39 protein-coding genes and 1 pseudogene are annotated in these 46,674 nt (G+C 63.8%); 21 read left to right on the forward strand and 19 right to left on the reverse strand.

What is annotated here, in order from left to right; genetic code table 11:
- The first annotated feature begins 183 nt into the window (after nt 1-183).
- Together TEP_RS16715 and TEP_RS16720 are read left to right on the forward strand one after the other, a co-directional pair.
- Nucleotides 184-1,887 carry a proline--tRNA ligase gene (locus tag TEP_RS16715; protein ID WP_132826007.1) on the forward strand — a complete coding sequence of 568 codons (1,704 nt, stop codon included), beginning with the start codon at nt 184-186 and terminating at the stop codon, nt 1,885-1,887.
- Between the two features lie 222 nt (nt 1,888-2,109).
- Nucleotides 2,110-2,493: an H-NS histone family protein gene (locus TEP_RS16720; RefSeq protein WP_117309482.1), complete on the forward strand. Its 384-nt coding sequence runs from the start codon at nt 2,110-2,112 to the stop codon at nt 2,491-2,493.
- Nucleotides 2,494-2,550: 57 nt separating this feature from the next.
- Here the strand turns inward: TEP_RS16720 and TEP_RS16725 are convergent.
- Nucleotides 2,551-3,795, reverse strand: a pseudogene (locus TEP_RS16725) (threonine/serine exporter family protein); the annotation flags it as partial.
- A 92-nt stretch (nt 3,796-3,887) separates the two neighbouring features.
- Here TEP_RS16725 and TEP_RS16730 point away from each other — a divergent pair.
- Genes TEP_RS16730 through TEP_RS16745 form a run of 4 tightly spaced genes read left to right on the forward strand, consistent with a single transcriptional unit; the run spans nt 3,888 to nt 7,406 of the window.
- On the forward strand, nt 3,888-5,009 hold the full coding sequence (locus TEP_RS16730) for an ABC transporter permease (protein ID WP_206140241.1): 1,122 nt from the start codon (nt 3,888-3,890) through the stop codon (nt 5,007-5,009).
- A gap of 1 nt (nt 5,010) precedes the next feature.
- The gene (locus tag TEP_RS16735) at nt 5,011-5,838 is read left to right on the forward strand and encodes an ABC transporter ATP-binding protein (protein WP_132826009.1); all 828 of its coding nucleotides are present in this window, start codon (nt 5,011-5,013) and stop codon (nt 5,836-5,838) included.
- Between the two features lie 3 nt (nt 5,839-5,841).
- The gene (locus TEP_RS16740; protein WP_093818830.1) at nt 5,842-6,768 is read left to right on the forward strand and encodes an MlaD family protein; all 927 of its coding nucleotides are present in this window, start codon (nt 5,842-5,844) and stop codon (nt 6,766-6,768) included.
- Nucleotides 6,765-7,406 (forward strand): ABC-type transport auxiliary lipoprotein family protein, encoded by a 642-nt coding sequence (locus tag TEP_RS16745; protein ID WP_132826010.1) that lies wholly within the window; start codon nt 6,765-6,767, stop codon nt 7,404-7,406. The genes TEP_RS16740 and TEP_RS16745 overlap by 4 nt, the downstream gene beginning before the upstream one ends.
- A 20-nt stretch (nt 7,407-7,426) precedes the next feature.
- Here the strand turns inward: TEP_RS16745 and TEP_RS16750 are convergent, their stop codons facing one another.
- The 3 genes from TEP_RS16750 to TEP_RS16760 are packed head-to-tail and all read right to left on the reverse strand — an operon-like array spanning nt 7,427 to nt 9,425.
- Nucleotides 7,427-8,014: an alpha-ketoglutarate-dependent dioxygenase AlkB gene (locus tag TEP_RS16750; RefSeq protein ID WP_132826011.1), complete on the reverse strand. Its 588-nt coding sequence runs from the start codon at nt 8,012-8,014 to the stop codon at nt 7,427-7,429.
- 45 nt (nt 8,015-8,059) lie between these two features.
- Complete coding sequence (locus TEP_RS16755; RefSeq protein ID WP_132826012.1) at nt 8,060-8,692, reverse strand: CoA transferase subunit B; 633 nt, start codon at nt 8,690-8,692, stop codon at nt 8,060-8,062.
- A 1-nt stretch (nt 8,693) separates the two neighbouring features.
- The gene (locus TEP_RS16760; protein ID WP_132826013.1) at nt 8,694-9,425 is read right to left on the reverse strand and encodes a CoA transferase subunit A; all 732 of its coding nucleotides are present in this window, start codon (nt 9,423-9,425) and stop codon (nt 8,694-8,696) included.
- Nucleotides 9,426-9,598: 173 nt separating this feature from the next.
- Between TEP_RS16760 and TEP_RS16765 the strand changes: the two genes are divergently transcribed.
- From TEP_RS16765 to TEP_RS16775, 3 genes are all read left to right on the forward strand, one after another.
- Nucleotides 9,599-12,220 carry a DEAD/DEAH box helicase gene (locus TEP_RS16765; RefSeq protein ID WP_132826014.1) on the forward strand — a complete coding sequence of 874 codons (2,622 nt, stop codon included), beginning with the start codon at nt 9,599-9,601 and terminating at the stop codon, nt 12,218-12,220.
- Nucleotides 12,221-12,312: 92 nt separating this feature from the next.
- A complete protein-coding gene (locus TEP_RS16770; protein ID WP_132826015.1) occupies nt 12,313-13,659 on the forward strand; it encodes a phosphomannomutase in 1,347 nt (448 codons plus the stop codon).
- A gap of 12 nt (nt 13,660-13,671) precedes the next feature.
- Complete coding sequence (locus tag TEP_RS16775) at nt 13,672-15,075, forward strand: mannose-1-phosphate guanylyltransferase/mannose-6-phosphate isomerase (RefSeq protein WP_132826016.1); 1,404 nt, start codon at nt 13,672-13,674, stop codon at nt 15,073-15,075.
- A 91-nt stretch (nt 15,076-15,166) separates the two neighbouring features.
- On the opposite strand, the gene rfbD is transcribed toward TEP_RS16775, so the two are convergent.
- From rfbD to rfbB, 4 genes are read right to left on the reverse strand one after another with little or no spacing between them, the layout of a single operon-like run.
- Nucleotides 15,167-16,063 (reverse strand): dTDP-4-dehydrorhamnose reductase, encoded by an 897-nt coding sequence (rfbD, locus tag TEP_RS16780; protein WP_132826017.1) that lies wholly within the window; start codon nt 16,061-16,063, stop codon nt 15,167-15,169.
- A complete protein-coding gene (gene rfbC, locus TEP_RS16785; RefSeq protein WP_132826018.1) occupies nt 16,060-16,617 on the reverse strand; it encodes a dTDP-4-dehydrorhamnose 3,5-epimerase in 558 nt (185 codons plus the stop codon). Before rfbC ends, rfbD begins: the two co-directional genes overlap by 4 nt.
- Complete coding sequence (gene rfbA, locus TEP_RS16790) at nt 16,614-17,501, reverse strand: glucose-1-phosphate thymidylyltransferase RfbA (RefSeq protein WP_132826019.1); 888 nt, start codon at nt 17,499-17,501, stop codon at nt 16,614-16,616. The genes rfbC and rfbA overlap by 4 nt, the downstream gene beginning before the upstream one ends.
- A gap of 13 nt (nt 17,502-17,514) precedes the next feature.
- Complete coding sequence (gene rfbB, locus TEP_RS16795; RefSeq protein ID WP_132826020.1) at nt 17,515-18,570, reverse strand: dTDP-glucose 4,6-dehydratase; 1,056 nt, start codon at nt 18,568-18,570, stop codon at nt 17,515-17,517.
- A 287-nt stretch (nt 18,571-18,857) separates the two neighbouring features.
- On the opposite strand from rfbB, the gene TEP_RS16800 reads away from it, so the two are divergent.
- The 8 genes from TEP_RS16800 (at nt 18,858) to TEP_RS16835 (ending at nt 26,297) form a co-directional block, all read left to right on the forward strand.
- Nucleotides 18,858-19,604 (forward strand): electron transfer flavoprotein subunit beta/FixA family protein, encoded by a 747-nt coding sequence (locus TEP_RS16800; RefSeq protein WP_032976362.1) that lies wholly within the window; start codon nt 18,858-18,860, stop codon nt 19,602-19,604.
- Nucleotides 19,604-20,545: an electron transfer flavoprotein subunit alpha/FixB family protein gene (locus tag TEP_RS16805; protein WP_132826021.1), complete on the forward strand. Its 942-nt coding sequence runs from the start codon at nt 19,604-19,606 to the stop codon at nt 20,543-20,545. The genes TEP_RS16800 and TEP_RS16805 overlap by 1 nt, the downstream gene beginning before the upstream one ends.
- A 96-nt stretch (nt 20,546-20,641) precedes the next feature.
- The gene (locus TEP_RS16810) at nt 20,642-21,586 is read left to right on the forward strand and encodes a glycosyltransferase family 2 protein (protein WP_132826022.1); all 945 of its coding nucleotides are present in this window, start codon (nt 20,642-20,644) and stop codon (nt 21,584-21,586) included.
- A complete protein-coding gene (locus TEP_RS16815; RefSeq protein ID WP_132826023.1) occupies nt 21,583-22,158 on the forward strand; it encodes a hypothetical protein in 576 nt (191 codons plus the stop codon). The genes TEP_RS16810 and TEP_RS16815 overlap by 4 nt, the downstream gene beginning before the upstream one ends.
- On the forward strand, nt 22,155-22,859 hold the full coding sequence (locus TEP_RS16820; protein ID WP_132826024.1) for a WbqC family protein: 705 nt from the start codon (nt 22,155-22,157) through the stop codon (nt 22,857-22,859). Before TEP_RS16815 ends, TEP_RS16820 begins: the two co-directional genes overlap by 4 nt.
- Before the next feature lie 27 nt (nt 22,860-22,886).
- On the forward strand, nt 22,887-23,249 hold the full coding sequence (locus tag TEP_RS16825; protein ID WP_132826025.1) for an EamA family transporter: 363 nt from the start codon (nt 22,887-22,889) through the stop codon (nt 23,247-23,249).
- A 34-nt stretch (nt 23,250-23,283) separates the two neighbouring features.
- Nucleotides 23,284-24,417 (forward strand): dTDP-4-amino-4,6-dideoxygalactose transaminase, encoded by a 1,134-nt coding sequence (gene rffA / locus TEP_RS16830; RefSeq protein WP_132826026.1) that lies wholly within the window; start codon nt 23,284-23,286, stop codon nt 24,415-24,417.
- On the forward strand, nt 24,414-26,297 hold the full coding sequence (locus TEP_RS16835; RefSeq protein ID WP_132826027.1) for a hypothetical protein: 1,884 nt from the start codon (nt 24,414-24,416) through the stop codon (nt 26,295-26,297). Before rffA ends, TEP_RS16835 begins: the two co-directional genes overlap by 4 nt.
- Before the next feature lie 398 nt (nt 26,298-26,695).
- Here TEP_RS16835 and TEP_RS16840 read toward each other — a convergent pair whose 3' ends face one another.
- The 9 genes from TEP_RS16840 to TEP_RS16885 all read right to left on the reverse strand — a co-directional run bounded on the left by TEP_RS16840 (nt 26,696) and on the right by TEP_RS16885 (nt 38,296).
- Nucleotides 26,696-27,160 carry a hypothetical protein gene (locus TEP_RS16840; protein WP_132826028.1) on the reverse strand — a complete coding sequence of 155 codons (465 nt, stop codon included), beginning with the start codon at nt 27,158-27,160 and terminating at the stop codon, nt 26,696-26,698.
- A 182-nt stretch (nt 27,161-27,342) separates the two neighbouring features.
- On the reverse strand, nt 27,343-31,314 hold the full coding sequence (locus TEP_RS19975; RefSeq protein ID WP_240790720.1) for a glycosyltransferase: 3,972 nt from the start codon (nt 31,312-31,314) through the stop codon (nt 27,343-27,345).
- A 2-nt stretch (nt 31,315-31,316) separates the two neighbouring features.
- Nucleotides 31,317-32,675: an ABC transporter ATP-binding protein gene (locus tag TEP_RS16855; protein ID WP_132826029.1), complete on the reverse strand. Its 1,359-nt coding sequence runs from the start codon at nt 32,673-32,675 to the stop codon at nt 31,317-31,319.
- Complete coding sequence (locus TEP_RS16860) at nt 32,665-33,459, reverse strand: ABC transporter permease (protein WP_132826030.1); 795 nt, start codon at nt 33,457-33,459, stop codon at nt 32,665-32,667. The genes TEP_RS16855 and TEP_RS16860 overlap by 11 nt, the downstream gene beginning before the upstream one ends.
- A gap of 1 nt (nt 33,460) precedes the next feature.
- Nucleotides 33,461-34,645: a cystathionine gamma-synthase gene (locus tag TEP_RS16865; RefSeq protein WP_132826031.1), complete on the reverse strand. Its 1,185-nt coding sequence runs from the start codon at nt 34,643-34,645 to the stop codon at nt 33,461-33,463.
- A gap of 123 nt (nt 34,646-34,768) precedes the next feature.
- Nucleotides 34,769-36,139: a pyridoxal-phosphate dependent enzyme gene (locus TEP_RS16870; protein ID WP_132826032.1), complete on the reverse strand. Its 1,371-nt coding sequence runs from the start codon at nt 36,137-36,139 to the stop codon at nt 34,769-34,771.
- A gap of 350 nt (nt 36,140-36,489) precedes the next feature.
- On the reverse strand, nt 36,490-36,726 hold the full coding sequence (locus tag TEP_RS16875) for a YdcH family protein (RefSeq protein WP_025878453.1): 237 nt from the start codon (nt 36,724-36,726) through the stop codon (nt 36,490-36,492).
- Nucleotides 36,727-37,049: 323 nt separating this feature from the next.
- Nucleotides 37,050-37,934: an OmpA family protein gene (locus tag TEP_RS16880; RefSeq protein WP_132826033.1), complete on the reverse strand. Its 885-nt coding sequence runs from the start codon at nt 37,932-37,934 to the stop codon at nt 37,050-37,052.
- Nucleotides 37,931-38,296 (reverse strand): DUF4398 domain-containing protein, encoded by a 366-nt coding sequence (locus tag TEP_RS16885; RefSeq protein WP_025878451.1) that lies wholly within the window; start codon nt 38,294-38,296, stop codon nt 37,931-37,933. Before TEP_RS16885 ends, TEP_RS16880 begins: the two co-directional genes overlap by 4 nt.
- A gap of 121 nt (nt 38,297-38,417) precedes the next feature.
- Here TEP_RS16885 and TEP_RS16890 point away from each other — a divergent pair, with 121 nt between their 5' ends.
- From TEP_RS16890 to TEP_RS16900, 3 genes are all read left to right on the forward strand, one after another.
- Complete coding sequence (locus TEP_RS16890) at nt 38,418-39,545, forward strand: PilT/PilU family type 4a pilus ATPase (RefSeq protein ID WP_025878450.1); 1,128 nt, start codon at nt 38,418-38,420, stop codon at nt 39,543-39,545.
- A gap of 130 nt (nt 39,546-39,675) precedes the next feature.
- A complete protein-coding gene (locus TEP_RS16895) occupies nt 39,676-40,959 on the forward strand; it encodes a putative DNA modification/repair radical SAM protein (RefSeq protein ID WP_132826034.1) in 1,284 nt (427 codons plus the stop codon).
- Nucleotides 40,940-42,439 carry a UdgX family uracil-DNA binding protein gene (locus TEP_RS16900; protein ID WP_132826035.1) on the forward strand — a complete coding sequence of 500 codons (1,500 nt, stop codon included), beginning with the start codon at nt 40,940-40,942 and terminating at the stop codon, nt 42,437-42,439. The genes TEP_RS16895 and TEP_RS16900 overlap by 20 nt, the downstream gene beginning before the upstream one ends.
- Nucleotides 42,440-42,464: 25 nt before the next feature.
- Here TEP_RS16900 and maiA read toward each other — a convergent pair whose 3' ends face one another.
- Both maiA and TEP_RS16910 read right to left on the reverse strand, forming a co-directional pair.
- Nucleotides 42,465-43,133, reverse strand: a complete 669-nt coding sequence (gene maiA, locus TEP_RS16905; protein ID WP_132826036.1) for a maleylacetoacetate isomerase — start codon at nt 43,131-43,133, stop codon at nt 42,465-42,467.
- Between the two features lie 14 nt (nt 43,134-43,147).
- On the reverse strand, nt 43,148-44,137 hold the full coding sequence (locus TEP_RS16910; protein ID WP_132826037.1) for a fumarylacetoacetate hydrolase family protein: 990 nt from the start codon (nt 44,135-44,137) through the stop codon (nt 43,148-43,150).
- 797 nt (nt 44,138-44,934) lie between these two features.
- Here TEP_RS16910 and TEP_RS16920 point away from each other — a divergent pair.
- Nucleotides 44,935-46,356: a DEAD/DEAH box helicase gene (locus TEP_RS16920; RefSeq protein WP_132826038.1), complete on the forward strand. Its 1,422-nt coding sequence runs from the start codon at nt 44,935-44,937 to the stop codon at nt 46,354-46,356.
- Nucleotides 46,357-46,674 lie beyond the last annotated feature (318 nt).

Below are 46,674 nucleotides of genomic sequence, written 5' to 3' on the forward strand. Positions count from 1 at the left end.
CCGCGGACACCCCCGCAACCGGACCCACCCCGCCATCCCACAGCAACCCCGCTGTTTCTGTTGCTGTTGCTGTTGCCGTAGCTCCAGCCGTTGCCTCTGCGGGTGCCGGGCGCCGCCCGGCCGATACCCCTCCCCCGGCCGGGCTGGCAGAATAGGTATCTCTGCCGTAATCCGAATCCGACGATGCGCCTCTCCCAGTTCCACCTGCACACCACCAAGGAAACCCCCAGCGACGCCGAGCTGACCAGCCACCGGCTGATGCTGCGCGCGGGCATGATCCGCAAGCTCGCATCCGGCCTGTACACCTGGTCGCCGCTGGGCCTGCGCGTGCTGCGCAAGGTCGAACGCATCGTCCGCGAGGAAATGGACCGCGCCGGTGCCGTGGAATTCCAGATCCCGACCATCCAGCCGAAGGAACTGTGGGAGCAGACCGGCCGCTGGCAGAAGTTCGGTCCGCAGCTGCTGAAGATCAAGGACCGCAAGGAACAGACCTTCTGCTACAGCCCCACCGCCGAGGAAGCGGCCTGCGATTTCGCACGTAGCGAACTGTCCAGCTACAAGCAGCTGCCGGTGAACTTCTACCAGATCCAGACCAAGTTCCGCGACGAGATCCGCCCGCGCTTCGGCGTGATGCGTGCGCGCGAGTTCCTGATGAAGGATGCCTATTCGTTCCACCTGCACGACGAAGACCTCGTGCGCGAGTACGAAAACATGAAGGTGGCCTACAGCCGCATCTTCACCCGCCTGGGCCTGGACTTCCGCATGGTGCAGGCCGATTCCGGCGCGATCGGCGGTGACGCCTCGCAGGAATTCCACGTGATCGCCGACTCCGGGGAAGACGCGCTGGTGTTCTCCACCGGTTCGGACTACGCCGCCAACATGGAAGCGGCCATTGCCGCCGATCCGGCCCCGCGTGCTGCGGCCAGCGAGGCGCTGCGCAAGGTCGAGACCCCGACCCAGAAGACCTGCGAAGACGTCGCCGCGCTGCTGGGCATCGATCTGCAGCGTACGGTGAAGTCGGTGGCGCTGATCGCCGGCGAAGGCGAGGCACAGCAGTTCGTGCTGGCGCTGGTACGTGGCGACCACGAGGTCAACGAAATCAAGCTGGGCAAGGTTGCAGGCCTGGACGAGCAGCGTTTTGCCAGCGAAGCAGAGATTGCCGAATACCTCGGCAGCGTGCCGGGCTTCCTCGGTCCGGTTGCACCGGCCAAGCCGATCCGCGTGGTCGCCGATCGCGAAGTGGCGGCGATGTCCGACTTCGTCGTCGGTGCCAATGAGGCCGGTTTCCACCTGGCCGGCGTCAACTGGGGCCGCGACCTGGCCGAACCGGAAGTGGCCGATATCCGCAACGTGCGCGCCGGTGATCGTGCGCTGGACGGCGGCGAACTGAAAATCGCCCGCGGCATCGAAGTCGGCCACGTGTTCCAGCTCGGCCGCACCTATGCGAAGGCGCTCGATGCCACCGTGCTGGACGAGAATGGCAAGGCCGCGGTAATGACGATGGGCTGCTACGGCATCGGTATTTCGCGCGTGGTCGCTGCGGCCATCGAGCAGAACCACGATGACGCCGGCATCATCTGGCCCGACGCGATGGCGCCGTGGCAGGTGGTGGTCTGCGTGATCAACCCGAAGGGCGACGCAGGCGTGGCCGATGCTGCGGCAGGCCTGCTGCAGGAGCTGCGCGATGCCGGCCTGGATGCCGCTCTGGACGACCGCGGCCTGCGCCCGGGCGCGATGTTCGCCGACATGGAACTGATCGGTATTCCGCACCGCGTGGTGGTCAGCGAGCGCGGCCTGGCCGCAGGCACCTTCGAATACCGCTCGCGTCGGGCGGCCGAAGCGGAGAGCCTGGACAAGGCCACCCTGCTGCAGCGCCTGCAGGGCTGATCGGAAAAGACCGGGGTATACCCCGGTCTTTTCTTTGCCGGCTGGCCGCCCCGGGAAAACCGCAACGGACATAATCCGGTCAAAATGGTCGCAACCGGGCCAGCCAGCCGACAGACGGTGACTGCAACTGTTTGTGCTGGGATTAATTCATCATTACTCTGTCCTGCGACGCCACGGACCGGCTCGTCCCTGTCCCTAAATTAGTTTCTGGAGTAATCGTTGATGAGTATCGACCTGACCGGCCTGTCTGCACGTGAGCTGGGCGCATTGATCCGCACAGCCAAGAAGCAGCAGACCATCGTCGCCAAGCGTCGCCCGATCACCAAGGTACGTGCCCAGCTGAGCAAGCTGGCCAAGACCGAGGGTTACACCATCGAGGAACTGTTCGGTGGTGAGCCCGCACCGCGCGCGCGCAAGGTCGCCAAGGCCGCCAAGGCCCCGTCCAAGACCGCTGGCCGCAAGCTGGGCAAGGTTGCGCCGAAGTACCGCAACCCGGCCAACCCGAAGGAAACCTGGACCGGTCGTGGCAAGCAGCCGCGCTGGATGGCCGAGCTGACCGCCAAGGGCAGCAAGAAGCCGGAAGATTTCCTGATCAAGAAGGCCTGAGGCCGGCTGCATCGGGAATGAAAAACGCCGGCGAAAGCCGGCGTTTTTTTCGGGTAGCGCCGGCATCAGCAGGTTGCCGAACAGCAGGCCGGCGACCAGCGCCATCACCACGTTCAACACGGTCAGGAACACGCTCTGCCCGGCGCCCACGTCCTGTTGCTGGACCAGCGTCAGTACGCCGCGCAGGCTGGTGCTGCCGGGCACCATCATGATGATGCCCGGCAGGCGGATGATCGCACCGGGGCGGCCGACCACGCGGCCGAACAGGTTGCCGCCGGCGGTCAGCAGCATCGCCGACAGGAAGATGCCGGCCGGCGTCCCCCAGGCATGACCACCAAATTTGGAGATCGCGTAGCCGGCCACCGAGGCGGCGATCACCCACGGATAATCGCGGCGGTTGGCCTTGAACAACATCGCGAAGGCGAACGCCGCCGTCAGCAGCGAGCCCCACTCCACCCATGGCCCCTGGGGCCGCGAGGCACGGATCATCGGGTCCAGCCCCAGCACATCGGCCAGGGTCACCGCGATCATCGCGCCGACACTGAGCTTCATGATGGTGGTCAGCGCGCCGGCAAAGCGCGCGGTGCCGGACACCCAGTGCTGGCTGGCCAGTTCATTGACCGCATTGGTCAGTGACATGCCCGGCAGCAGCACCACCAGCGAGGCGATGATCACCGTGTTGAGATTCAGGGCACCCACGAACGTGGCAACCACGGTGGCGACCAGGCCGGCCAGCAGCGCCGCCAGCGCTTCGGCCGCTTCACGGCTGGCCGGGCGCTTGTCGGTAACCATGCCGAGCAGGCCGATCAACAGGCCGATGACGCCGGCGGTGGCGATGTCCAGCCACGGCAGCTTCCACATGCCCGCCACGCCGGCCGCGCCGAGGGTGAAGGACAGGATGGTGCGCAGCTTGCCGCGCCGGCCCGGATCCTTGTCCAGCTGACGCAGCGCGGTGTGGCCCTGGGCAATGCTCATGCGGCCGTTGGCCACTTCTTCGGCGATCCCGTCAGCCACGCTGAGCTTGTGCAGGTCGTTCTCGCCGGGCGCCAAGCGGATCACCCGGGTGATGTCACTGGAGCCGATGGCCTGTGCCGGATCGCTGAAACTGAGGATGATGCCGGTGGGGTTCGACCACGGTTCACAATCCAGATCGAGCTGCCGGGCCAATGCAACCACCGCCGCTTCCAGGCGTTGGGCCGTGGTGCCATAGCTGTGCAGGCGGCCGGCGATCTCGGAAACGAAGGCCACGCGCTGCGCGTAGGTGGCCTGGGGCGTGGGGATCGTGTGAGCGTCTGCGGACATGCGCCGTAGTATTACCTACGTCAGGCTCTGCTGGAGAAATTCATCCTGGTTCGACGCGACGTGCAATTCAGAACGGTTATGCTGCGACCCGAATGGCCCCCATGACCCCGACCCACGCCCCCCAGCTCGAACAGGACGCTCAGGATCCGGGACTGATCCGGCTGTCCGGCCACTGGACCCTGAAGACCGCGCTGGCCGCGGCCGAAGTGCTGCGTGGCGTTCCGGACACGCTGACCGGCATCGACGCTACCGGCATCGAGCTGCTCGACTCGGCCGGCGTGCTGCAGGTGCTGCGCGTCGCCCATCGCGCTGACCTCAGCGAAGACGCATTGCAGTTCCGCCCGGATCATCAGGCGCTGGTGTGCACCATTGAAGAAGTCGCCGATGACCGCCCCAAGCCAAAGCGCGATTTCGGCGTGCTGGCCGCACTGGAGCGGCTGGGTGTCAGCGTCCATGCCACCGGCCACAACATCAAGGCACTGTGCAGCTTCCTCGGCGAGAACCTGGTCAAGGGTGCGCGCCTGGTCAAGGAACCTCGACGTTTCCGCCTGACCGCGACCGTGCACCAGATGGAACAGGTCGGGTTGGATGCGGTGCCGCTGGTGGCGCTGCTGTCCTATCTGGTCGGCGCGGTGATCGCCTTCCTCGGCTCGACCATCCTGCGCGACTTCGGCGCCGAGATCTATGTGGTCGAACTGGTGAACATCGCCTTCCTGCGCGAATTCGCCGTGCTGCTGACCGCGATCGTGCTGGCCGGCCGCACCGCCAGTGCCTTCACCGCGCAGATCGGTGCGATGAAGGCACGCGAGGAAATCGATGCGATGCGCACCCTGGGGCTCGACCCCATCGACCTGCTGGTACTGCCACGCCTGGTCGCGCTGCTGGTAACCCTGCCGCTGCTGACCTTCATCGCGATGGTCGCTGGCCTGGCCGGCGGCATCACCGTCGGCGCGTTCGACCTGGACATCCCGCCGCAGATGTACATCGCGCGCATGCACGAAACGATGGAAGTGCGGCACATGCTGGTGGGCCTGTCCAAGGCGCCGGTGTTCGCGCTGGTGATCGGCCTGATCGGCTGCCTGGAAGGCCTGAAGGTGGAAGGCACCGCGCAGTCGGTCGGCGAACGCACCACCTCCAGCGTGGTGCAGACGATCTCGCTGGTGATCATCATCGACGCTTTCGCGGCGTTGTGGTTCATGCACATGGACTGGTGACATGACTACCCATCCGACCCCCGAAGACGTGCCCATGCAGGACGACGATGGCCACGACCTGGCCATCCGCGTGCGCGGGCTGGTCAACCGCTTTGGCAGCCAGACCGTGCATGAAGGGCTGGACCTGGACGTGCGCCGTGGCGAAATCCTTGGCGTGGTGGGCGGCTCGGGTACCGGCAAATCGGTGCTGATGCGCTCGATCCTCGGGCTGCGCGTGCCGGATGAAGGGCAGATCGAGGTGCTTGGCCGCGATGCGCGCGCCGACGATGCCGAGAGCCGCCTGCATATCGAGCGCAACACCGGCGTGCTGTTCCAGGACGGCGCCCTGTTCTCGTCGCTGACCGTCGGCGAAAACGTCCAGGTGCCACTGAAGGAACACCACCGCGAACTGCCCGAACGCTGGCATTACGAGCTGGCCCTGCTGAAGGTGAAACTGGCCGGCCTGCCCGCCGATGCCATCAACAAGCTGCCCTCGCAGCTGTCCGGCGGCATGCGCAAGCGTGCCGGGCTGGCCCGTGCGCTGGCATTGGATCCGCCGCTGCTGTTCCTGGATGAACCCACCGCCGGCCTGGACCCGATCGGCGCGGCGGCGTTCGACCGCTTGATCAAGACCCTGCAGGAAGCACTGGGGCTGACCGTGTTCCTGATCACCCACGACCTGGACACGCTGTATGCCATCTGCGACCGGGTGGCGGTCATCGCCGACCGCAAGGTGGTGGCCAATGCGCCGCTGCCGGACATCGAGAAACTGGATCATCCGTGGATCCAGGAATACTTCCACGGACCCCGCGCGCGCGCTGCGCGTGGCGAACAGATCGAGAGTGCCTGAGCCATGGAAACAAAAGCCAACTACGTGCTGATCGGCGCGTTCACCCTGATCACTGGCCTGGCCCTGCTGGCCTTCGGCCTGTGGGCCGCCAAGTACTCCTCCGACCGCACCTGGCAGGAATACCGCGTGGTGTTCCGCGAGGCGGTCACCGGCCTGTCGGTGGGCAGCCCGGTGCAGTACAACGGCATCGCGGTGGGCTCGATCACCGAACTGAACCTGGTACCGGATGACCCGCGCCAGGTGGTCGCGCGCATCCGCCTGAACTCGACCACGCCGGTCAAGACCGATACCCGCGCCAAGCTGGCGATCACCAGCCTGACCGGCCCGTCGATCATCCAGCTCAGCGGCGGCACGCCGCAGTCGCCGGCGCTGACCACGGTCAACAAGGACCCGGCACCGATCATCCCGACCACGCCGTCGGCGCTGCAGAACATCACCGACGTGGCCAACCGCATCGTCGAGCGCATGGACCAGATCCTCAGCGACCGCAACGTCGCCTCGATCAACGCCACCCTGGCCAACCTGGAGACCATCAGTGGCGGCCTGGCCGACCGTGACCAGGGCACGCAGGCGCTGCTGCTCAGCGCGCGCGATGCCGCCCGCAGCCTGGACACCACCCTGAAGACCACCAACGGCACCATCGAACGCCTGGACAAGAACCTGGTGCAGCAGCTGCCGGGCATCATCGACAAGCTCGACGCCACCCTGGCCAAGCTTGATTCGGCCGCCGGCAATGCCGATTCGATCCTTGGCGAAAACCGCGCCGCCATCAACAGCTTCGCCAATGACGGCCTGGGCCAGCTCGGCCCGACCCTGGGTGAACTGCGTGGTCTGATCCGCGACCTGCGCCGGGTCAGCGACCGCCTCGAGAACAATCCCGCACGCTACCTGCTCGGCCGCGACGCCCCGAAGGAGTTCGAACCCAAATGAGCCCGATCACCCTTCCGCGCCTGTTGCTGGCAGCGTCGCTGGCCACCCTGCTGGGTGGCTGCTCGATCCTCGGCAGCGGCGACAAGAACCCCGTCACCCTCTATTCGCCGGCCGTGCAGGTCAAGGTCGACCCCAGCTGGCCGCAGGCCGACTGGCAGCTGGTGCTGGCCAAGCCCAGCGCCGCGCGCATGGTCGACAGCCCGCGCATCAACGTGCGGCCGACGCCGTCGGAGCTGGAGATCTACAAGGGCGCCAGCTGGGCGCAGCCGGCCACCGACATGATCGAGGACACCCTGCTGCGCGGCTTCGAGGATTCCGGCCGCATCCACGGCGTGGCCCGCGTTGCCGCCGGCATCCGCGCCGACTACAAACTGTCCACCGACGTCCGTCGCTTCGAATCGGATTACAAGGGCCAGCCCACGCCGACGGTCGTCATCGAGATCAACGCCAAGCTGATCGACGTCACCAACCAGCGCGTGGTCGCCGACCGCACCTTCCGCCAGCTGCAGCCGGTGGGCAGCACCGATGTGTCGGCAGTGGCAGCGGCGTTCGAGCGTGGCCTGCAGCAGGTGGCGCAGGACGTGGTGGGCTGGACGCTGACCAGCGGGCAGAATGACAAGCAGGCGCTGAAGCGCTGAGTTTGCCCGGCGAACCCCGGTCAACGCGGATGGATCCAGCGGAACGTCAGGTTGATGCGTTCGCCCTGCACCCGCGCCATCTTCGGCAGCGCGTGCTGGTAGTAGCGCTGGGTAGCGCCGCCCATCAGCAGCAGGTCGCCATGACCGAGCAGGAATTCCGCCTTGCGCGTGGTGTCATCGCGGCGGCGCAGCAGGAACCGCCGCGCTGCGCCGAGGCTCAACGAAGCGATCAGCGGCGCCGGCCCCAGCTCGGGCTCGTCATCGCTGTGCCAGCCCATGTAGTCGGTGCCGCCGCGATAGCGGTTGAGCAGTACGCTGTTGAATCGACCGACGCTCTGTTCTTGCAGACGGATGCGCAGTTCCTGCAGCAACGGTGGCCACGGATGCGGGATGAACTCGGCGCCTGAATAGCGGTAACGCGCCTGCGGATCACCGATCCAGCAGCTCAACCGCGGTGAATCCACCCAGTTGCCGAACATGCGGATGCGGTGGGTTTCCCACGGGATTTCCTGTGCCAATGTCTGAAGCAGAGCATCAGCTTCAGCTGCGGGCAACCAGCCCGGCAGATGTCGGACGTCAGCATCGGGCAGATCGTGGGGAAATAGCATGGGAGATTCAGGAGATGGGGCAGCGACACGCCGCCCCGTGGATGCTCAGCGGCGCTTGAACGCAACGCCGGTCTTTTCCTTCAACTCATCCTCACTCACGCCCGCGGCGGTCTCCACCAGCACCAGACCGTCATCGGTTACATCGAACACCGCCAGGTCGGTGATGATGCGGTCGACCACGCCCACGCCGGTCAGCGGCAGCGTGCATTCGGCCAGGATCTTGTGCTCGCCGTTCCTGGCAGTGTGCTCCATCAGCACCACCACGCGCTGCACGCCGGCCACCAGGTCCATCGCACCGCCCATGCCCTTGACCATCTTGCCGGGCACCATCCAGTTGGCCAGGTCGCCCTTGTCGGTCACCTGCATCGCACCAAGGATGGCCAGGTTGACGTGGCCACCGCGGATCATCGCAAAGCTGTCATGGCTGCCGAAGTAGCTGGCACCCGCACGTGCGGTGACGGTCTGCTTGCCGGCATTGATCAGGTCGGCGTCCACCTCGGCCTCGGTCGGGAACGGGCCGATGCCCAGCAGGCCGTTTTCCGACTGCAGCCATACGTCCACGCCCTCGGGGATGTGGTTGGCCACCAGCGTCGGCAGGCCGATGCCCAGGTTCACGTAGGCGCCATCAGTCAGTTCACGCGCAGCGCGCGCCGCCATCTCATCGCGGGTCCATGCCATGTCAGTTGCCCTCCGCACGGATGGTGCGCTGTTCGATACGTTTTTCAGGGGTGGGGTTGTGCACGATGCGGTGCACGTAGATGCCTGGCAGGTGCACCTGGTCCGGATCGATGCTGCCAACCGCCACCACCTCCTCCACTTCCACGATGCAGACCTTGCCGGCCATCGCACAGGCCGGGTTGAAGTTGCGCGCGGTCTTGCGGAACACCAGGTTGCCGGCCTCGTCGGCCTTCCAGGCCTTGACCAGGGCAACGTCGGCGCGCAGCGCGGTTTCCATCACATAGTGCTTGCCATCGAACTCGCGGGTTTCCTTGCCCTCGGCGACCACGGTGCCGTAACCGGTGGCGGTGAAGAACGCCGGGATACCCGCACCGCCTGCACGCAGGCGCTCGGCCAGGGTGCCCTGCGGATTGAATTCCAGCTCCAGCTCGCCGGCCAGGTACTGCCGTTCGAATTCCTTGTTCTCGCCCACGTACGACGAAATCATCTTCTTGATCTGCCGGGTTTCCAGCAGCTGGCCCAGGCCGAAGCCATCGACGCCGGCATTGTTGGAGATCACGGTCAGGCCCTTGGCGCCACTGTCGCGCAACGCGGCGATCAGTGCCTCGGGGATGCCGCACAGGCCGAAGCCCCCCACGGCCAGGGTCTGGCCATCGGCGACCACGCCCTGCAGGGCCTGCGCCGCAGAGGCGAAACGCTTGCTGCGCGTGCCGCTGGAAGTTGATTGCTGCATCTCTACTGCCCTACCCGGTGAGAATGCCGCCATTCTAGCGGCACACCCGACGCCGGCTGGGATGCGCCGCAGCATGAACCGGCATGCCGGGCTGCCAATCCGTAGAATGTCCGTTTCCCCGCTTGCGGTGCCCTTGGCAACGCGTGCTGTAGATGGAGAGGACAGGACGACGCATGGCCGAAGTATTCACCGGAGGGGAACTGTCCCGCTGGCTGGATGCCGGGACGCTGGAAACGGGCAACCACCACGTGCCGGCAGTGCGCGAACTGCGCTACCGGTCACCGCTGCTGACCGCCCAGGTCGAGGGCTGGCAGGTGGTGATCGACCTGGATGCCAGCGCCCGCACCCCGCACAGCCCCCTGCAGAGTCGCTGCACCTGTCCGGCTGGCACGCACTGCGAGCATGTCGCTGCGGTGTTGCTGGCCGCACTGCAGAACTCACTGGAGGGTGAACCGGGTTCGCTGCGTGCGGCCGCCAATCCGATACTGCCTACCCTGCAGATCCAGGCGATGACGCCGATCCTGCATCTGCACAGCATGGAATACCGGCCTGCCTGGCTCACCGAACGTGACCCCTCGCAGTGGCTCGACGTCGCCACCGTCGCGTTCGAGTACGACGAACACGTGCGATTTCTCGACGACCCCTCGCTGTTCGTGCACGACGCCGAGGGCCAGCTCTACCTGCTGCCGCGTGACCTGGCCGGGGAGGCACGGCGCGAGGCTGAACTGCACAGCGTCCACCTGCACCGCGAGCGGCAACCGCGCATCGTGCTGGACGGCGGCGGCCCGTTGTTCGAGCTGCGCAGTTTCGACTGGACCCGTTTCCTGCTGGAGGACGTGCTGCGGCTGGAAGCACTGGGCTGGAAGATCGAGACTGACGACGCCTTCCGCCATCGCATCACCCGGGTGGAGGACATCGACCTGGATGTCCGGTCGGTGTCCGCCGACAGCAACGAGCTCGACCTGGCCCTGACCATCGACGCCGATGGCCGCAGCATTGCGCTGGTTCCGCTGTTGCAGGGTGTACTGCAGTCCGATCCGCGCTGGCTGCGCGGCCAGCTGGATGCCATTGGCGATGACGAGAACGTATTGCTGACGACGGCAGACAATGAACGTCTCGCCCTGCGGGCAGCGCGGCTGAAGCCGGTGATCGCGCTGCTTGCGGATCTGTTCGGCGACCGTGGGCAACCGCTGCGCCTGCAGGCGCATGATCGCGGCCGCCTGCAGGCCCTGCAGGACGCTGCGCAGTTACGGCTGCACAGCAGCAACGATACCCGTGCACGCGTGCAGCGCCTGCTGGACGCCCCGGCGATGAGCGCTGTGCCAGCGCCCCAGGGTTTGCGCGCGACGCTGCGCAGCTACCAGCTCGAGGGCCTGTCCTGGCTGCAGTACCTGCGCCAGCAGGGCCTGGGCGGCGTGCTGGCCGATGACATGGGCCTGGGCAAGACACTGCAGACCCTGGCCCATCTGCTGCTTGAAAAGCAGAGTGGCCGCCTGAACAAGCCGGCGCTCGTGGTCGTGCCAACCTCGTTGCTGCACAACTGGCAGAGCGAAGCGGCGCGCTTCGCCCCGGATCTGCGTGTACTGACCCTGCACGGCCCCGCACGTGACACGCGGTTCGACGCCATTGCCGCCCATGATCTGATACTGACCACCTATCCCCTGTTGTGGCGCGACGAACCGGCGCTGCAGGCGCATTCCTACCATCTGCTGATCCTCGACGAGGCGCAGCAGGTGAAGAATCCCAGATCGCGCGCGGCGGCCACGCTGCGCACGCTGCAGGCGCGGCATCGGCTGTGCCTGACCGGTACCCCGCTGGAGAACCATCTGGGCGAGCTGTGGACGCAGTTTGACTTCCTGCTGCCCGGCCTGCTCGGCAGCGAAAAGCAGTTCAACCAGCACTGGCGCCATCCCATCGAGCGCGGCAGCGACCAGCGCCGTGCACAGCTGCTGGCCCAGCGGCTGCGACCTTTCATCCTGCGCCGGCGCAAGGACCAGGTCGCTTCCGAGCTTCCACCGAAGACGGTCATCACCCGCACCGTGGCAATGGAAGGCGCCCAGCGCGACCTATACGAAACCGTGCGTGCGGCGATGGAAAAGCAGGTCCGCGATGCGATCAACGGCAGCGGGCTGGCGCGCAATCACATCGTGGTACTGGACGCGTTGCTGAAGCTGCGCCAGGTCTGCTGCGATCCGCGCCTGCTGCCAGGCGGGACACCCGCGCGCGCTGCCGGTTCGGCCAAGCTGGACCTGCTGCGCGAGATGTTGCCTGCCATGGTCGAGGAAGGGCGGCGCATCCTGCTGTTCTCGCAGTTCACCGGCATGCTGGCGTTGATTGCGCAGGCATTGGATGCACTGGGCGTGGCCTACGTGACCCTGACCGGCGATACCCAGGACCGGGTCACGCCCGTGCAGCGCTTCATGCAGGGCGAGGTTCCGGTGTTCCTGATCAGCCTGAAGGCGGGTGGCGTGGGCCTGAACCTGACCGCTGCCGACACCGTCATCCATTTCGATCCCTGGTGGAATCCGGCCGCCGAGAACCAGGCCACCGACCGTGCCCATCGCATCGGCCAGGACCAGCCGGTGTTCGTCTACAAGCTGATCACCGCTGGCAGCGTCGAGGAACGGATCGCCGAGCTGCAACAGCGCAAGGCCGACCTGGCCGACGCGATCCTGGAGGGTGGTGGCGGAACCGGCCCACGATTCGATGCAGCCGATCTGGAGGCGTTGCTGTCTCCGCTGCCCGGCGCGCCAGGTAAACGCACCGCTGGCAGGCGCAGGGCCAGCCGGACCTGACACCGGCGGTCAGCCGCCGTTGGGCCTATGGAAACGATTCCCACACGGCGCTGGGATTACACTAGCCAGCTGATCTGACAAAGGATTCCACCATGCCCCTGCCCGCCTTCAAGGCCTATGACATCCGCGGCCGCGTGCCGGAAGAACTGAACGAAGACCTTGCCCGCCGGATCGGCGTGGCCTTGGCCGATCAGTTGTCACCCGGGCCAGTAGTGGTAGGGCACGACGTCCGCCTGACCAGTCCCGCGCTGCAGGATGCCTTGGCAGCCGGCCTGCGCGGCGCGGGCCGGGAAGTGATCGACATCGGCCTGTGCGGCACCGAGGAAGTCTATTTCCATACCGACCATCGCGGTGCAGCGGGCGGTGTGATGGTTACCGCCAGCCACAACCCGATGGACTACAACGGCATGAAGCTGGTCAAGGAGAACGCCCGGCCGATCAGTTCCGATACCGGCCTGTTCGCGATCTCCGATGCCGTGGCGGCCGACAGCGCAACACCGCAGCCGCCGACCGCAGGCCAACGCAGCGAGCACGACAAGAGCGCCTACATCCAGCATCTGCTGTCCTATGTGGACAGTACCAAGCTCAAGCCCCTCAAGCTGGTGGTCAACGCCGGCAACGGCGGCGCCGGCGCCATCGTCGACCTGCTGGCACCGCACCTGCCGTTCGAGTTCATCCGCATCTGCCACGAACCCGACGGCAGCTTCCCAAACGGTATTCCTAACCCGCTGCTGCCGGAAAACCGTGCCGCTACCGCCGAGGCGGTGCGCCAGCACGGCGCCGACTTCGGCATTGCCTGGGATGGCGATTTCGACCGCTGCTTCTTCTTCGACCACAGCGGGCGCTTCATCGAGGGCTATTACCTCGTCGGCCTGCTGGCCAAGGCGGCGCTGGACCGTAACCCGGGTGGCAAGATCGTGCATGACCCACGCCTGGTCTGGAACACCGTGGAGATGGTCGAACAGGCGGGTGGTGTGCCGGTGCTGTGCAAGAGCGGCCATGCCTTCATCAAGGAGAAGATGCGCGCAGAGGACGCGGTGTATGGCGGCGAAATGAGTGCCCATCACTACTTCCGCGAATTCGCCTACGCCGACTCGGGCATGATCCCCTGGCTGCTGATCGCCCAGCTCATTTCCGAAAGCGGCCGTTCGCTGGCCGACTGGGTTGAGGACCGCATGGCCGCCTATCCGTGCAGTGGCGAGATCAACTTCAAGGTCAGCGATGCGAAGGCGTCCGTGGCCCGCGTGATGGAACACTTCGCCGCACAGTCTCCGGTGCTGGACCATACCGATGGCATCAGTGCCGACTTCGGCGACTGGCGCTTCAACCTGCGCAGTTCCAACACCGAGCCGCTGCTGCGCTTGAATGTGGAGTCGCGTGGGGATGCGGCGCTGATGCAGGCACGCACCGACGAAATCTCTGCCCTCCTCCAGTCGTAAGCAAGGAAGATCATGAGTACCATCCAGCCCGTCATTCTCTCCGGCGGCTCCGGCACCCGCCTGTGGCCACTTTCGCGCGAGGCCTATCCCAAGCAGTTCCTGCCGTTGGCCGGTGAGCTGACGATGTTGCAGGCAACCTGGCAGCGCGTGGCGCCGATCGCCAGCCGAGGCCCGCTGGTCATCGCCAATGAGGAACACCGCTTCGTTGCCGCCGAACAGCTCCAGCAGGTCGGCGCCGAGCCTGCGGCGATCATCCTCGAGCCGGTCGGCCGCAACACCGCCCCGGCCATTGCCGTGGCCGCGCTGGAGGCCACCCGCGACGGCGCCGATGCGCTGTTGCTGGTACTGCCTTCCGACCACGTGATCACCGACGAAGCCGCGTTTCGCGCTGCGGTGCAGGCGGCTGCCGGCGCCGCTGAAGCCGGCAAGCTGGTCACCTTCGGTATCGTCCCCACAGGCCCGGAAACCGGCTACGGCTACATCAAGGCGGCCGATGGCCAGGGCGTGCGCGCGGTCGAGCGATTCGTGGAAAAGCCTGATCTGGACACCGCAACCGCTTACGTTGGCAGTGGGCAGTACTACTGGAACAGCGGCATGTTCCTGTTCAAGGCCTCGCGTTACTTGCACGAGCTGGAACGCCTGCAGCCGGCCATGTTGTCGGCCTGCCGCGACGCATGGCAGAGCGCACGCCGCGATGCCGATTTCACCCGGTTGGACAAGGACGCGTTCATTGCCGTACCGTCCGATTCGATCGATTACGCCGTGATGGAAAAGACCGCCGATGCGGTGGTGGTTCCGCTGGATGCGGGCTGGAATGACGTTGGTTCGTGGACGGCACTGCGCGATGTGTCACAGCAGGATGGCGATGGCAATGCGCACCAGGGTGATGTGATCGCCATCGACTGCCGCAACACCTATGCCTACGGCCAACGCCTGGTGGCGATGGTCGGGCTGGATGATGTGATCGTGGTCGAGACCGACGACGCGGTGCTGGTCGGCAAGGCCGACCGCATGCAGGAGGTCAAGACCGTGGTGGCGAAGCTGAAGGCTGACGGCCGCAGCGAAGCGACCTGGCACCGCAAGGTCTACCGCCCGTGGGGCGCCTACGATTCAATCGACAACGGCGAGCGTTTCCAGGTCAAGCGGATCACGGTCAAGCCCGGCGGTACGCTGAGCCTGCAGATGCACCACCACCGTGCTGAGCACTGGATCGTGGTCAGCGGCACCGCCGAAGTCACCCGTGGCGACGAGGTGATCCTGCTGAGCGAAAACCAGAGCACCTACATCCCGCTGGGCGTGACCCATCGCCTGCGCAACCCCGGCAAGCTGCCGCTGGAACTGATCGAGGTGCAGTCCGGCAGCTACCTCGGCGAGGATGACATCGTGCGGTTCGAGGATACCTACGGGCGGAGTTGACCCGGAACCCGCTGCATTCTGGGTAGCGCCGGTCCATGGCCGGCGAGCGCAGCGGTAATTTGCATCCGCCGGGCATGGCCCGGCGCTACCTTCAGCTGGCCAGTTCGGCCATGACCCGCTTCAGGCCGTCCTGCCACGTTGGCAGCGCGATGCCAAAGTCCTGCTGCAGCTTGCGGTTGTCCAGCACCGACCACGCCGGACGCTTGGCCGGGGTCGGGTATTCGGAACTGGGGATGGCCTCAACCGACGGCACCTTGGCCAGCACGCCCGTCGCCAGTGCTTCAGCGAAAATCGCCTCGGCAAAACCATGCCAGCTGGTCTGGCCCGACGCCGTCAGATGCCACGTTCCCGACAGCGCGCCCGGATGCTGCAGCGCCTGCACGGTGACATCCGCGATCAATGCCGCCGGCGTCGGCGTGCCGATCTGGTCGGCCACCACACGCAGCTGATCGCGCTCAGCGCCCACCCGCAGCATCGTGCGCAGGAAATTGGCACCGTGCGAGGCATACACCCACGCCGTGCGGAAGAGCAGATGACGGCCGCCGGCAGCGCGCACGGCGTCTTCGCCATCACGCTTGCTGGTGCCATAGCCCCCCAGCGGCGCGGTCGGTTCATCCTCACGGTACGGGGCCGTGCCCTGGCCATCGAACACGTAGTCGGTGGAGTAATGCACGAACGGCACACCATGCGCCGCGCACCAACGCGCGATGACGCCTGGCGCCTGCGCGTTGGCCGCAAAGGCGGCGTCCACCTCCTGTTCGGCACGGTCGACGGCGGTGTAGGCGGCCGCATTGACCACGATCGACGGTTGCAGCCGGTCAAGCAGGGCCGGCAGGCTGTCAGGCTGGCCGAAATCGGCGGTTTCGCAGGCGCTGCCATCGGGCAGGACGCCGCTACGGGTGGTCGCAACCACCTTGCCCAGCGGTGCCAGCGCGCGCAGCAGCTCCTGGCCGACCTGGCCGTTGCCGCCGAACACCAGCACCGTCATGGCTGGTACACCGGCAAGCGATCTTCGGCGATGTCTTTCAGGAACGGGGCATTCTCGTCCTTGGCCGAAAGGGTCGGGGTGCTGATCGGCCAGTCCACGGCGATATCGGCATCGTTCCAGCGGATGCCGGCATCCACCTCCTTGACGTAGACATCCGTGCACAGGTAGCTGAACAGTGCGCGCTCGGACAGCACGGCAAATCCGTGGGCGAAGCCTTCGGGAATCCAGAACTGCTTCCTGTTCTCAGCGCTCAACACGACCGCTTCCCAGCGGCCGAACGTCGGCGAGCCGCGGCGGATGTCGACGGCGACGTCGTACACCTCGCCTTCCAGCACCGATACCAGTTTTCCCTGGGGCCGCGGCCACTGGTAATGCAGCCCGCGCAGTACACCCCGGCTGGAGGTGGACACATTGCTCTGCACGAAGCGATCCGGCAGGCCCAATGCAGCGAAGCGCTCAGCGTTCCAGGTTTCGTAGAAGAAACCACGCTCATCACCGAAAACCGCCGGTTCGATCACCCGGCAACCCGGCAGTGAAGTTTCGATCACTTTCACGGAACGACCCCGCGCTGGGCGAGCGTATGCAGGTACTGGCCGTAGCCATTCTTGATCAGCGGCGCAGCCAGGGCTTCCAGCTGCTCGGCGCTGATCCAGCCCTGACCGAAGGCGATTTCTTCCGGACAGCAGACCTGCAGGCCTTGGCGGGTCTGGATCGTCTCGATGAAGTTGGACGCTTCCAGCAGCGACTGGTGGGTACCGGTATCCAGCCACGCGTAACCACGCCCCAGCGCTTCCAGGTGCAGATTGCCCTCCTGCAGGTAGCGCTTGTTGAGATCGGTGATCTCCAGTTCGCCACGCGGCGAGGGCTTGAGCTCGGCAGCGTAATCGCTGGCCTTGCCGTCGTAGAAATACAGCCCGGTGACCGCATAGTTCGAGCGCGGATTCTCCGGCTTCTCGACCAGGTCGATCACCTTGCCGCTCTTGTCGAACTCGGCAACACCGTAGCGCTCCGGGTCATTGACCCAGTAGCCGAACACGGTCGAACCGTCCACGCGTTCGTCGGCGCGCCTGAGCACGTCGCGCAGACCGTGGCCATGGAAGATGTTGTCACCCAGCACGAGGCAGCTCGGCTTGCCAGCCACGAAATCACGGCCGATCAGATACGCCTGGGCCAGGCCATCAGGGCTCGGCTGCACGGCGTACTGGATGTCCATGCCCCACTGCGAACCGTCGCCCAGCAACTGCTGGAACAGCGCCTGCTCGTGCGGGGTGTTGATGATCAGCACTTCACGGATGCCCGCCAGCATCAGCACGCTGAGCGGGTAATAGATCATCGGCTTGTCATACACCGGCAGCAACTGCTTGCTCACGCCCTTGGTGATCGGATACAGCCGGGTGCCGGAGCCGCCGGCGAGAATGATGCCCTTGCGTTGGGTCATGTCGTGTCCTTGTTCAGGCCGCAGTGCCGATGCGCTGCAGGCGGTAGCTGCCGTCGAGCACGCCGTTCACCCATTCCTGGTTGTCCAGGTACCAGTCGACGGTGAAGCCGATGCCCTGTTCAAACGTGTAGGCCGGCTCCCAGCCCAGGTCGTTCTTCAGCTTGGAGGCATCGATCGCATAACGGCGGTCATGGCCCGGGCGGTCGGCAACGTAGGTGATCTGGCTGCTGCGCGGCCGGCCGTCCGCACGCGGGCGCCGCTGGTCCAGCAGCGCGCAGATCGCCTGCACCACTTCGATGTTCTGCTTTTCGGAGTTGCCGCCGACGTTGTAGGTCTCGCCCACCTGGCCCTTGGCGAGCACGGTGCGGATCGCTTCGCAGTGGTCGGACACGAACAGCCAGTCGCGCACCTGCTTGCCATCGCCGTACACCGGCAGCGGTTCGCCAGCCAGCGCCTTGGCGATCACCAGCGGGATCAGCTTCTCCGGGAAGTGGTACGGACCGTAGTTGTTGGAGCAGTTGGTGGTCAGCACCGGCAGCCCGTAGGTATGGTGGAAGGCGCGGACCAAGTGGTCCGAAGCCGCCTTCGACGCCGAGTACGGCGAATTGGGGGCATACGGCGTGGTTTCGCTGAACTTGCCGGTCTCGCCCAAGGTGCCGTAGACCTCGTCGGTGGAGACATGCAGGAAGCGGAAGGCCGCGCCCTGCTCGGCCGGCAACGCCTTCCAGTAGTCACGCACCGCTTCAAGCAGGCCAAGCGTGCCCACGACATTGGTCTGGATGAACGCGCCCGGGCCGTCGATGGAACGGTCCACATGGCTTTCGGCGGCGAAGTTCAGCACCGCATTGGGCTGGTGCTCGGCCAGCAGGCGGGCAACCAGCGCGCTGTCACCGATGTCGCCCTGCACGAACACGTGATTCGGGTTGCCCTCCAGGCTGGACAGGGTCTTCAGGTTGCCGGCGTAGGTCAGCGCATCGAGATTGACCACCTTGACCCCACGGGCGACCGCTTCAAGAACAAAGTTACCGCCAATGAATCCGGCACCGCCGGTGACAAGCCATGTGGACACTACCTGTTCTCCTAATTTTATTGGTTCTTCCTGGGAGCGCCTTGGGCGCTCCCGACACAGCGACACAGCATACAGGGCAGTGGCGTTCACGACTGCCTGCGAGGCGTGAACAACGCGGCGTCCCGGCCGCATTTGCGGCAGCGCAGCACGACTATACGCGTTCGCATGGTCGCCTTGAGCCAGTTAGAATCAGGATCCCACCCCCGAACCGGTTGCTGTGCCAGGACCGGACGTTTCCCGTTACTGTGAGCCGGCCAGCGGCCGGCACTACAAGGATCGAGTACCAGATGAAAATCCTCGTCGCGTACAAGCGCGTGGTGGACTACAACGTCCGCATTCAGGTCAAGCCGGACGGTTCCGGCGTGGTCACTGACGGCGTCAAGCTGTCGCCCAACCCGTTCGATGAAATCGCGCTGGAAGAAGCCCTGCGCCTGCGCGACAAGGGCATCGCCACCGAAGTAGTGGTTGCCACGATCGCCCCGGCCGACGCCCAGGCACACCTGCGCAACGGCCTGGCCATGGGTGCGAACCGCGCCATCCATGTGGTCACCGACCAGGCCATCCAGCCGCTGACCGCCGCTCGCACCCTGCTCAAGCTGGTCGAGAAGGAACAACCGGACCTGGTCATCCTCGGCAAGCAGGCCATCGACGACGACGCCAACCAGACCGGCCAGATGCTGGCCACGCTGTGGGGTCGTCCGCAGGCCACCTTCGCCAGCAAGCTCGACATTGCCGACGGCAAGGCCACGGTGACCCGTGAAGTCGACGCCGGCCTGGAAACGCTTGAAGTCGACCTGCCGGCCGTGGTCACCACCGACCTGCGCCTGAACGAGCCGCGCTTCATCAAGCTGCCGGACATCATGAAGGCCAAGGCCAAGCCGCTGGAGACTCTGCAGCTGGCCGACCTCGGTGTTGAAGCCGCCGATACGTTCAAGACTACCCAGTACGCCGCGCCGTCCAAGCGCAGCAAGGGTGTGATGGTCAAGGACGCGGCCGAACTGGTTGCCGCACTCAAGCAGAAGGGGTTGCTGTAATGAGCAAGATTCTCGTCATCGCCGAGCACCACGACGGCAAGCTCAACGCCGCTACCGCCAAGACCGTCAGCGCGGCCGCCGCCATTTCCGGCGCCAGCATCGACGTGCTGGTGCTGGCCGCCGACCCGGCCGCCGTTGCCGCTGAAGCGGCAAAGATCACCGGCGTCGCCAAGGTCCTGACCGTGGCCAATGCCGCCAACGCGCAGGCGCTGGCCCAGGTACTGGCCCCGCAGATCGCGCAGCTGGCCAAGGGTTACACCCACGTGTTCGGCCCGTCGACCACCTTCGGCAAGGACCTGATGCCGTGCGTGGCCGCCCTGCTCGGCGTCAACCAGGTCTCCGACCTGATGGCCGTCGAAGGCAGCCACACCTTCAAGCGCCCGATCTACGCCGGCAACGCGATCATCACCGTGGAAGTGCCGGCCGACCAGATCGTGGTCGCCACGGTGCGCGCCGCCTCCTGGCCGGAAGCCGCCCAAGGCGGCAGTGCCGCCGTTGAAGCGGCCAGCGTCGATGCAGCGCTGCCGTCCCACACCCGCTTCGTCGGCCTGGCCGCTGGCGCCAGCGACCGGCCTGACCTGCAGAGCGCCAAGCGCGTGGTCTCCGGTGGCCGTGGTGTTGGTTCGGAAGAGAATTTCAAGGTGATCTTCCAGCTGGCCGACAAGCTCGGCGCCGCCGTGGGTGCCTCGCGCGCTGCGGTGGATGCCGGCTATGTGCCGAGCGACCTGCAGGTCGGCCAGACCGGCAAGATCATCGCGCCGGAGCTGTATGTGGCCGTCGGCATCAGCGGCGCGATCCAGCATCTGACCGGCATCAAGGACGCCGGCACGATCGTGGCGATCAACAAGGACGCCGATTCGCCGATCTTCGAGATCGCCGACATCGGCCTGGTGGGGGATCTGTTTGCGATCCTGCCGGAACTGGAAGCGGCGCTGGGCTGATCCCCGCGGGGCCGGCCCGGATTCTGCTCGGGCCGCCCCCCCCCATTTTGATGGAAGGCGGTTAACATCTCGCCTTGATACGAGCGAAATATCTTCATGAGCGACAGTCTTCCATCTTCTGCGGCGCCCACCGTCTCGGTCGTTGTCCCGGTTTACCGGGGTGCCGATTCCATTGCCGAGCTCTACCGTCGCCTGCATGTTGCGTTGGACGGGTCCGGTGAGCGGATCGAGGTGCTGTTTGTCGACGACCGAGGAAGTCCCGAGAACTGGCCCGCGATCGTTGCACTCAGCCAGGCGCATCCGGGAGTGATGGGTGTCCGCCTGAGCCGTAACTTCGGCCAGCACGCCGCCACGCTTTGCGGCATAGCTCGTGCCCGAGGCGAATGGATTGTCACCATCGACGAAGACCTGGAGCAGCCACCGGAGTCCATCCCTGAAATGCTTGCAAAGGCACGGGAAGGGCACCTCGTAGTGTATGGGGTAAACGAGCGGCGCTCGCATGCGCGCTGGCGCAACATCACTTCCGAATTGGGGCGCAGCGCCTTCAAGTTCGCCATTCCTTCGTTGAACCGCGAATACACCTCGTTCCGCGTTATCCACCACACCGTCGCCAAGGGCTTGGAGCGCTTCCAGTCCCCGTTCACCTTCATCGACGGTTATATCTCGTGGATAACCAACACCTACGCCACGGTTATCGTGCCGCATGACCTCGGTCGGCATCCCAGCAGCTACAACCTGCGGAAGCTTCTGGCGCACATGCTGAATATCTTTGTGACGTTCTCCGACCTGCCACTGCGGATCGCAACCTGGTTGGGCATCGGCGCATCGGTAGGTGGCGCGCTGTGGGGCATGACGATCCTGGTTGCAAAGCTTCTTGGCGCGGTGAACGTAAGCGGCTACGCCTCGATCATGGCCGGAATGACATTCCTGGGCGGACTGCAACTTCTCATCCTCGGCATTTTCGGCGAGTATATCGCGCGCATAAACTTCAAGACCGCGTCCATGCCGCTTTTCCTCATTGAGCAGGAGTGCAGCACTTGAAGCCGCTGCTCATCATCGGCGCCTCATCATTCGGCCGTTTGATGATGGTCCTCGCGGAAGAATGCGGCCATACCGTGACTGGCTTCATTGACGACTGGAACAGCGGGCCCGAAATTCTGGGGAGTACACAAACGCTGGGGACAGTCCTGAAACCGTCCGACCATGACCTCGTGTTGGCGATCGGCTACAAGCACCAGCAGGCGCGCTTGGATCTGTTCAGCCGGCTGTGCGCTGACGGATTTCACTTCCCCGCGTTGATCCATCCCACTGCGCGGATCAGCCATCACTCGAAGGTTGGTGATGCCAGTCTCATCATGGGCGGTGTAGATGTGGATGCCTTCAGCGAAATCGGCACAGCATGTGTGCTGTGGCCCCGCGCGGTGGTCAGCCACGACAGCGTCATCGGCCAGAATACCTTCATCAGCCCTGCCGCGACCCTGTGCGGGTTTGTGACCGTGGGGCCTGGCTCCTTCATCGGGGCCAACAGCACTCTCGTTGACGGATCCACGCTGGCACCTTCTAGTTTCGTGAAGGCAGCCACTCGATATCATTGCAAGAAGCAAAGAACATGAACCCCCAAAACCGCGTCGCCATCCTTCAGTCCAGCTATATTCCGTGGAAAGGCTTCTTCGACATCATCCATGATGTCGACACGTTTGTATTCTTCGACGATGTCCAATACACCACTCGCGACTGGCGCTCGCGCAATCGTGTCATTTCCAATGGCAGCCCGATCTGGCTGAGCATTCCAGCGGGCAGCGACACCAAGCGACTGATCAACGAGGTGCAGCTGGCCGACCATAGTTGGCAGGACAAGCACTGGACCACCATCCGCCACGCCTACGGCAAAAGCCCTTATTTCAAAACGTACGCGGATGCGCTTGAATCGGTTTACATGGCTCGAAAATGGGATTCGCTGTCGGAATTCAACCAGCATATGACTCGTACCCTGTGCGATCTGCTGGGCATCAACGTGCGATTCGTCGATTCAGCCTCACTCGACGCACAAGGCAGCAAGACCGAGCGTTTGGTAGATGTCTGCCGCAAGCTGGATGCGACGTACTATCTTTCCGGTCCGGCAGCACGAGCCTATATCGAACCCGAACAGTTCGAGCAGGCCGGCATAGAATTGGCCTATAAGGACTACAGCGGCTATCCCAAGTATCCCCAGTCCAGCAGTGAGTTTGAACACGCGGTCAGCGTACTTGACCTGCTTTTCAACACTGGCCCTTCCGCTCCCGATTTCATCTGGGGCTGGCGCAACAACCGCTGATCCTCTTCGCTCTGGGGTACTTGGTATATGGCATACATCTTCATCGCCCTGACGATTCTGCTGACCGTCTATGGCCAGCTCGTGCTTAAGTGGCAGGTCGGCCAGCATCCCCACCTGATCTCTGCGCCGTTTTCGCTACTGAATATCGTCACCTTGCTACTCAAACCGTGGGTCATTTCTGGTTTTGCAGCCGCATTTGCCGCGTCGCTCTGTTGGATGGCCGCGATCAGCCGACTGCCACTCAGCAAAGCCTACCCATTCATGTCCTGCAACTTCGTCCTTGTCGCGTTGATGGCCGCGTGGCTGTTCCGCGAACAGCTGGATGGCTTCAAGATCGCGGGGACGCTGATCATCATTTTTGGCGTCATCGTCGTTTCGCGCTCGGCGTGAGTGACCATGACAATCCTTTCAGGAGCGTAGATTCGTGATTCCCTTCAACAAGCCGTTCATGACGGGCCGAGAGCTCTCGTACATAGCCCAGGCACATGCGAACGGCCATCTTTCCGGCGACGGACAGTTCACCAAGCGCGCAAACAAGTGGCTGGAAAAGAGACTGGATGTCTCACACGCGCTATTGACCCTCAGCTGCACCGCCGCGCTAGAAATGGCCGGTCTGCTTCTTGACCTGGCGCCGGGCGACGAAGTGATCCTGCCTTCCTACACCTTCGTGTCTACCGCCAGCGCATTCGCGCTCCGCGGAGCGGTGCCGGTGTTCGTGGATGTGCGCGAGGATACGCTGAACATCGATGAACGGCTGATCGAGGGTGCCATCACCCCACGCACCAAGGCGATATGCGTAGTGCACTATGCCGGTGTCGCTTGCGAGATGGACACCATCATGGAAATCGCCAGACGACATGGCCTGACTGTGATTGAAGACGCGGCCCAGGCCATCATGTCCACCTACAAGGGACGACAACTGGGGAACATTGGCGACTTGGGCGCACTGAGTTTCCACGAAACCAAGAACATCATCTCTGGCGAGGGCGGCGCGTTGCTGTGCCGGGATGATCGATTCGGTGAGCGCGCTGAGATATTGCGCGAGAAGGGAACCAACCGGAGCCGCTTCTTCCGGGGACAGGTCGACAAGTACACCTGGGTAGACGTCGGCTCCTCTTTCCTCCCTGGCGAGATCACCGCTGCGTTTCTCTGCGCCCAGCTGGAAGAGGCCGATGCGATCAACCAGCGCCGACTGGCGATCTGGGACCGCTATAACCAATGGGCCGATGCGCATGAGAAGGCGGGCCGCCTGATCCGGCCAACAGTCCCGGATCACTGCCAGCACAATGCGCATATGTACTACATGCTGCTGCCCGACCTCGAACAGCGGACACGCTTTATCGCATCACTACGCGAACAGGGTGTGCAGGCGGTATTCCACTACATTCCCTTGCACTCATCCCCTGCGGGACAGCGTTATGGCCGCGCGCACGGAGACATGTCGGTAACCATCGACCTTTCTGATCGACTGGTCCGGATGCCACTCTGGCTGGGCGTGGAAGAACATCTGCCCGCCATCTTCGATGCTGCTGATCGCGCATTGGCTGGCTCGCGGTGAACGCAGCCACTCCAGCCAGTGTTCCAGACTTGCAGTCTGCAGGAATAGTTAATTCGGGAATGGGACGTGGGGAGTGGGTCTATCGCGCATTCCTGCTGCTGACAGCCTTCTACATGGGCAATGCGGTTCTGTACAGCTTGGCTGCAGCGACGCCGTTGATCCAGGCAGACGGCTGGTACTTCCTGGAATCATTTTTGCCGAAGTATTTTGACGGAACCTTATCCTTCGCCGACCTTTTCATGAAGCGAGGGGCAACTGATCATTCGCAACCACTGCAGAAGCTGGTGCTTTTGTTCCACACCCATTTCTTCAACATGGACTTCCGTGTGGAAGGACTGATCGGCGCTTTGTTCGGAGTCGCCTGGTGTTACGTTGTATCCAGTGAGATTTCAATTTTCAAGAGTGCTTCTGTTGGCAATCAGGCACTTCGCGGGCTGGCGATCGTTCTTGTATTCGCGATCGGCCTGTCGCTCAACAGCACCAACGTATTCACCTGGCCGCTGGTCACGCTGGGTTATATGACCCTGTTCATCAGCACGCTTTATTTCAAGCTGCTGATGCGCGCCTGGAACAAGCCATGCGCGCTGATGGTATTTCTCGCAAGTCTTTTTCTGGGACTTGCTATAGACACACAGGCCATAGTGGTACTTATCGCCATGGCGCTGGCCCTGCTGCCAATGTCACCCATCAACTGGCGCTCCGCAGGCCGGCAGGTCACAGCAGCCATTGCAGCGCTGCTATTGGCGAGATTGGTGCTGTGGGCGCTGACCAGTGCGAACAGTATTGCCAACACAGAAGAGGCGAGCCGCTCGATTTTCAGCCTCCTGACTGAACCTGGCACGCTCAAGGGTTTGTTGATTCCGTTTTCTGACAGCCTCGTGCACATCGAGCATCTTGCCCGAAGGTTCCCTGAATCGTACGTACAGCTGAGCATGTTCACGGGCTTGGCGGCAATCACCCTGCATGTCTGGTTCTGGGTCCGTGCCTTCTTGGCATGGCGTAATTTCCACTATTACAGGACTACTGCCATGGCGGTATTCCTGATGCTGATGGCATACGGCCTGACTGCAGCAATCGTTATCGGCAGGGTGCCCCTATTTGACTGGAACTATCTCCATCAGCCGCGCTATGTGCTTACTTATCAAATCTCGCTGGTTGCAATCGCTACAATGATTGCTGAAACGCTGCTGAGAAGCAGCTTTCGGCCGCTGGCGCGCATTGCTGAGCCCGCTCTCCTGTTGGTACTTGTCCTCACATTGCTCATCGTGCAGATGGCCGTCTCGAGAGAAGCATGGAAGGTTCCATACTATCTGACGGGGTATTGGCAGAATACAGCCCTGGATATGCAGCGCGTTGCGAACGCACCTCTTGCGGATCCAGGGAAGTGCCCCGACATCATGTCCGTCTGTGAGTATTCGCCTGAAAGGCGGGAGCGCCTCATGGGCATGCTGTCCGAGCGACAGCTGAACGTGTTTTCGCCAGCATTCCAGATGCGCAACCGCATCTACCCGAATATGGATTCGATCCCGGGCTTTGCTGTCGATAACGCGACACAGATTCAACTGGAGGCTGCACTGCGGGCGGCGCCGCTCCCTGTGCTTTTATCAATTGATCATCAAATTGGTTGCGCAAACGACGACTCGTTAGTTGAAACCGTCATTGATATCCGGCTGCAGGGATTGGCCGCACAGGGGGCACAGCTATGGCTGGAAGCGGTGGGTGCCCAGCGTCAACTACTGCAGACAGTTGACCCTAAGCAGAGCCAGATGACGATCAGTCGAAGCCTGCCTAACAATAGCCATCTCACACTTGTAGCGAATGGCACGCACACAGTGCTCGACCAGGCCGAACTGGCATTAGGTGCGTGTCCGGCGCGATAGCAACACACTGCTGTGTGTCCACCAACCGACAGCGCAATCCATTCGTCATCCGCTTATGTTCATGCAAGCCGGCTGGCGCCACATCGGAAGTTGTCAACTGCAGCGCCTGCCGAGGCGCTGCAGACTATTGAAACCAAGAAACTGCTAATCACCAAGGAAAGCAGTTTGCTCTCGGAGCGGCGCTGGTCTCGTCCGTGCTTTTTTAGAGTTTGGAGCGGCCATGCCGCATCGCGTGATCATCAAGACACGACATACCGACTAACCAGGCGAACCCTTGCGGCGGGCAAGGATGGCCGAGCAGCCATATGCTGTTTGTCTCAAGATAGAACGAAAAAGGGAGGCCTATTGGCCCCCCTCCGTTCTGGAATTTCTTGCACACACCGCTACCGGCATTGTGCTTACTCGACCGCAATCGATACCGGTTCGCTCGACAACAGCTCCCCATTCTGGCCAATACGAATTTCCAGCTTCACTGCGCCCGCTCGCAACGTCTCGCCTGCGGGCAGCGTGCCAGTAACTGTCTCAGTGGAGATACCCGCATTGCCCAGTCGCACTCCATCAAGCCAGATCGCAGCATCGTAGCCCTCCAGATTCCTATCTGACTTGGCCCAGACCGCCGAGGCCCCATCAGGCTGCGTGTTGAAAGCCTCACCCGCCTTGGTGGCACTGGGGCCATACGCCACAATCTTCAGCCCCTTCAGCGCCTCGATCGGTTTAGCAGCAGGCGCGACCGAGGGGGAAGCGGCCTGGGTCGGCGACTGGGAGGCCGAATCAGGCTGCTTGTCGGCTGAGCAGCTGGCCATTACAACAGCCGCACTCAGAACGGCAACGAACTTCAAAGGATTGTTACGAACGATGCTCATGGTGGTCTAGTTCAAGGGTGAGTTAGGCATGGAGGCCCGGTAGGGCACGAAATTTCGCTCTGCCGGTCTTATCCTGGCAAAGTATCGCTAGCTTATATGATTTTTTGCTTGGCTATCATCATGCCAGCTTCGCCCCGGCTCTGACCTCCATCGCCCGACCAGAGAACGTGGCAGAGGTATCCTCAGGAGGTGAGCATCCGCGGGGTGACTGCGTCTGACAGCACTCTCCAAAGGGCTTCGCGAGAATAATGTCGATCAATGAAAGCCCGCTCGGCTGATGAAACCTCCAGCCATCGCGAATCATCGCGCAGCAGTTCCACGATGTGCTCGGCCATTCCGGCAGCATCATCGGCTACCGGCATGAACTCGGCAGCATCCCCCAATCCCTGCATGCCGACAGATGTTGTTACGCAAGGGGTGCCGCAACGCAGACTCTCCAAAACCTTCCCCTTGACACCACCACCAAAGCGAAGCGGCGCAATGGATACTCGGGCAAGCCGATAGTACTCGGACAGAGCAGCATCAGTAACATAACCAGTAACCTGAACTCCATCGCCAGCAAGGGCCAGTACTTCAGGGTGCGGGTTGGAACCAACCAGCAGCACTTCCACATGCCCCGCCTTCGCTTTAATAATCGGCAGAACCTCGCTGATGAACCATGTCGCGGCATCCACATTGGGCGCGTGCGCGAATCCAGCTACAAACAGTATTCCGCGGCGCAGATCTGGCCCTGGGACCTGGCTGTCATCGACTGAATCATAGGCGTAGAGAGGAATGGTAACGGCACGTGCTTTGACGTCCGGAGCGTTATCATCCAGCCAACGTGTCACGTGGGCTGTTTCGTCGGCGGAGGGGTAGAGGATAACATCGGCCTGTTGCCACAACGCATGCTCAAAAGCGCGGAAACGCCGGGTTTCCACCTCCAACTGTCGATCCGGCTGGAGTGCAAGCTGCTGCTGCATCCTCAAATGATGAATGTCATGCCCGTAGTAAATCAGCGTTGCCTTTGAGTGGTTTCGTACACTGGAGACGAGATCTATGGAGATGTGCGGGCGATTGAGAACTACGGCCTCAAGGTAGCTTCCATTCTCGGACATCCATTCATCAAACCGCCCAACATATTCCGAGCCATAAAGGACCTCCACCCCCAACTGCTGCAGCGGGGGCGTATAGGCAAGGTCATGGTAGGAGTTTGCCGGCCAGAACGTGACATGGAACCCATGATCCACGAGCATTTCAACCACCTGCCAAGTGGCACGCGAACCAGCGTCGCGGTCCGGCTGTGGAACGTAGTGGTCGACCACCAGGACGCGCCGACTGTGTCGCGAACGGTCACGCGCGAGCAGCACATGCTGCCCGTTGTCAAATTGCGTAGCGCGCAATGTGTCGCCCCAACGCTCAAGAAATTTGACACGGTTAACCGCCTGCCAAGCCTTTACCCCCGATGATTCATCCGTCCCGCTGGATACGCCCTCATAGTGAACCACCACCGATGCCGGCTGCATGTAGACCTTCATCCCACGCTCGCGGACGCGGAATGCGATGTCAGTATCTTCGTAATAGGCTGGCGCATAGTGATCGTCAAACCCACCCATACTCCGGAACACATCTGCGCGCATCATGATGGAAGCGCCAGACACGTAGTCGACTTCCTTGAGATAGTTGTACTGAGGCTTGGAAGGATCATCCAGCCGTCCAAAATTCCACGCACTGCCATCAGCCCACACGATACCGCCGGCCTCCTGCAGCCGTCCGTCCGGGTAGATCAATTTTGAGCCGACAAGACCAGCATCTGGACGCTGCTTGAAGACCCTAACCAATGCATCGAGCCAGCCAGCGGTGACTTCGGTGTCATTGTTCAGGAGGCAAACGAACTCCCCCTTTGCCAACGTGAGCGCCTGATTGCACGAACGCAGGAACCCGAGGTTGGTCGGGTTCAGGTGATAACGAAGTCCACGGATCGACTGAAGCTTGCCAATATCGGCGTCGCCAGACGCATCCTCCAACACCAGAACCTCATACGTTACATCCGCGCCGACGCGGGCAATAGATGCCAAGCACGCCAGGCTCTGCTCGTAGTTTCCGTATGTAGGAATGACGATCGTCACCGTTGGTGCATCCACAACGGGGAAACACACTTGGCGCAGAGTCTCGTCAGGATTGTCTTGAATCACCTGCAATGCCAACCCTTCTATGGGCTCGATCTTTGCCTCCTGGTGACGCAACAACGCGCGCTTGACCATCGGCACGAACGGCTTCGCCAACGGATGTCGTGCCAAGCCAGACGCGCGCACAGAATGAAGTACGCTGGCCCACTCACCGCGCATGATCCTTCCCAACAAACGGAGCGGCCGCGTAATCTGCCAGGAGCGCGACTGCAACAAACGGCTAGTGAGCTCCTGCAGTGCGTCCAGCTCTGCCCTGTAATGGTGCAACAGACGCGCTACATCATGGCGCCCTGCATTACCGTCTTCCGTAGTCACACTGGGAGCCTGAGTACCTACCCTACCCCTCAGCTGTTCTATCTCTTTTCGATGATGCATCAGCTCGGCATGCCCGGCGTCCGTCAGATCGGCCACAAGCGCACGCTCCTCTTGCATCTTCCTACGCACTTCCCACAGCTCAGTCATCGCCGTAGCGAGCACGCGCCCGCTATCACGCTCACGGGTCAATTCGGCATTCAGCGAATCAATGGCCTCCTTCAGCCCCCGCTCCTGCTCCTGCGCGACCCGCGCGCGCGCCTCGAACAAATCGGCGCGCTCTTTGGCATCGCTTGCCTCCGTCAGCAAGGTCTGCAGGCGGTCGCCCAACGACTGGACCTCCAGCCGGTGACGGTCGCCAGCTTCCTGAAAATCCTGAGAGCGTTTCGCCTCTGCAGCACGGGCACTGTCCCGCAGCGATGTCTCCACCTTGGCCAATTCGGCAACCCGGCGTTGTTCAAGCGAATCCAACAAGGCTTCAAGCGACGCCAGTTCCGAGCGCTTTTGGTCTAGCTCAAGCTTAAGCAAGCCCTCCCGTACCTCTGCGGCTTCAAGGTTTTCTTCAATACCTGATAGACGCTCAGCACAGGACTGCTTCTCAGCCAACATCGAATCCAGCTGATCCTGCAGGGAAACGAGCTGACTGGAATTCAACTTTTCGGAGGCCGCAGCTTCAGCCTCCTGCTTCAGCATTTCTATTTGGTTATTAAGCACATTGATTCTCTCATCCTTGAGCGCACCCGCACTGAACAGCACGGCGTAATCATTCCTGACTTGCGTGAGGGCATTTTGCAGCGCGGCTACACCGCCGCGCTCACCACTGATTTCCCCATGCAGACGCGCGACCTCGGCCTGCTCACGGCGCACGTGTTCGCGCAGGGATCCGATCTCCGCATCCTGCGCCTGTGCCCATCTCGCGACCTCTCGATGGTGAGCGAAAAGGTCTTCGGACTCCGCGTAGAGAATCGATGCCGGCATGGCCGGCAGCAGCGCGTCATTGGCCGCTGCCACGACTACGAAATAGACCGCATCCGGAATATCAGCCACGCGCTCTTCCACTTCGCGGCCCGTATCGGTCAGCGCCTGGTAAGAGATCTGCGACGACTCCTTGCCTGACGGGGTAATGGTCGAGCAGACCGCCATGCGATGGCTGCTCATCCGCCAAGCGGGAAAGTGGCGCGCTACCAGGGTGGTGAACTCGCTGAGATAAAGTTCCTTGACGTGGAAGTCGTTGTGATAACCCGCCTGATCGGAGTACACCTCCTTGTTCGGCGAGGACATCACCATGATGCCGTCCGGGCGCAGAACGCGCCGGATCTCCGCCATCATTTCTTCCTGCTCATTCAGATGTTCGATGGTCTCGAAGGAGACCACCATGTCCACGCTGTCATCAGCGAGGGGAATTGCCGCAGCAGACCCTTGGATGTACTGCAGGTTGCCAATGCTCCGATACTGAGACGAGGCGTGCGCGACCGCCTCATGCGAAATATCAACTCCGACTACCGAACGGGCTCGCCCGGCCAGCATGGCACTTCCATAGCCCTCACCGCTGGCAACATCCAGTACGTCCTTTCCCTCCGCCAGGGGCAGGCACCATGCATAACGATGCAGGTGCTCCTGCCTGATCACGCCCTGCTCGGTGGGAACGAATCGTTCGCCAGTGAACTCGATCATCACTATTCCTTTGAAATTTCAATGGCCAGCATTGGCAGGCCGATCAGGCCGAAGCGCATGGTCTCATCCAGCGCGCGGAACTCGAGCGCGTCATGAATCCAATGCTGCTGCGTATGGTCGTGCTGGTCACCGGAGGCCACAGCAGCATCGATCATGTAGGAACCAGACGGCATGATCGGCATCCGGAATACGAACGCCCCTACCACCGTCTCATCTGCGGCGGCTGAGACAGGCGCGTCCTTGTAGGCGAAGTAGCTGTTGTCACCGAACAGGCGCTGGCCCAGGCGGTCCTTCACGTAGAAACCAACAATCAGATTGTCCAAGGCTACGGCCATGGCGACACGAACTTCCAGACGCACCAGTTCGCCCCCCTCCAGAATCGACAGCGGCGTACCTTCAGCATCGGTCATGCGGACATCGACGATGCGCGCGCCGTCTGCACCGAACTCCTGTCCGACATTGTCCGGATCGAATTCGAACAGGGCCATCCGATTCTGTACGCCAGCCTCTTTGAAGGCGTCCTGGCGGAAGTCGGCATGGTCGCTGGATAGTCTACGCGGCTTCTTCTTGGTGGCCACAACGATGTCTTCAGAAGCGGCCTCGCGACGCCCCACGACATGTTGTTCCGTCATATACGCCTCGACCACCTCCTGCGAGGTACCGGCCAGGCGCATCTTGCCGTTCTCCAGCCACACGGCGTTCTCACAGAGATTGGTAACGGCGGCGGCGTCATGGCTGACGAACAGGAGAGTGCCGTGCTTCTGGAATTCACGCAGGAAGCGCATGCACTTCTGCGAGAAGAACGCATCACCTACCGCCAGTGCCTCATCGATGATCAGAATGTCTGCATCGACGTGGGCGATGACCGCGAACGCCAGGCGCACCGACATGCCACTGGAATAGCTGCGTACAGGCTGATCAATGAACTCGCCGATGTCGGCGAAGGCGAGGATGCTCTCCATCCGCTGCTCGATCTGATCGCGCCTGAGACCGAGGATGGTCGCATTTAGCAGCACGTTCTCGCGGCCAGTGAACTCGGGATTGAAACCGCTGCCCAGCTCCAGCAGCGCGGCAACCCGGCCCTTCACCGAAATATGACCCTCGGTGGGATTCAAGGTACCGGCGATCATCTGCAGCAGGGTCGACTTGCCCGACCCGTTGCGACCGACAATTCCCACCGTCTGGCCGCGACGAATCGAGAAGCTGACGCCACGCAACGCCCAGAAATCCTTATAGAAAGATCTGCGTTTGCCGGCCAGCGCCTGCCATAGGCGATGCGAAGGTCGCTCGTACATGTGGTACGACTTGCCGACCCCCTGAACATCGATGACAGTTTCGGCCGGTGTGATCTCAAAGGACATCGGCAAACCCCACACGCAGCTTGTTGAAAATGCGATGACCGATGAGTGCCACAGCGCAGGCGATCACCGTGTAGATGGCCAACCCCCACCAGTCGGGCAGACGGCCCCATATCACCACTTCACGCACTTGATTGATGATGAAGGTCAGTGGATTGAGCTCGAATACGATCCGGTAGCTTTCCGGCACCGATTCGACCGGAATGATGGCCGATGACAGGAACAGCATCGCCGTTGCAACCACACCGGCTATCTGGCCGATATCACGCAGGTAGACACCCAGCGCAGACACAGCCCAACCCACACCCACGGTCAGAATCACCAGCGGCGCCAGTACAAGAGGCAGCAACAATGCGGTAGCGTGGATGTTGCCCTTCACGCAGAGATACAAAACAAGCAATACCACCAAGTTCATGGCGAGGTGGAACAGCGCCGAGAACGTCATGCTCCACACCAGGATATCCAGCGGGAATACCACCCGTTTCACGTAGCCGGTATTGCCGACGATCAACTGAGGCGCGCGGATGAAACACTCGGCAAAAAAGCCATGCACCGTCAGGCCAGCAAACAGGATCAGGGCGAAATCGGTGGTCGAGCCGCTCGAGCCTGGCCACCGCCCCTTCATCACGAAGCCAAACGCCAAGGTATATACCAGGAGCATAAGAAACGGGCTGATCAGAGACCACAGCAGACCAAAACTGGCGCCGCGGTATCTCCCCAGTACTTCACGCTGGGTCAGTTCAAACGCAAGCGAGCGGTTCTTCCCGAAGACCGACAGAATTCCCATCTCAAGCGGCCTCAGCACTCAGCGCCCTCTCCAGATCCACCTGCAGATCCCCCAACTCCTCGACACCCACGCTCAGCCTTACCAGCGCATCGCTGATCCCCAGCTGCTCGCGGCGCGCCACCGGGATCGAGGCATGGGTCATCACCGCCGGATGGTTCACCAGGCTTTCCACCCCGCCCAGCGACTCGGCCAGGGTGAACAGTTCGGTCTTCTCGCAGAAGCGCTTGGCCGCGTCGAAACCGCCCTTCAGCACGATCGAGACGATGCCGCCGTAGCCGGCCATCTGCTTGCCCGCCAGCTCATGCTGCGGGTGCGAGGCCAGGCCCGGGTAGATCACCTTCTCCACCGCCGGGTGCTTTTCCAGCCACTGTGCCAGCGCCATCGCGTTGGCGCAGTGCGCCTTCATGCGCAGCGGCAGGGTCTTCAGGCCACGCAGCGCCAGGAAGCTGTCGAACGGGCCCTGCACGCCACCCACCGAGTTCTGCAGGAACGCCATCTGCTCGGCCAGTTCGGCGTTGTCACCGACCACGACCATGCCGCCTACCATGTCCGAGTGGCCATTGAGGTACTTGGTGGCCGAGTGCAGCACCAGGTCCGCGCCCAGCTCCAGCGGACGCTGCAGCATCGGCGAGGCGAAGGTGTTGTCGACCACTACGATCAGGCCATGGCGCTTGGCGATGGCGGCGACCGCGGCGATGTCCACGATCTTCAGCATCGGATTGGTCGGGGTCTCGATCCAGACCATCCTGGTCTTCGGGGTGATCGCCGCTTCGAAGGCCGCCAGATCAGTCAGGTCGACGAAGCTGAAGTCCAGCGCAGCGGTGCGGCGGCGCACGCGCTCGAACAGGCGGAAGCTGCCGCCATAGATGTCGTCCATCGCCACCACGTGGCTGCCGGCATCCAGCAATTCGATCACCGTCGAACTGGCGGCCATGCCCGAGGCGAAGGCGAAGCCGCGGGTGCCGCCTTCCAGCGAGGCCACGCAACGCTCGTAGGCGAAGCGGGTCGGGTTGTGCGTACGCGAATACTCGAAGCCCTGGTGCTCGCCCGGGCTGGACTGCGCGTAGGTCGAGGTGGCGTAGATCGGCGGCATCACCGCGCCGGTGCTCGGGTCGGGCGACTGGCCGCCATGGATGGCCAGGGTGGCCAGCGCCAGCGTGCGGTCCGGGGAAGAAGCGTTGGACATGTCGTTTCCTGAATGGCGCCGATGACCGGCGCCGTCGAAGGAGCGGGAGTCTATCAGCGCGGCCTTAACGAGCTTTGACGCGGATAAACCGGGATTCAGCGGTGATCTGCAGTGATCGGCCGGTTACTGCACGCGGCGGCGCAGGTAATTCAGCAGGTCGATCCGGGTGATCAGGCCCAGGAAGGCATTGCCATCCATCACGATCGCCACCTGGCCGCGGTCGAACACCGGCAGCAGCGCCTCGATCGGCGACTTCACGTCCAGCCGGTCCAGCTTGCTGACCATGGCGGTGGCCACCGGGTCGCGGAAGCGTGCTTCGTCGCCGTAGACGTGCAGCAGCACGTCGCTTTCATCGACGATGCCGACCAGCTGCTCGCCGTCCATCACCGGCAGCTGCGACACGTCATACAGCTTCATGCGCTGGTAGGCGGTGGTCAGCAGGTCGTTCGGACCGATCACCACCGTGTCGCGCTGGCCGTACGGGCGCAGGATCAGGTCGCGCAGGTCACCGTGCTGCGGGCGTTCCAGGAAGCCGTTGTCCAGCATCCAGTAGTCGTTGTACATCTTGGACAGGTACTTGTTGCCGGTGTCGCAGACCAGCACCAGCACCTTCTTCGGCGTGGTCTGCTCCTTGCAGTACTTCAGCGCCGCCGCCAGCAGGGTGCCGGTCGAGGAGCCGCCGAGGATGCCTTCCTTGCCCAGCAGCTCACGCGCGGTATGGAAGCTCTCCGCGTCGGTGATGGCGTAGGCCTTCTTCACACGGCTGAAATCGGAGATCGAGGGCAGGAAGTCCTCGCCGATGCCTTCCACCAGCCAGCTGCCCGACTTGTCGTTGAGCACGCCGTCGTTGATGTACTCGGCCAGGATGGAGCCGACCGGGTCGGCGAGCACCAGCTCGGTCTTCGGCGACAGCGTGGCGAAGGCGCGCGACAGGCCGGTCATGGTGCCGGAGCTGCCGCAGCCGAACACGATGGCATCCAGATCGCCATCCATCTGCTCGAGGATCTCCGGGCCGGTGCCGAATTCATGCGCGGCCGGGTTGTCCGGGTTGCCGAACTGGTTGACGAAGTAGGCGCCCGGGGTCTGCTCGGCGATCGTCTTGGCCAGGTCCTGGTAGTACTCGGGGTGGCCCTTGGCCACGTCCGAGCGGGTCAGGCGCACTTCGGCACCCATCGCCTTCAGGTTGAAGATCTTTTCCCGGCTCATCTTGTCCGGGACCACCAGGATCAGCTTGTAGCCCTTCTGCTGTGCCACCAGTGCCAGGCCCAGGCCGGTATTGCCGGCGGTGCCTTCCACCAGGGTGGCGCCGGGCTTCAGGTCGCCGCGCTTCTCTGCCGCTTCGATCATCGACAGGCCGATGCGATCCTTGATCGATCCGCCCGGGTTGGCGCTTTCGAGCTTCAGGTAGAGCTCGCAGACGCCAGCATCCAAGCGCTGGGCCTTGACGATCGGGGTCTGGCCGATGAGTTCGAGGACGGAAGAATGGATGGGCATTCGGGGGACTTCGGTTCGCGCCACACAGGGCCGGACCGGTGATTATCCGACGGATGGCGACGAAAGTCAGGCGTAGGGCGTGCCGACCAACGGTCGGCACCCACAGCAACTCACAGGCCCCTCCGGCACCCACCAGCTCGGCTGGCGGCCCAAAGGGATGCGGACGGCCCCGGATCGACGAGGAGACCGGTACCGCCCGCATCGGGGGACGTGCCTGCAGGGCCTAGGCACCACCGCGTGTGGTGCCTAGGCGCGACGCCTGCGTTCAGCGACGTCGCGTTGCCAGGTCAGGAGAGCCTGGCAGGGCCATCGATGGCCGGGTCATGCCATTCCGGGCACGACGGAGTGCGTCAATGCGTGGGGGACGAGGTTGCGAGCGGTGTTTCGTACATTCGCAGAAGGCGTTGCTTGGCCAGCAGCTTCTCGCGCTTCATTCGACCCAGGGTGACATCATCGATCGGGAGTACACCCAACTCCGCGTCCATGCACTTCTTGTTCAACTTGCGGTGCTGGTCATGGAGTGCCCGGAACTCCGGATCGCGCGCGCGACGGGCGTCGATCTCGCTCTGGGGCTGATCTTCAAACATGATGGACCTCCTTCGACAGATACACGAACGCCCCGGCCGCAAGGCACGGGGCGTTGTTCATGGAGGAGTGCCGGTAGATGCCCACATGGGTGCCCACAACGACGTGCGGCACTGGCCTGCGCACTTCGATCTGCTGCGGTTCGCGCCCTGCTTGCATCGGCCCGGCCCTCCCATCGTCCGGTCCGCGTTATTGCGTCCCGGACAATTGACCCTACGCTTGCTCTGGACGGGGTTCAAGCCCCTGCGGCAAAAAGACCGAACCCCGCCGAGGCGGGGTTCAGGCTGAATACTCAACACAACGAAAAACAAACAATATCAATCAATTACGGCGCGATGACGACCTCGGCCGAGCGGGCCCGGGTGGAGGCGGCCTTCTTCCCAGCCACCTGGATCCGGCTGCTGGCGACACCGGCCGACACCAGCGCGTCGCGCAGTGCCTCGGCGCGCTTCTGACCGACGCCATTGGCACTGTCATAGGCTTCGATGCGGATCCTGCCCTTCTTGCCGATGTTCACGTACTCGGCCAGGGCCTTGGCCTGGTTGCGCGCGCCAGCGGACAGGCTCGAGGCCCCGGCGGCGAACGCGTCACCGGCAAAGGTGAAGACCTCACCGCGACCATCGAACTTCGAGCCCGGCAGCTTCTGCCCCGACACCAGCTCGGCTTCCTCACGGGCCAGCTTGGCCGCGTTCTGCTGGGCCGAACTGAGACGCTGCTGCTGCTTGCCGGCCACGCTGGTCAGGGCGTTCTCGGCATCCTGGCGGGCCAGGGTCTCGGCCTCGGCCGCCTGGCGCAGGCGTTCGGCCTCTTCTGCCTGCATCTGCGCCTGCATGCGCAGCTGTTCGGCTTCCTGGCGGGCACGGGCGGCATCGCGGCGGCTGGCCTCGATCAGCAGGTCGCCGCGGGTGCGTTCCAGCCGGTCGACCTCGCGCGCGGCCAGCGCAGCCCGCACGGCGGTCTCGGCGATCTCGACCCGGCGCTCGGCCAGGTAGGTGGCCAGCTCCTGGTCACGGCGCTTGGCCTTCTCCAGGGTGGCGATGGCCTGCTGCGCCTGCATGCGCTCGAAGGCGCCCAGTTCGGCGGTGTCCGGATTGGCCTGGATCGCCATCAGGCGCTGGCTCAGCTGGCCCACCATCGGGTTGTCAGCGGCCAGTGCCAGCGACGGCAGGGCCAGCAGCGTGGCCAGGGTCAGGGCGGAGATGGTCTTCATCGGCGGTCCTCCCCGGTCGACAACTGGCGCTGCAGCTGGTTGACCTCGTTGCGGCGCAGCTGCAGCTGCGCGGTCGCCGTGGCTTCCTCGCTGCGGGCACGGGCCAGATCGGCGTCAACGGTGGCACGCAGGGCCAGGGCCGGTGCGTTCTTGCGCTCGCGGCGGTCGCCAGCGGCACGCTGGGCCTGCTCCAGCCCTTGGCGGGCCAACCCGATCAGGTCCGGGGCGTACTGGTCGGCGTCGGCCTGGGTGGCCTTGTCCACCGCCTGCCGGGCCTGGGCCAGTTCCAACGCGCCATCCTGCGCCCAGGCGGGGGCAGAGAGTGCGAATGCAAACGCCATCACATACAGGCTGTGGCGCATTCGTGCGAAGCTAAGTCGTTTCATTGGGGAGGCCGTACCGGTTGTCGGTTCGCGGCCATTGTCGTCAAGCCGGTACCGTGCTTGCAACGGGCACCGGCAGTTTCGTTGGGGAAAATTCGCAATGGATATCGGCTACTTCCTGAAGCTGATGACCGAAAAGAACGCTTCGGACATGTTCTTGACCACCGGCGCGCCGGTGTACATCAAGATCGAGGGCAAGCTGTATCCGCTCGGCAATACCGGCCTGCCGCCGGGAATGGTGAAGAAGATCGCCTACTCGCTGATGGACGAGGGCCAGGTGCCGCAGTTCGAGCGCGAGCTGGAACTCAACATGGCCATCGCCCTGGCCGATGCCGGGCGTTTCCGCGTCAACGTGTTCAAGCAGCGCGGTGAAGTGGGCATGGTCATCCGCGCCATCCGCAGCCGGATTCCGAGCATCGAAGAGCTCAACCTGCCGCAGGTGCTGAAAGACGTCATCATGACCCCGCGTGGGCTGGTGCTGGTGGTGGGGTCCACCGGCTCGGGCAAGTCCACCTCGCTGGCGTCGATGATCGACCACCGCAACAGCACCACCACCGGTCACATCCTCACCATCGAGGACCCGATCGAGTACCTGCACAAGCACAAGATGTCCATCGTCAACCAGCGCGAGGTCGGGCTCGATACCCATGCCTTCCACAATGCGCTGAAGAACGCGATGCGTGAAGCGCCGGACGTGATCCTGATCGGCGAGATCCTGGATGCAGAAACGATGGAGGCGGCGATCGCCTTCGCCGAAACCGGGCACCTGTGCCTGGCCACCCTGCACTCCAACAACGCCGACCAGACCATCGAGCGCATCCTCAACTTCTTCCCGGAAAGCGCGCACAAGAACGTGCTGATGAACCTGGCGCTGAACCTGCGTGCGGTGATCAGCCAGCGCCTGGTGAAGAACAAGGAGGGGCGCCGCCTGCCGGCCACCGAAGTACTGATCAACACGCCGATGATCCGCGACCTGCTGCGTCGTGGCCAGGTACACGAGATCAAGGCGGCGATGGAGGCTTCGCTGGAAGAAGGCATGGAGAGCTTCGACCAGTGCCTGTTCCGGTTGGCCAAGAACGGCACCATCGATCAGGAAGAAGCCCTGCGCGCGGCCGACTCGCGCGATGGCCTGGCGCTGAAGTTCCGACTGTCAGAAGGCGGCAGCGGCGAGCATGATCCGTATGCGGACTTCTCGGCCGGCGCGCCGAGCATTACCCACGGGTTCTGACGGCGCGCCCGCCGGGCATGGCCCGGCGCTACCGCACGCGTGGTGGCAGCGCCGGGCCATGCCCGGTGGAATCCTGAAGGGTTAAGGGGCGGTCTCATCCAATGAGACCCCTCGTGCGTAGGTTTCTTCAATGGAAACCATACGCAAGCTGGCCATCCTTGCAGATGCCGCCAAGTACGATGCCTCCTGCGCCTCCAGTGGTGCGGGCAAGCGCGATTCGCGCGCCTCCGGCGGCATCGGCAGTACCGAGGGCATGGGCATCTGCCACAGCTACACGCCCGATGGCCGCTGCGTGTCGCTGCTGAAGATCCTGCTGACCAACTTCTGCGTGTACGACTGCGCCTATTGTGTGAACCGGGTGTCCAGCAACGTGCCGCGCGCGCGTTTCAGCGTGGAGGAGGTGGTCACGCTCACCCTGGACTTCTACAAGCGCAATTACATCGAAGGGCTGTTTCTTTCCAGCGGCATCATCCGCAACGCGGACTACACGATGGAGCGCATGGTGGAGGTGGCACGTCGGCTGCGCGAGGAGCACCGATACGCCGGCTACATCCACCTGAAGACGATCCCCGAGGCATCGCCAGAACTTCTGGCCGCTGCGGGCCGTTACGCCGATCGCCTGTCGATCAATGTCGAACTGCCCACCGAGGCAGGCCTGGCCACCCTCGCACCGGAAAAGACCAGCACATCGATCCGTGGCGCGATGGGTGAACTGCGCTGGCGCATCGAAGAAGCCAAGGAGGCCCGCAAGGCGCCGGCAGTGATCGCACCGGTTTCCAGCCGCAGCGCGCGTCCTTGCCCTCCCCGCTTCGCACCCGCCGGGCAGAGCACGCAGATGATCGTCGGCGCCGACGGTGCCAGCGACCAGCAGATCCTGACCAGTGCCGACAGCCTCTACGGCAACTACCGCATGCGCCGGGTGTACTACTCCGCCTTCAGCCCGATTCCCGATGCGAGCCGCCAGCTGCCGCTGCAACCACCTCCGCTGCAGCGCGAGCACCGGCTGTACCAGGCCGACTGGCTGCTGCGCTTCTACGGCTATGGCGTGGAGGAGATCACCGACACCACCCAGGGTGGCATGCTGGATCTGGACATCGATCCGAAGATGGCCTGGGCGATACGACATCCGGAGCGCTTCCCGGTGGACCTGAACCTTGCGCCGAAGGAGCTGCTGCTGCGGGTGCCGGGCCTGGGAGTGCGCAACGTCAAGCGCGTGCTGATGGCACGCCGCCACGGTCGCCTGCGGGTGGCCGACGTCGCCCGGCTGAAGGCGCCGATGAGCAAACTGCTGCCGTTCGTGCAGCTGGCCGACCACCATCCGCGCAGTGCGCTGGATGATCCGGCGGCGCTGCGCGCGAAGCTGGCGCCGCCCCCCCGCCAGGGCTCGCTGTTCGATGCCGCGCCCGCTGCCTGAGCTGCAGCGCTGGTCGCTGCGGGTAGACCCGCCGTGGTCGCTGGATGCCTGGCGCGCTGCGGCGCGTGAGGCCTTGCTGCGCCGCGTGCTGCCGGAACAGCTGGACTGGATCACGGGCAGCGAAGCGTCGCTGCTGGACGCGCCGGCGGTGCAGCAGGCGCCATTGCCCGCCGGCGCCACCGTCCCGAACGTACCGCGCGACTTCGTCGAACTGGCCGCTACCTGCCTGTGCCATCGCGATCCGCAGCGCCTGCCGCTGCTGTACCGCCTGCTGTGGCGCATCGCGCATGGCGAACGCACGGTGCTGTCCAATCCGGCCGACGCCGATGTGCTGCGGTTGATGGCGCTGGCGCAGGCGGTGCGCCGCGACACGCACAAGATGAAGGCCTTCGTGCGCTTCCGGGAGGTGCCTGGCGAGACCGACGCGTTCATCGCCTGGTTCGAGCCCGACCACAACATCGTCGACCGGGTCGCGCCGTTTTTCGCCCGCCGTTTTGCCGGCATGCGCTGGGCGATCCTGACACCCGCGCGCAGTGTCCGCTGGGACGGCAGCGCGCTCTCGTTCGGTGATGGCGGCAGCCGTCGCGATGCACCCGCCGTAGACGCCCGTGAGACGCTGTGGCAGACCTATTACGCCAGCATCTTCAATCCGGCCCGGCTCAACACGCGGATGATGCAGCAGGAAATGCCCGCCCGTTACTGGAAGCATCTTCCCGAAGCGCACCTGTTGCCGGGCCTTGTGCGCGACGCAGCCGGCCGCGTGCAGGAGATGCATGATCGACCGGCACAGGCACCGCAGCGACGTATTCCCGCACGGCCGAATGATGCAACCGATGCCGCTGCGGACAATGGCAGCCTGCAGGCGCTGCGCCAGCAGGCCGCCGTCTGCCGGCAGTGCCCGCTGTGGGAAGCGTCGACCCAGGCCGTGTTCGGCGAAGGTCGTGCCGATGCACGCATCATGCTGGTGGGCGAACAGCCCGGTGATGTCGAGGACCTGAGTGGTCGCCCCTTCGCCGGGCCGGCGGGCAAGCTGCTGGACCGTGCGCTGCAGGATCTGGGCATCGAACGCAGCGCCCTGTACCTGACCAACGCGGTGAAGCACTTCCATCACGAGCGGCGAGGCAAGGTGCGCCTGCATAGGCGCCCTGAGAGCCGCCATGTGCACGCCTGCCGGCCGTGGCTGCAGGGCGAGATCGCACGGGTGAAGCCACAGGTGATCGTCTGCCTGGGTGCCACGGCAGCCTCGTCCGTATTCGGTCGCGATTTCAACCTGACGCGCGACCGTGGCCGCTGGCTCACACTCGAGGATGGCACCCGGGGGTACGCCACCGTGCATCCGGCCTGGGTGCTGCGGCAAAAGGATGAGACGCGGCGCGAGGACGCCTACCGGCTGTTCCGCGATGACCTGCGACAACTGCTGGCGGCCGATTCCGCGCCCATCGGGCATGGCCCGACGCTACCGCGCGCCGGAGACCGGTAGCGCCGGGCCATGCCCGGCGAGCACGTCAGGCGGCGTCGATCTGGTTTTCAGGGCGTGCAGCGATGAAGGCATCCAGCTGCTGACAAGCCGCTTCAATGCGGCGCAGTGTGGGGTATGCAGCCAGGTCCAGGCCGAAGCGATGGGCGTTGTACAGCTGCGGCAACAGGCAGATGTCGGCCAGACCCGGACGGTCACCGTGGCAGAACGTGCCGGTGTCAGCACTGTCGGCCAGCATCGTTTCCATCGCCGCGAAGCCCTCGGCCATCCAGTGCAGGGTCCACTGCGTGCGTGCATCGGCGGGCAGCTGCAGATCGCGCTCGAGGTACTGCATCACCCTCAGGTTGTTGATCGGGTGGATGTCGCAGGCCACCAGCTGCGCCAGTGCCCGCACCCGTGCGCGGCCAGCGGCATCGGCCGGCAGCAGCGGCACCTGCGGGAAGCACTCTTCCAGATACTCCAGGATCGCCAGCGACTGGGTCAGCACGTTGCCGTCATGCAGCAGCGTGGGCACCAGCTGCTGCGGGTTGAGCCCGCGATAGGCGTCATGGTGCTGCTCGCCGCCCTCGCGCACCAGATGCACCGGGCGTGCTTCGAAGGCCAGGCCTTTCAGGGCCAGGCCGATGCGCACGCGGTAGGCGGCGCTGGATCGCCAGTAGGTGTACAGCACGATGCCGTCGTCGACCGGAATCTCCATCGCCGCCTCCATGCTCAGGGCTTGGCCGCCTGTTCGATGCGCTGCTCGATCGCACCGAAGATGCTGTTGCCGGCGGTATCGAGCATCTCGATGCGCACCACGTCGCCGAAGGACATGAACGGCGTGCTCGGCTTGCCGTCGCGCAGGGTTTCCACCACGCGCTGTTCGGCGAAGCACGAAGCCCCCTTGCTGGTGTCTTCGTTGGCGATGGTGCCCGAGCCGACAATGGTGCCGGCACTGAGCGGCCGCGTCTTCGCCGCGTGCGCGACCAGCTGGGCGAAGTTGAACTGCATGTCGACACCCGCTTCCGGCGCACCGAACCACGTCCCGTTGATGTGGGTCAGCAGCGGCAGGTGCACCTTGCTGTCCTGCCAGGCAGCGCCCAGCTCGTCGGGCGTGACGAACACCGGCGACAACGCCGAGCGCGGCTTGGACTGCAGGAAGCCGAAGCCCTTGGCCAGTTCGCCCGGGATCAGGTTGCGCAGCGAGACGTCGTTGACCAGCCCGATCAGCTGGATGTGGCCGGCGGCCTGCTCCGGGGTGGCGGCCATCGGCACGTCGTCGGTGATCACCACGATCTCCGCTTCCAGATCGATACCGTAGTCTTCGCTGACCACCTTGACCGCATCGCGCGGGCCATAAAAACCGGCGCTGGTGGCCTGGTACATCAGCGGATCACTGTAGAAGCTCTCCGGCACCTCAGCGCCGCGAGCGCGACGTACGCGCTCGACGTGCGGCAGGTAGGCGCTGCCATCAACGAATTCATAGGCGCGCGGCATCGGCGCGGCCAGGGCCTGCGGGTCCAGGTCGAACACGCCATCGGCGTCACCGGCATTGAGCGACTCATACAGCGCATTCAGACGCGGGGCCAGATGGCTCCAGTCCTCCAGAGCCAACTGCAGGGTGGCGGCGATGCCGGTGGCGCGCACGCCGTGGCGCAGGTCACGCGAGACGACGATCAGGGTGCCGTCGCGGCCGCCTTCCTTCAAGGAACCAAGCTTCATGGTGGGTGTCCGGAGTCGTGGGCAAACAAGTTTCAAGTGTAATCAAATAAGCAGCGTAGCCAAGCTGCAGCGCGGCATCGCCTCACCCTACCGCAGGAGGGGGCGGCAGGGTTGCACCCTGCACCGGCAGAGGCAACGGCCAAGGCCAAGGCCAAGGCAACCGCGAAAGCAACTGCAACAGCCGGCTCTGGGTTTTCTGTGGGTTGGGCGGGGCGGTATGGGGCTGCAGGACACGCCGTAAACCCATCCATGAAGTGACCCCTTAAAGTTGGACAGTTGGGGGGTCAGGCAGCCAGCGCGACCTGTTCCCGGTACTTTACCGGGCTCAGGCCCTTTAGGCCATGGATGGCGCGACCGAGCCTACAGGGACGTATTTACGGCGTCCCCCGCAACCGGACCCAGCCCGCCATCCCACGGATAGCCCGCTTCTGCTGTTGCTGTTGCTGTTGCTGTTGCTGTTGCTGTTGCCATTGCCGTCGATTCGGCGGGTGCAGGGCGCAGCCCTGCCGAACCCCCAACCTGAACAGCCTGTTTTGCGTCAGGTCTCATCCTTCCGCTAGACTATGCGGGTCTGCAGCGGCCGTCCGTTTCCCTCCGGGATCGCCGGCGACCGGGGTTCGCCCCATCGCCCGCCCCCACTCCGACGCCGTTCGTCACGCATTCCAGCCTGCGCTTCGCGTTGGCTGCACCCAATTCTCGCAGCGCGGTTCACGGGAACGCTCCGAGTCAGCCGATCAGTTTGATCTGCCCCCGTCTGTCCGTTCGGACAGGCGTTAACTGTACTTGGAGCAATCTCGATGTCTTTTGAATCCCTGGGCCTTGCGCCCTTCCTGCTGCGTGCGCTCGCCGAGCAGGGCTACGAAACCCCGACCCCGATCCAGCAGCAGGCGATCCCGCTGGTGCTGGCCGGTCGCGACCTGCTGGCCGGCGCACAGACCGGTACCGGCAAGACCGCCGCGTTCGGCCTGCCGCTGCTGCAGCACCTGGGCACAGCTTCGCAGGAAGTGCGCACCGGCCCGCGCAAGCCGCGCGCGCTGATCCTGGCACCGACCCGCGAACTGGCCACCCAGGTGCATGACAGCCTGCGCGGTTACAGCAAGTACCTGCGCATCCCCAGCGCCTGCATCTACGGCGGTGTCGGCATGGGCAACCAGCTGGACATCCTGCGTCGCGGCGTGGATCTGCTGGTGGCGTGCCCGGGCCGCCTGATCGACCACCTGGAGCGTCGCAGCATCGACCTGTCCGGCATTGAACTGCTGGTGCTGGACGAAGCCGACCGCATGCTGGACATGGGCTTCCTGCCCTCGATCAAGCGCATCCTGGCCAAGCTGCCCAAGCAGAACCGCCAGACCCTGCTGTTCTCGGCCACCTTCGAGGACAACATCCGCCAGTTGGCGCTGGAGTTCATGCGCAACCCGGAGCAGATCCAGGTCACGCCGAAGAACACCGTCGCCGAGACCATCACCCACAAGGTGCATCCGGTCGATGGCAGCCGCAAGCGCGACCTGCTGCTGCACCTGCTGGCCCAGGACAGCCGCGAGCAGACCCTGGTCTTTGCCCGCACCAAGCACGGCAGCGACAAGCTGGCCGCGTTCCTGGAAAAGTCCGGCATCAAGACCGCGGCGATCCACGGCAACAAGAGCCAGGGCCAGCGCCTGCGTGCGCTCGGCGACTTCAAGGCCGGCCGTGTCACCGTGCTGGTGGCCACCGACATCGCCGCGCGCGGCATCGACATCAACGAGCTGCCGAAGGTGATCAACTTCGATCTGCCGATGGTGGCCGAAGACTACGTGCACCGCATTGGCCGTACCGGCCGCAACGGTGCGACCGGTGAAGCGATTTCGCTGGTGGCGCAGGATGAAGTGAAGCTGCTGCGCGCGATCGTGCGCCTGCTCGGCCGTGACATGGACATCCGAGATGTGCCGGGCTTCGAGCTGCAGACGCCGATCCGCTGGGGCAACAGTGCTCCGGGCAAGGCCGAGGCCGATACCGGCGAGCGCGTGCCGCGCAAGACCCACGCGCGCCGTCCGCACGGCGATGCGCCGCGTCATGCCCATGCAGGCCCGAAGAAGGCCGGCGGTGGCCGCCGCGAGGGCGGTGGCAACGGCCAGCAGCGCGCGGGCGCAGGTGCCGGTCAGGGCCAGCGTCGCGGTGGCGGTGCCAATACGGGTGGCGGTCGTGGCCGCGGCCAGGGTAGCGGCGGCGGTCGCGCCAGCTGATCCCAGCTGACAGGGATGGCGTCTCCCGCTGCGCGGGGGCTGCTTATCGGGGGACGACGCTTACGCGTCGTCCCTTTTTTGTTGCTGGCTGCCGGATGGTTTGAAAGCGGGCGGTGGGTTGCGTCGAGGGCGGATGGGCGTAGGGGCAGCGCAAAACACGCCGTAAACCTGAGGTGGTCTAATCCAGCTGGACACTCGATAGGATCAATCCAAGCATCGAGGTGACCCGTGGCAAAACAGATAACCCAAGGCATGAGAGACGAGGCTGTTCGCCTTGTCGTGGTGGAAGGGCAGACGGTGAGGGAGGTCTGCCAGTTG

Source organism: Stenotrophomonas sp. TEPEL (assembly GCF_004348785.1).
In the GTDB taxonomy this organism is placed as follows: Bacteria; Pseudomonadota; Gammaproteobacteria; order Xanthomonadales; family Xanthomonadaceae; genus Stenotrophomonas; species Stenotrophomonas indicatrix.

Bases quoted from the DNA above. Each gene is read 5' to 3' on its own strand.
- TEP_RS16715 (WP_132826007.1), top strand. From the start codon at position 184: ATGCGCCTCTCCCAGTTCCACCTGCACACCACCAAGGAAACCCCCAGC.
- TEP_RS16720 (WP_117309482.1), top strand. From the start codon at position 2,110: ATGAGTATCGACCTGACCGGCCTGTCTGCACGTGAGCTGGGCGCATTG.
- TEP_RS16730 (WP_206140241.1), top strand. From the start codon at position 3,888: ATGGCCCCCATGACCCCGACCCACGCCCCCCAGCTCGAACAGGACGCT.
- TEP_RS16735 (WP_132826009.1), top strand. From the start codon at position 5,011: ATGACTACCCATCCGACCCCCGAAGACGTGCCCATGCAGGACGACGAT.
- TEP_RS16740 (WP_093818830.1), top strand. From the start codon at position 5,842: ATGGAAACAAAAGCCAACTACGTGCTGATCGGCGCGTTCACCCTGATC.
- TEP_RS16745 (WP_132826010.1), top strand. From the start codon at position 6,765: ATGAGCCCGATCACCCTTCCGCGCCTGTTGCTGGCAGCGTCGCTGGCC.
- TEP_RS16750 (WP_132826011.1), bottom strand. From the start codon at position 8,014: ATGCTATTTCCCCACGATCTGCCCGATGCTGACGTCCGACATCTGCCG.
- TEP_RS16755 (WP_132826012.1), bottom strand. From the start codon at position 8,692: ATGGCATGGACCCGCGATGAGATGGCGGCGCGCGCTGCGCGTGAACTG.
- TEP_RS16760 (WP_132826013.1), bottom strand. From the start codon at position 9,425: ATGCAGCAATCAACTTCCAGCGGCACGCGCAGCAAGCGTTTCGCCTCT.
- TEP_RS16765 (WP_132826014.1), top strand. From the start codon at position 9,599: ATGGCCGAAGTATTCACCGGAGGGGAACTGTCCCGCTGGCTGGATGCC.
- TEP_RS16770 (WP_132826015.1), top strand. From the start codon at position 12,313: ATGCCCCTGCCCGCCTTCAAGGCCTATGACATCCGCGGCCGCGTGCCG.
- TEP_RS16775 (WP_132826016.1), top strand. From the start codon at position 13,672: ATGAGTACCATCCAGCCCGTCATTCTCTCCGGCGGCTCCGGCACCCGC.
- rfbD (WP_132826017.1), bottom strand. From the start codon at position 16,063: ATGACGGTGCTGGTGTTCGGCGGCAACGGCCAGGTCGGCCAGGAGCTG.
- rfbA (WP_132826019.1), bottom strand. From the start codon at position 17,501: ATGACCCAACGCAAGGGCATCATTCTCGCCGGCGGCTCCGGCACCCGG.
- TEP_RS16800 (WP_032976362.1), top strand. From the start codon at position 18,858: ATGAAAATCCTCGTCGCGTACAAGCGCGTGGTGGACTACAACGTCCGC.
- TEP_RS16805 (WP_132826021.1), top strand. From the start codon at position 19,604: ATGAGCAAGATTCTCGTCATCGCCGAGCACCACGACGGCAAGCTCAAC.
- TEP_RS16810 (WP_132826022.1), top strand. From the start codon at position 20,642: ATGAGCGACAGTCTTCCATCTTCTGCGGCGCCCACCGTCTCGGTCGTT.
- TEP_RS16820 (WP_132826024.1), top strand. From the start codon at position 22,155: ATGAACCCCCAAAACCGCGTCGCCATCCTTCAGTCCAGCTATATTCCG.
- TEP_RS16825 (WP_132826025.1), top strand. From the start codon at position 22,887: ATGGCATACATCTTCATCGCCCTGACGATTCTGCTGACCGTCTATGGC.
- TEP_RS16840 (WP_132826028.1), bottom strand. From the start codon at position 27,160: ATGAGCATCGTTCGTAACAATCCTTTGAAGTTCGTTGCCGTTCTGAGT.
- TEP_RS19975 (WP_240790720.1), bottom strand. From the start codon at position 31,314: ATGATCGAGTTCACTGGCGAACGATTCGTTCCCACCGAGCAGGGCGTG.
- TEP_RS16855 (WP_132826029.1), bottom strand. From the start codon at position 32,675: ATGTCCTTTGAGATCACACCGGCCGAAACTGTCATCGATGTTCAGGGG.
- TEP_RS16860 (WP_132826030.1), bottom strand. From the start codon at position 33,459: ATGGGAATTCTGTCGGTCTTCGGGAAGAACCGCTCGCTTGCGTTTGAA.
- TEP_RS16865 (WP_132826031.1), bottom strand. From the start codon at position 34,645: ATGTCCAACGCTTCTTCCCCGGACCGCACGCTGGCGCTGGCCACCCTG.
- TEP_RS16870 (WP_132826032.1), bottom strand. From the start codon at position 36,139: ATGCCCATCCATTCTTCCGTCCTCGAACTCATCGGCCAGACCCCGATC.
- TEP_RS16875 (WP_025878453.1), bottom strand. From the start codon at position 36,726: ATGTTTGAAGATCAGCCCCAGAGCGAGATCGACGCCCGTCGCGCGCGC.
- TEP_RS16880 (WP_132826033.1), bottom strand. From the start codon at position 37,934: ATGAAGACCATCTCCGCCCTGACCCTGGCCACGCTGCTGGCCCTGCCG.
- TEP_RS16885 (WP_025878451.1), bottom strand. From the start codon at position 38,296: ATGCGCCACAGCCTGTATGTGATGGCGTTTGCATTCGCACTCTCTGCC.
- TEP_RS16890 (WP_025878450.1), top strand. From the start codon at position 38,418: ATGGATATCGGCTACTTCCTGAAGCTGATGACCGAAAAGAACGCTTCG.
- TEP_RS16895 (WP_132826034.1), top strand. From the start codon at position 39,676: ATGGAAACCATACGCAAGCTGGCCATCCTTGCAGATGCCGCCAAGTAC.
- TEP_RS16900 (WP_132826035.1), top strand. From the start codon at position 40,940: ATGCCGCGCCCGCTGCCTGAGCTGCAGCGCTGGTCGCTGCGGGTAGAC.
- maiA (WP_132826036.1), bottom strand. From the start codon at position 43,133: ATGGAGATTCCGGTCGACGACGGCATCGTGCTGTACACCTACTGGCGA.
- TEP_RS16910 (WP_132826037.1), bottom strand. From the start codon at position 44,137: ATGAAGCTTGGTTCCTTGAAGGAAGGCGGCCGCGACGGCACCCTGATC.
- TEP_RS16920 (WP_132826038.1), top strand. From the start codon at position 44,935: ATGTCTTTTGAATCCCTGGGCCTTGCGCCCTTCCTGCTGCGTGCGCTC.